We start from the raw sequence: 56,976 nt of genomic DNA on the forward strand, positions 1-56,976 counted from the left end.
GTTCGTCGACCTTGGGGTTGGCCAGGGCCCAGGCGATGGGCAGGCCGCCGGGTGTGCAGAGCAGGTGCAGGCGCAGGCCCCAGAAGTACCGTGAGTGGGAGGGGCAGTAGCCGTATCCGGCCCAGCCGGCGAGGTTGGAGCGTTTGACGGTGGGGCGTGAGCGGGCGCATTCCACGGGTGTGGAGTCCACGATCCACACGTCGTCGTGCCACAGGTCGGTGTCCCGGGCGAGGGTGCGGATGAATCGGCTGATCAGCGTGTTCGCGGCCCGCAGGCGCTTGTTGTAGCCGGATTGTTCGGGCAGGTAGGGAAACTCGGCGGCCAGATGGGAGCGGGCGAACCGCAGCCAGCGCGTTTCGGAGGCGAAGCCGAGGACGGCCTGCATGACCGCAAGCGTCAACAGCTCGGCATCCGTCAGCCTCGGCGGACGACCCGATCGCCGCGTTCCTGCCAGAGAGTCATCGATCCTCACGTAGAGTGCAGTGGCGAGGGTCTTGAGGTTTGTCGTCACAAACGAACCAACGAGACCCTCGCTTCATGCGCGCGAAGACTTCGGACTTACTCGTCTAGGGGTTGAGCTTGTTCACGGCCTTGGTCGTCGTCTTCTTGAACGCGGCGACCGGCGCCTGGGACAGGCTGCCCATCTCGCCCCACTGCACGACGGTCACGGTGGAGCCGTCGCGCCCGATCCCGAAGAGGTGCACCCCGGGCTCGGAGTCGGGGATCGAGGTGTGGACCCCGTAGACGTGCGCGCCCTCCTCGACCGGGAGCGTGCCGTAGTCCTGCCAGGAGGCGGTGCCGCCCGGGGTCGTCCGCAGCCAGTCGGCGGCGCAGGCGGCGACCTTGCGCTCCAGGGCGGTGACGAGCTTCGCCGCGGCGGAGGGCGAGGCGGACCGTACGGAGACCTGCTCGGCGCCGGTGTCGTACTCGGTGCCGAAGGTGCGGTGCCAGCTGCCCGCGGCCGGAAGCGCGCCCTCCAGGCAGAACGGCGCGAACTCGGGCAGCCCCTTGGTGACCGCGCCGGCATACCAGGGCGAGCCGGCGTGCGGCGGAAGGTCGGCGCCGCCCAGGAAGCCGGGTGCGGTGGCGGCGGAGGCGGAGGTGGAGGCGGTCAGGACGAGCGCGGCCGCTGCCGCGACGACGGCGGTGACGAGCGTGGCGGCGGTGTCGGAACGTCGGAACATGGTCGGTTCTCCCCGTGAGTGCTGTGGTGTGCCCGACGAGCCTGTTCCCCGGACGGCGTGGCGGGCGACGGATTGGCGCGAATCCGGGACGCTGGAACGGCCGTACGTGCCGTCACCTGGGGGAACACCTCATGCATGGAACGCCGTCGCGGGACGCGGAACGGGGGAGAGCGTGAGCGAGGCCGAGAATTTCGCGCGGCTGCTGCGGGAGCTGAAGGAGCGTGCCGGGCTCAGTTACGGGGCCCTGGCGCGCCGTCTGCACACGAGTACGTCGACGCTGCACCGGTACTGCAACGGGGAGGCGCTGCCGGCGGAGTTCGCGGTGGTGGACCGCTTCGCCCGGGCCTGCGGGGCAACGCAGGGGGAGGCGGTGGACCTGCACCGGGCGTGGCTGCTGGCGGACGCGCGGCGGCGGGCGGGGGCCGCGCCGGATCCTGACCCGGTGCCGGTGCCGGTGCCGGTGCCGGTGCCCGCGCCCGCGCCCGATCCTGAGCCCGATCCCGATCCGGTGGTGGTCGTGGTGCCGGAGCCGGTGGTCCGGGGCGCCTGGTACCGGCGACGGGCGGCCGTGGTCGCCGCCGCGGGGGTGACCGCCGGGGCGGTGGCCGTGGCGCTGCTGGCGGCGGCCGGCCCCGAGACCCGCGCGCCGCACGCACAGGGCGGTGGGAGTGAGAGTACGAGCCCGGGTACGAGTACGCAGCCCGCCCGATCGGCGCCTCCCTCGGGACAGACGGCCCCCGGCGCACCGGAACCGACGCCACCGCCGGGGTCGACGGACCCGGCGCCCGCCCCGCCCTCCGCCTCGCCGCCGGTGCCCGCCCCGGGCCGGGCCCCGGTCGCGCCACTCAAGGCGGCGGTGCGCTCGCACGTGTGGACCGCGGGCTGTGACCACGCCTACCTGGCCGAGCGGGGCCCCGGCTCGGTGCCCCCGCCGCCGGTGGAGGCGGACGCGCCCGCCTGGGCGTCGGCGCAGCGCGCCGTGCACGCCGGATCGCAGATCGTGGAGGTCACGCTGCACGGCACGGGCCCGGGCGCCGTGGTGCTGGAGGACCTGGAGGTGCGGGTGGCCGCGCGCCGCAAGCCGCCGGCCTGGAACGTCTACCAGATGTCGCAGGGCTGCGGCGGCGGGCTCACCCCTGCCGTGTTCGCCGTCAATCTGGACGCGCCGCGCCCGCTGGCCCGGCCCGTCGCCGGGAACCACGGCGGGAACCCGCTGCCCGCCCCCGCCTTCCCCCTGCGCGTCTCGGCCGCCGAGCCGGTCGTCCTGCGAGTGGAGGCGGCCACCACGGGATGCGACTGCGACTGGTCCCTCGACCTCCGGTGGACCGGCCCGTCCGGGTCGGGCACCCTGCGCATCGACGACGAGGGACGGCCGCTGCGCACGAGCGCCGCGACCGGCCGGCCGGTGTACGGGTACGCGTTGGAACAGGGCCGCTGGGCCCGCTGAAGTGCAGGTCGGAGGCGTTGTCGGTGGCCGCGCCTAGACTCGTCGGCAGAGGGGACCGGCAGATGCGCAGGACACCGACGGGGAGGGGGACACACCATGGCACCGCAGCCGCAGCACCTGTTGCAGGCACAGGCACAGGCGCAGTCGCAGGCACAGCCGCAGCAGCAGCCGCCGCGGGCAACCGCGCTGCTGCGCCATGCCGCGGTCTTCCTGCCCGCCGCCGTCCCCCGCGAAGGGCGGGTCGCCTTCTGGGCACCCGACGGGGACGCCCTGCCCGAGGCGGGGGAGCCCGGGCCGCTCACCGTCGTACGCCCGCACGGCGACGGGGTCCGCAGCCGGACCGTGCCCGCGGTGACCTTCTCCGTGACCGCCGCCCTGCCGCTGCTCGCCCGTGCACCCCACAGCCCCGCCGCGCATCCCGCCACCCGTGCCTGGGGCACCGCCGCCCGGCAGGCGCTCACCCTCGCCGCCCGGGGCCGGCTCCTGCCCGGGCTCACCCCCGAGGGCGTCGACGCCTGGCGCGCCGGGCCGCTGGACGCCGCCGACATCGACCATCTGCGCGCGGTCGCCGCCGCGCTGCCCCACGAGGGATATGCCACGCCCTTGGCCGGGCGCCGCCCGCTCCAGCTGCCCGAACCGGAGGCACTGGTCCGCGCGTTCCTCGACGCCGTAGCCGACAGCCTGCCCCGCACCCCCGCCGCGGGCGTGGCCGCCGGGCGCCCGTTCGCCGCGCGGGAGCCGCAGCAGGTGCCCGGGATACAGGACTGGGCCGCGCAGGTCGCGGCCGGGTCCGACACCGGCGTCGGGATCTCGCTGCGGCTCGACCTGTCCTCCTTCCGGCTCTTCGACGAGGCCGAGGCAGCCGACGTCCGGCGCGCGGGAGCCGCCGTCGTCCAGGTGCACAGCCTCGCCGATCCGACCCTGGTCACCGATGCCGGGCAGCTGTGGGCGGGCACCGCGGCGGGCGGCTTCGGCCCGCGCGCCCGGATCGACGCCGTGCTCGCGCTCCGCCGGGCCGCACGGGTGTGGCCGCCCCTGCTGCGCCTGCTGGACCAGCCGGTGCCCGACGCCCTCGCCCTGTCCGACCCGGAGCTGGAGGACCTGCTGGGGGTGGCTGCGAGCCGGCTGGCCGCCGCCGGGGTCCTGGTCCACTGGCCGCGCGAGCTGGCTCGTACGCTGTCCGCGACCGCCGTCGTACGGTCCACCGCGCCCGGTTCCGCGACCGACGGGACCGCCTTCTTCGACGCCGAGCACCTCTTCGCCTTCTCCTGGGAGCTGGCGCTGGGCGGCGACCGGCTCACCCCGGGGGAGATGGACGCGCTGGCCCAGGCGCACCGGCCCGTGGTGCGGCTGCGGGACCAGTGGGTGCGGGTCGATCCGGAGCTGGTGCGCAAGGCGCGCAAGCGGGAGCTGGGCGTGCTGGACCCGGTGGACGCGCTGGCCACCGTACTGTCGGGGACGGCCGAGGTGGACGGCGAGCCCGTCGAGGCCGTGCCGGTCGGTGCGCTGGCCGCCCTGCGGGACCGGCTGACGGGCGAGCAGGCGCCGCTGCCGCAGCCCGCCGCCCTCAAGGCCACCCTGCGGGACTACCAGGCGCGCGGCCTGGCCTGGCTGGACCTGATGACCTCCCTCGGTCTCGGCGGCTGCCTCGCCGACGACATGGGCCTGGGCAAGACCGTCACGCTGATCGCGCTGCACCTGCACCGGGACCGGCCCGAGCCGACGCTCGTCGTGTGCCCCGCGTCCCTCCTCGGCAACTGGCAGCGGGAGATCGAGAAGTTCGCCCCCGGCACGCCCGTGCGCCGCTTCCACGGCGGCAGCCGCAGCATCGAGGACCTGACGTCGTGCGCGGGAGGGTTCGTCCTCACCACGTACGGGACGATGCGGGCCAGCGCCCCCCTGCTCGCCGGGCAGAGCTGGGGCATGGTCGTCGCCGATGAGGCGCAGCACGTCAAGAACCCGCATTCGGCGACGGCCAAGGCGCTGCGCACGGTTCCGGCGCCGGCCCGGGTGGCGCTGACCGGCACCCCGGTGGAGAACAACCTCTCCGAGCTGTGGGCGCTGCTCGACTGGACCACGCCGGGGCTGCTGGGTCCGCTCACCGCCTTCCGGGCCCGCCACGCCCGCCCGGTGGAGCACCAGCAGGAGGAGGACGGCGGCAACGAGGCGGCGGTCGCCCGGCTGTCCGCGCTCGTGCGGCCGTTCCTGCTGCGCCGCAAGAAGTCCGACCCCGGCATCGCGCCCGAGCTCCCGCCGAAGACGGAGACCGACCACCCCGTCTCCCTCACCCGGGAGCAGGCCTCGCTCTACCAGGCGGCGGTGGACGAGGCGATGGCCGTGATCGAGTCGAGCGAGGGCATGGAACGGCGCGGCATGATCATGAAGCTGCTGGCCTCGCTCAAGCAGATCTGCAACCACCCCGCCCAGTACCTGAAGGAGGAGCAGCCCCGGATCCCGCACCGCTCGGGCAAGCTCGCCCTGCTGGACGAGCTGCTGGACACCATCCTGGCCGAGGGCGGCTCGGTGCTGGTCTTCACCCAGTACGTGACGATGGCCCGTCTCATCGAACGGCACCTGTCGGCCCGGGGGATCTCCTCGCAGCTCCTGCACGGCGGGACGCCGGTGCCGCGCCGCGAGGAGCTCGTCGACCGCTTCCAGGCGGGTGAGGTGCCGGTCTTCCTGCTGTCCCTGAAGGCGGCGGGCACGGGCCTGAACCTCACCCGGGCCGGGCACGTCATCCACTTCGACCGCTGGTGGAACCCGGCGGTGGAGGAACAGGCCACCGACCGCGCCTACCGCATCGGCCAGACCCAGCCCGTACAGGTCCACCGGATCATCGCCGAGGGCACCGTCGAGGACCGGATCGCCGAGATGCTGGAGGCGAAGCGGGCCCTGGCGGACGCCGTCCTGGGCTCCGGCGAGTCGGCGCTGACCGAGCTGACCGACCGCGAGCTCGCTGACCTCGTCTCCCTGCGGAGGCCCGGATGATCACCGCGCGGGACGACCGCCGCCGCACCTTCGAGACCGTGCCCGCCGGGGCCGAGGCGGTGAGCTGGTGGGGCCGGGCCTGGGTGTCGGCGCTGGAGGAGGTCTCCCGCGATGCGGCCCGGCTGGCCCGCGGGCGTACGTACGCGGAGGGAGGGCACGTCGACGCCGTCACCGTCACCCCCGGCCGGATCGTGGCGTACGTCCGGGGCAGCCGGCCCCGCCCGTACCGCACCGAGCTGATCCTGCCCGCCTTCGCGGACCCGGAGTGGAACGAGCTGCTGGAGGAGGTCGCGGCCGACCCCGGGGCGCTCGCCTCCCTGCTGGAGCGGGAGGTCCCGCAGTCGCTGGCGGGGGCCGTCCTGCCCGGTGCGGGCGAGCTCGTCCCGCACTGCTCCTGCCCGGACTTCGGGCGTCCGCCGTGCAAGCACGCGGCGGCCCTCTGCTACCGGGCGGCCCGCCTGCTGGACGAGGACCCCTTCGTCCTGCTGCTGCTGCGCGGTCGGGGGGAGCGGGAGCTCCTCGACGAGCTCACCCGCCGCAATGCCGCCCACGCCGCGCGCGAACAGCCCGACGCGGCGCCCGGCTTCCCCGGCGTCCCGGCCCGGTCGGCGCTCGCCCGCACCAGCCTGCCGCTGCTGCCCGCGCCGCTCCCGGCGCCGGCGGACGTGGGCCTTCCGCCCGCCTACCCGGCCGACCCGGCGGCCCCGGACCCGCTGGCCCTCGACCAGCTCGCCTCCGACGCGGCCGCCCGGGCCCTCGCCCTCTTGACCACCGGCGAGGATCCGATCGCCGGGCTCAGCGTGTGGCAGGACGCCGTCCGGCTGGCCTCCGCGCACCCCACGGCCGGTCTGACGGGCGCGGCCCGCACCCTCTACCGGGACCTGGCCCGCGCCACCGGCCGCTCCACCACCGACCTCGCGCGGGCCGCAGCGGCCTGGCGCCAGGGCGGCCGCCCGGCCCTCGATGCCCTCGAAGAGCCCTGGGACCCCCCGGCGGGCCCCTTCGACCGGGCCCGCCCGCTCCTGCTCGCCGCCGGCCAGGACTCCTTCCGCCCCGACCGCAACCGCCTGACGGCCCGCACCCGCCAGCTCCGCCTCGGCCGCGACGGCCTCTGGTACTGCTACGAGAACCGCCTGGGGGACGACGACTGGTGGCCCAAGGGCCGCCCCTCACCGGACCCGGTCACCGCTCTGCTGGGCTGAGCCCGGCCGCCCAGGTGGTCAGGGCGGTGAAGTCGCGGTCCCGCAGGCCGTGGCGCGGGTGGATGCGCAGGAGGAGGGCCGGGGCGGGGTGATGGGCGGCGACCCAGGCCCGGTCGCGCGGGGTGATCATGTCGTCGACCCAGGCGAAGGGACGGCCGGCCGCCCAGTCGCGGAGGTGGCGGGTCTTCCAGGAGAGCCCGTCGGGGTCCTCGGCGAAGAGTTCCGGCCACTCGACGACGGACAGGTCCCCCGGGAGTCCGATGTGCGGCGAGATCATCGTGTTGGCCTCGTGCGTCCAGGCGGTGGCCCAGGTGAGCTCGAAGGGCAGGGCCAGCAGCCGGGCGCCGTGGGAGGGGTGGAGGCGCACCCGGGCACCGCGCCGGGCCTTGCGGGACTCCGGGTCGCGGTAGGAGAGCCAGACGTCGGGCCACATCCGGTGGCTCCGGTATCCGCGCAGGCCGGCCAGGGGAGACCGGAACGGGTTGAGAGGGCCGTCCACGTCGAGGAGGAGCCGCGGTCGCTCTGTCATGAAGTACCCAGTACCCAGTACACGATTGAGTGAAATGTCTACTGCCTCTATAACCCGAATGGGGTCAGCGCGTTGTTTCCGGTGCGGGGACAACACCCGCGAACTTCTCCGGAAGGCAGGAAAACTGATGCGTCACAGTCGTCGGAATGGCTTGATCGCGGCGGTGGTTGCGGGAGGCGGACTGGCGGTCGCGGGTGTGGGCGGACTCGCCCACGCGGACGCGGACGCGAGTGGCCGGGCCGAGCGCTCGCCGGGTCTGCTGTCCGGAAACCTCGTGCAACTGCCGGTGCACGTCCCGGTGAACGCCTGCGGGAACACGGTGAGCGTGGTCGGCCTGCTCAACTCGGCCGCGGGGAACCGCTGTGCCAACGAGTCCTCGGGGGGTGGCGGTGGGCATGCCGGATCGAGGTCCGCGGATGTCGCGAACCCAGGATCCGGGAACGGCGGAGGGGCCGTCGCCGAGGGTGGCGGAAAGGATTCACCGGGGGTGCTCTCCGGCAACGGGCTCCAGCTCCCGGTCGAACTCCCGCTGAACATCAGCGGCAATGCGGTGAGCGTGGTCGGCGTCGGGAACTCCTCGCACGGCAACACCTCCGTCAACGGTGAGACGCCCACGGAGGGCAAGCCGGTCCAGCCGCCGGTCGTCGAGCAGCCGGTGACCCCGCCCCCGACGCTGCCCCCGGCCCCGGCCCCGGTTCCTGTCCCGACCGCGCCGCCGCGGCACAGTGAGGCGCTCGCCCACACCGGGGCCGACGGCGCCGGCTACCTGCTGCCGAGCGGCGGCGCGCTCCTCCTCGGCGGGGTCCTCCTCTACCGGCGCTTCCGCCTCAACTGAGGAGCCCGGGCCACGCGGCCACAGGGGTACGGCCCACACGGGCTCGTCCGGGCGGACGAGGGGGCAGAGTGTGGGCCGGAGTGGCCGGAACGGGCGGAGCGGCCGGCTCCCCCGCTCTACGAGCCTGTCAGCACCACGTCGGCGGTCCACGCGTCACCGAACGTGTGGCCACGATCCTTGCCGACTCCCGAATGGATCCCCTGGACGCTCAGCTTGGCGCCGGGTTCCGCGGGTTCGAGGATGTCGCACAACTCGGGGAACGAGGACACGGTCTCCCCGTTCACCGTGGTGATCACGGCGCCCTGCTGGATCTTGGCCTTCTGGGCCGCTGAGGCATCGCGGACGTTGAGAACGAAGAGGCCGTCAGTTCCTTCGTCCTGAAGGCGCTTCTGAGCCTTCTGCAACGAGCTCTTGTCGATCCCGGTGGTCGCAGACCGTAGCGCGAGGTCCGGATCCGACACGGCGCCGAGCCACCATCCGGGATCGTTCTTCATCGATCCGGCAGCCAGACCGGGAAGTTGGGACTTTGCCTGGTTGCTGCTGATGGCCTCCGCCTTATTGCGCGCTTCGCCCGTCGAATCATCTTCCACTATTCCCCCCGTGTTGATGCCGACCACTTCGCCGTCCTTGTTCAATACCGGCCCTCCGAGGGTTCCGGTCTTCATCTGAACGGAATGGTGGATCAAGGAAGGGTAGTCGGGACTCGACAGGTGAATGACATTGTCGACGGGCTCGGACGCCGCCCCGGATACGGCAACCACATCCGCGCCGGTGTCGCCTGCGTCCGGGTAGCCGAGGGAAATGACGACGTCACCGGGAGACAGCAGATCGCTGTCCCCGAACTGCAGGCTCTTCGTTCCCGTCGGTGGAGATTTCGCCTTGAGCACGGCCAGATCCTGGCAGAGGTCGCTTCCCAGCAACTGGGCGGAGATCGGACGCTTTCCCTCTGCGATCACTTCCAGGCCGCTCTCCCCTGCGACGACGTTCGCGGTGGTGGCAATCAGACCGCTGCCGGCATCATAAACAAAGCCGGTACCGGCTCCGGAGTTGCCCATCACTTGGACGACAGCCGCCTTGGCCTGTTCCCGGTTTCCTGGAGAGGGTTCGTCCGCCGTCGCCCCCGTGGCCCCGCACATCGAGATCAGAAGGGCCGACGCCGCGAAAAGACTGACATGCGCACTCACCGAGGACCTCCTTCTGGGCAGGTGGTCGTCCTCCTGTGGCAGATCCCTTTTTCGGCGGGGCTCATCCGCCCATCGCCTCTCTTTTCACCGTAGCTCCGCGCCCTCCGGGTGTCCTGGTGACGACTCATCCGCCGTACGCCACCCGTCCAGGATGGCGTCGATCCGCGCGGCCAGCCGGGCGCGGGCTGCGAACCGGGGGACTCCCGCCATCAGCAGGGCGTCGTACTCGGTGTCGGTGTGCCGCACGGCGGCGCGTACCGCCACCGAGACTGCCTGTTCGTCGAGCGCGCGGCCGGCCGCGGTGCGCCCCACCCGGCCACTGCCACGCACCGAGGCATGGGTGGCGATCGCCACGGCCCGGCCGGCCGGGCACCCGGGGAACAGCCGTACGATCTCGGCGGCGAACGCCGCCGTGAACCGGGTGTCCTCGACCGCACGGCGCCGCCGGTCGCGCTCCCGACGGCGCGCCCGCGCCTCGGAGTCGGCGAGACAGGCGTGCTCCGCACGGGCCAGGGCGGCCTCCTCGACGAGCAGTCCCAGACGCTCGTAGCGATGGCGGCGCTTGTCGAAGCGCACGACGACGGCGCAGAGCGAACTGGCCTCGCGGGCACGGCGGGTGAGCGCCGTGTCCCCCCGCGGGAGATAGACGAGATGGCCGAGATCCGTACAGTCCAGGCAGCGGGGTACGCCGGACTCGCGCACGAGGTGCCGGAGCGGGCCCTGCCGGCAGTCGGCGCAGTGGATCTGCTTCAGCGACGCAAAAACCACCAGGCTCATACAGGTGTGATACCGCGGTATGACCCTCATATCACCTGGTGAAGAAGGGATGTTGATGTTTCATCGACTGTTCCTGGATGTCCCGCGGCCCTTCTACGGTGGAGCCGTGGACCTTGGGAGGTCCGCCGAGGAGGGGTACATGGGTGGGCAGCAGACGATGACGGCGGGGCCGGGCGGGGCGTGCGTCGCCGCGTTCCCGCATGGCCGGGAGATAGTCATCCCGCCGGGCGGTTGCACCGGCTGGCACTTCCACGGGGTCCGGCTGGACGCGGTGGTCCTGGCAGGGACCCTGACCCGGGTCCTGCACGACCGCACCGTCGAGGTACATCCGGCCGGGACCACCTTCGTGGAACCCGCGGGCATCCGGCACATACACCTCGGCCACAACCTCGGTACCGAGCCGGTGGTGCTCCACGTGACTCCCGCGCTCCCGGAGGAGACCCCCTTCTCGATACCCACGGCCGCCCCGCCGGGTGCCACGCCGGCGGTCTGCGGGGAGCACACCCCCTGAACCCGGCCCCGGCCGGGCCGGTCGACGGGCGCCTCACACCAGCCGGCGTATCTCCCCGCGGACCCGGTAGAAGCCGCCCGAGGCCGGGTGCAGCCCGTCCACCACGTACCGGGCGCCCGCCTCCCGTATCCCGCGCGGGAACTGCACGTTCCACGAGGGGTCGAAGCCGCCCGACACGACCTGCACCCGCATCCGGCCGCCCTGCTGGACGCACTCCACCACCACGCCGCCCGCCGGGGCCGCGGCCACCGAAACCGTCGCCACCGCCGAGGCCGACGCGGCCGGGGTGAACACCGGCAGCGCCGCCGCCGACTTCACGTCCATCGGCGCGGGCACCGAGCCCTGCTGGGCCGCCGCGATGGCCTGCTCGGTCGCATCCACGCACACCAGCGACCCGTCCGTGGTCACCAGGTACAGCCGCCCGTCCAGGTACTGCATGGACAGCGCCGACCCGCCGCCCGTGCCCAGCTTCCACAACCGCCGGCCGTCGGCGTCGAAGCAGTAGACCGAGGAGGAGGAGTCCCCGGCGAAGACGTGCCGTCCGTCGGGCGAGGTCGCGCACGAGTACACCGCCGCGTCGCACGCGTAGGAGGCCTCCACCGCCCCCGTCGCCTTCGACAGCCGCTGCACCGTGTTGCGGACCGTGCCCGCGTACACCGCGCGCTCCTCCTGCCAGCCGAAGAGCACCCCGCCGGGGGTCTTGGTGTGCCACAACTGCCCGGTGCCGTCGGCCGCGTAGGCCGTCACACCGCCGCTGTGCCCGTGGAAGACCGCCCGCTCGTCCGCCCGGACCATCCAGGCGCCGGTGCCGGAGGACTTCCGCGACCACTGGTGCTCGTCCTCGTGGTCGATGACGGTCAGGCCGCCGTTCGCGTCGGAGACGTTCAGCACGCCCTCGTGGATGTCGAGCCAGTAGATGTCCACGTCCGCCGCGATCGCGTAGGCCCCGAAGGGAACCTTCGACGACAGGTCGTACACCGTGCCGTCGTCACAGCCCGCGTATATCCAGAACTCGTCCGCCACCAGGCACTTCACCCCGTCCGGCAGCGAGTACCGGGCCAGCACCTCACCGCCGTGGCTCAGCGTGTAGACGTCGCCCGCCTGGTTGCCGACCCAGCAGCGGTCCTCGTCCACGTGGATGCCGAAGGCCGACGAACCGGTGCGGAAACGCCACAGCACCGGAGCCACCGCCCGCGCCGTCGACGGCGCCGAGGTCACCTGGCGGCGGGTCACCGACCGGGCGGCGCGCTGCCCCTGCACGGCCGGCGCGTACCCCTTGCGGACCTTCTCGCCGATCTTCTTCGCGGCGGCCGCGCGGGCCTTCTCGGCGGTCGGGAACGAGGAGATCTGCAACTGGCCGTCCGCGCCGATGCGTCCGTACCGCACGGAGACGGCCGTGCCGTCCACGGTGACCTCGTAGAACTTGTGCGCCCCGCCGCTGTCCTGCGACAGCTCCAAATACGTCGTCTCGCGAGCCATGACAAACCCCTCCCCAAGGCGGGGCCGCCGACCCCCTTTCGGCCGGTGATCCCTCGTGAAAAACGCTAAGGCCCACCACTGACAATGGGCCGGTGCAGTGGGAAGCGATCACATGGCAGCGGATGGCCGAGCGGCTCGCCGGTCACCTCGACGACCCCGGCAACGCCCCCGGGGAGGGCAGCTGGCAGCGGGTGGGCATCGACGGAGCCCCCGCCGCCGGGACCGGCGTGCTCGCCGGTCAACTCGCCGACTCGCTGCGGGTGCGCGGCCGCCCGGCCCTGGTGGTGCCGACCGACGGCTTCCTGCGGCCGGCCTCCCTCCGTTTCGAGTTCGGCCGCCAGGACGTGGACGCGTACCTCGGCGGCTGGTACGACACGGCCGCGCTCTGGCGGGAGGTGTTCGGCCCGACCGACCCGGGTGGCACCGGGCAGGTGCTGCCGGACCTCTGGGACCCGGTGACCGACCGGGCGACCCGCAGCCCGTACGCCGAACTCCCGCCCGGCGGAGTGCTGATCGTGCACGGACCGCTGCTGCTCGGCCACTGGTTCCCCTTCGACCTGAGCGTCCACATCCGGCTCTCCGCGGGGGCGCTCGCCCGCCGCACCGAGGAGCCGGCACGCTGGACGCTGCCCGCCTTCGCGCGCTACGAGGCCGACACCGATCCGGCGTCGGCCGCCGACGCGGTGGTCCGGGCCGACGACCCCCGCCATCCCGCCTGGACCGGCCTGCGGAGCCGGTGACCGGCGCGAACGGGGACGGCCTACGGCCGCCCGCCCGGCCGGGTCACCGCCAGGGCCGCGGCCCGGCACCCCGCGCGGGCGGCCTCCGCCGGGTCCGCGCCCTCCAGCCGGGCCGCGAGGAAGCCGCCGGTGAAGGCATCCCCGGCGCCCGTGGAGTCCACCGCTTCGGCCGGCTCCGCCTCGACCTCGGCGGTGATCCGGCCGCGTTCGGCGATCAGCGCCCCGGCCGCGCCCCGGGTCACCACCACCAGTGGCACCCGCCGGCTGAGCTCCGCCGCCGCCCGTGCCACCCCCGCCGGCCCCGGCAGCCCGGCCAGCAGCCGGGCCTCGTCCTCGTTGGGCAGCAGTACGCCCGCCCCGGCCACGGCGTCCAGGAAGCGCTGCGGCCCGAGGCCCGCCAGGAATCCGGCCGAGGCGGGATCCACGCTCACCGTCACCCCCCGCGTCCGGGCCGCCCGGAGCGCCACCATGGCCAGCTCCCGGCTGCTGTCGGCGAAGAACAGATAACCGGACAGGTGGAGGTGGGCCGCCCCGTCCAGCAGGGACGGGGTCCAGTCGGCGGGGCACAGGCGCAGCGAGGCCCCGCTGTCGGTCAGGAACGTCCGCTCCGCGTCCTTGCCGACCAGCGCCACCACCGTCCCGGTCGGCTCCTGCGCGTCGATCACCAGCCGTGGCCGCACCCCCGCGTCCACCAGCGCCCGCTCGTGCCAGCGCGCCGATTCGGCGCCCACCCGCGCCAGCAGCCGTACCTCCGCGGTCCCCGTACGGGCCGCCCAGCACGCCGCGTTCCCCCCGGCCCCGCCCGGCAGGGTGCGGATGCGGGCCGTCGTGTCGGTGGCCGGAGCCAGTGGCTCCGAATGTATGGCCACCACGTCCGTCACCACGTCCCCGACGACCAGCAACGCCCCCGGCCCGGTCATGCCCGCGCCGCCCAGGCCCCCGCGATCCGGGCCCCGAGCCGCACGTTGCCCCGTACCGCCGCCAGGTTCGCCTCCAGCGAGGCCCCGTCCGTCGCCCGTACCAGGAACCCCAGCAGGAACGGCGTCACCGCCTGCCCCGTGATGCCGCGCGCGCGGCACTCGGCGAGGGCCTCCGCCAGCACCCGGTCGTGCAGCTCCGGATCCAGTTGCGCCTCCCGCGCCACCGGATTGGCCACCAGCAGCGCCGACTCCGCACCACCCAGCGCGTCCTGAGCGGCCATCACCGCCGCGACCTCCTCGGGCCGGTGCACGGTCCAGTCCACCGGTTCGCCGGAGTCGGCCAGATAGAAGCCGGGGAAGCGGTCGGTCCCGTAGCCGAGCACCGCCACCCCCAGCGTCTCCAGCCGCTGCAGCGTGCCCGGCACGTCCAGGATCGACTTCACCCCCGCGCACACCACCGTGATCCGCGTCCGCGCCAGCAGCGCCAGATCCGCCGACTCGTCCTGCGTCCGGGCCCACTCCCGGTGTACGCCGCCGAGCCCGCCCGTGGCGAAGACCCGCAGGCCGGCCCGGGCGGCGAGGAAGGCCGTCGCGGACACCGTCGTCGCCCCGGTCGCCCCCGTCGCCAGCGCGGGCGCCAGGTCCCGTTGGCCGAGCTTGCGCACGCCGTCGCCGCCCGCGATCCGCTCCAGCTGTTCCTTGTCCAGGCCCGCGTACGCCACTCCGTCCACGACCGCGATCGTCGCCGGAACCGCGCCCTCCGCGCGGACCAGGGCCTCCAGTTCGAGGCCCACCACCAGGTTGCGGGGGCGGGGCAGACCGTGCGCGATGATCGTCGACTCCAGGGCCACGACGGGCTTCCCCCGGGCGAGTGCCTCGCGTACTTCCGCCGACAGGACCGGTCCACCGGACGAGGGTGCAGTTGCTCTGTGCTGTGACATGTCCCCATCCATGGCACCGGATCGGCGCCCCCAAACGCACTCCCGCCACACCCGTCCCCACCTGTCCGAGTAGCGTTCCCCCGTGGACACGCGCCGCTTCTACGACGAGTTGGCCGGCCGGTACGACCTCATCTACGCGGACTGGGACGCGAGCACCGCCCGCCAGGGCCGGGCCCTCGACACCCGGCTCACCGCCGCGCTCGGCCCGGGACCGCACACGGTGCTCGACAACGCCTGCGGCATCGGAACCCAGGCGCTGGGCCTCGCCGCGCTCGGCCACCGGGTCACCGGAACCGACCTCAGCGGCGCCTGCGTCGCCCGCGCCGCCCAGGAGGCCGCGCAGCGCGGGCTCGCCCTGCCCGTCGCCGCCGCCGACATGCGCGCCCTGCCCTTCGCGGACGCCACCTTCGACGCCCTGGTCTGCGCCGACAACGCCCTGCCGCACCTGCTGACCGCCCGGGACGTGGGCGCGGCCCTGGCCGAAACCCTGCGGGTGCTGCGCCCCGGCGGTCTGCTGCTGCTCTCCACGCGCCCCTACGGGCAGCTGCGCCGGGCCCGTCCGCACAGCGAGCCGCCGCACGTCCACCAGGGCCCCGACGGGCGGACGCTGACCTTCCAGCTGTGGCACTGGCACGCCGACGGGGAGCGGTACGACCTGGAGCTCTTCCAGCTGCTGCCGACCGGCGACACCTGGACCACGCGGGTGTCGAGCGCGACGTACTGGGCGCTGCCGGAGGAGGAGACGGCCGAGTACGCCCGGCGGGCCGGCTTCACCGACCCGCTCTGGCACGCACCGGTGGACACCGGCTTCCACCAGCCGCTCCTGGCCGCCAGGCGCCCGGGCCGCTGGACAGGGTGACTCGTCCGGCGGGCCGTTGCTGGACGCTGTGGCCACCGCGCCGCGCGGGGGGCCGCACTAGGCTGGCGCGCCATGAGCACCAGTGATCACTCAGCCACGCCCGCCGCCCCCGCTTCCTTCTCCGTCTCCGTCGCGGACGTCGAACTGGAGGCCGACGACCTCGACCCCGGGCAGATCGTCTCCGGCGAGCCGGTCGTGACGGGCAAGGTGCTGTGGGAGTCGGCGGACGGCAAGCAGGTGCGCGGGATCTGGCAGATCACCCCGGGTGTGGTCACCGACGTCGAGGCCGACGAGCTCTTCGTGGTGGTCAGCGGCCGCGCCACCGTCGAGGTCGAGGGCGGCCAGACGCTGGAGGTCGGACCCGGCTCCGCCTGCGTGCTCCGGGAGGGCGACCGCACGACCTGGACCGTCCACGAGACGCTGCGCAAGGCCTACCACATCAGCTACTGACGCCCTTCGCGGGAGCGGGAGAGGGAGCGGGCGAGGTCGAGCTCGCGGGCGCGGGGTGGCGGCGCGCCGTGAACAGCGCGAGCGCCGCCATCGGCAGCAGCAGCGCGGCGCCGACGGCGTTCAGCCAGCCGTAGCCCGCCCGGGACATGATCAGCCCGGCGGCCGCGCCGCCCACGCCCGCGGCCGCGTTCATCGTGAGGTCGCTCAGGCCCTGGACGGCGGCCCGCGCGGCCTGCGGTACCGAGTCCGTCAGCAGGGCCGAGCCGGACACCATCCCGGCGGACCAGCCGAGGCCGAGCAGGAAGAGTCCGAGCGCGCTGCGGCCGTGGCTGGGCCCGGCCGTCCCGGCGAGCAGCGCGGCGACCGACAGGAGCCCGGCGGCCAGTCCGATCACGGAGAGCCGGCCGAGCCGGTCCGCGAGCCAGCCCATGACGGGGGAGAAGGCGAACATGCCCGCGATGTGACCGCTGATCACCAGCCCGATGAGCTCCAGCCCGGCGCCGTGGTGGCCCAGGTCCATCGGGGTCATCACCATGATCGAGACCATGACGGTGTGCGACACGGCGACGGTGAGGAGGGCGAGCCGGGCCCGCGGCGAGGCCTTCACGGCGGCGAACCCGGCCCGCAGCGAGCGGCCCTCGCGGGTCTGCTCCTCGGGCCCGGCCAGCGCCCGGGCCGTCAGCAGCGGGTCGGGGCGCAGGAGTACGCCGACCAGCGTGCCCGTGAGCAGGAAGACGGCGGCGGCCCAGACGAAGGGGCCGGCCGTCTCCGGTATGGAGGTGCCGGCGAAGCTGTGGCTGGCCGGCGCGGACAGGTTGGGTCCGAGCACCGCGCCGATGGTCGACGCCCACACCACGATCGAGATGGCCCGGGCGCGGTGGTCCGGGGCCGCGAGGTCCGCGGCGGCGAACCGGGCCTGCAGGTTGCCCGAGGAGGCGGCGCCGAAGGCGGCCATGCCGAGCAGCAGCAGCGGGAAGCTCTTGATCGTGGCGGCCAGGACGACCAGACCCGCCCCGACGGCGCCGATCGCGTAGGCCAGGACCAGTCCGGGGCGGCGGCCGCGCGCGGTCATCAGTGCGGCGAGCGGCAGTGAGAACAGGCCGGCGCCGATCACCGCGGCGGTGGAGGCGACGCCGGACATCGCCTCGGAGCCGCTGACCTCGGTGGCGAGTACGGGGGCCAGGGCGATGCTGATGGGCACGCCGAGGCCGCCGAGGACCTGGCCGGCGATGAGGACGCGCGAGGTACGCCGCTGCAGCCGGGCCAGCTCGGGCAGGCCGAGGGGGTGTGCCGGCCGGTCGGTGCCGGACGAGGCGGTCATGGCGTACACCGGCGGCGCGGGTGCGTGGCACGGGGCGCGGGGGACGCGGGGAGGCCGGGTGCGGAGGCAGGAGTAGTCACCGCCGCAGTGTGCCAGCCCTTACCGCCCGGCGGAACCGCGCCGGAGCCGGCCGGGCGCGAGCTCCGGCCCGCAGGCAGTGTTCGCAGGTCAGGGCCCCGCCCCGGGCTCAGAACAGCGGCTGCGGGAGCACGCCCTCCCACGCGAGCAGCTGCCGCTTGGTCTCCACCCCGCCGCCGAATCCCCCGATGCCCCCGTCGTTCTCCACCACCCGGTGACAGGCCACCACCAGCGGCAGTGGGTTGGAGCCCATGGCATTGCCCACGGCCTGGGCGGCGCCGGGCTGTCCGACGCGGGCGGCCAGCTCCCCGTAGCCGACGACCGATCCGTACGGCACGGAACGGTCCAGTTCCTGGAGCACCTGCCGGTTGAAGCCGGAGCTCAGGCGCCAGTCCAGCGGCAGCTCGAAGCGGCGCAGCGAGCCCGCGAAGTACGCGGTGAGCTGGCGTATCGGCTCGGCCAGCAGTACCTCCTCGCCCGGCGCGGGCTGCCGGGCGTCGGCGCCGAGCCGGGAGACGAGCGGGCCGATCATCCGGTCGACCCGGTCCGGCTCGGCATGGAACTCGACCCGGACCAGACCTTCCGGAGTCGCGGCCAGGAGCAGGGGACCGATGTCGCTGGCGACGACGGTCCATTCGAGGTGCGGCCCGCGGGGCCGCTCGGTGCTGTCCACGCCTCCACGGTACGGCCGGGCGCCGACAACGCCGACAGAGTCGTCGCCGCCTCGGAGGTCAGAACCCGCCGACCGCGTCCTGGACCACGTCCGGGGCGTTGGTGATGATCCCGTCCACCCCCATCGCCTGCACCTTCCGGGCGGTCGCCGGGTCGTCCACGATCCAGGTGTCCACCTCCATGGCCTTGCCGTGGGCGCCGAGCAGGCCGTGCACGGCCGAGACCCAGTCGGCCGAGATCGTGGTGTGCCACGGGTTGATCCGGTCGGTGAACTCCGCGTACCGGGGCAGGTCCGCCACGGTGGGGGTGCCCAGGAAAGCCGTCACCAGGTCCGGACGCAGGCCGTGGACGATGCGTACCGAGTCGGCGCTGAAGCTCTGCACCACCAGGCGCCGCGTGACGTGGCGCTCGTCGAGCCAGCCGGCCTCGTCCAGCACCTTCAGGGTCTGCTCCTCGATCCCGGGGTAGAGCTCCGGCTTCTTGATCTCCAGCAGCAGCCGCTGCTGGTTGCGCTGGACCCGGTCGAGGTACTGCCGCAGGGTCGGCACGGAGGCGCCCGCGTACATGTCGCCGAACCAGCTGCCCGCGTCCAGCCGGGCGATCTCGGCCCACGTGAAGTCCTGGACCTTCCAGGGCGCCCGGCCCGGGAACTGCTGCTCGACGTCGGTGGTCCGGGCCAGGGTGTCGTCGTGGATCACCACCAGCACACCGTCCTTGGTGCGCTGCACGTCGTTCTCGACCCAGGCGAAGCCCATCTGCATGGCCAGGTCGATCGCGTCGAGGGTGTTCTCCGGGGCGTAGGCCGAGGCGCCCCGGTGGGCGTACACGACCGGGCCCCCCAGCGCTGCCCGGCCGGTACCGGTGCCGGTACGGGTGTCGGTGCCGGGTCCGGTGCCGGATCCGGGTCCGGTGGCGGATCCGGGCCCGGTGGCGGCGTACGAGGCCGTCCCGCCCAGCAGGGTGAGGGTGAAGCCCAGGAATGCGGCGGCTGCCGCGGCGGCGGGTCGGACGTACATGTGCGTTCTCCTCGGGTCGTGAGCCCTGTTCCTGCGTCAGACGGGTGCGGAGCGGCAGACGTTGTGGCGATGCACTTCACCGCGATCATGGGGTTGAAGATCACTGAGCCGCCACCGAACTACGACAAACGGACCAGAACGAATGACAGCGGTCCGGGCGGCCACAACCGCCCGGACCGCGCGGCCGACCGGCGGGGACGCGTGAGTGTCAGTGGAGGGTCGTACGGTTGACCCATGCGGCCCGTATCGAAGATCGAACGCACGGTGGCGCCTTTCGAGGTCGTCAGCCCCTACCAGCCCAGCGGCGACCAGCCGGCGGCCATCGCCGAGCTGGAGAAGCGCATCCGTGCAGGTGAGAAGGATGTCGTCCTGCTGGGTGCGACCGGCACCGGCAAGTCGGCGACCACTGCCTGGATGATCGAGAAGCTCCAGCGCCCCACCCTGGTCATGGCGCCGAACAAGACGCTCGCCGCCCAGCTGGCGAACGAATTCCGCGAGCTCCTGCCGAACAACGCCGTCGAGTACTTCGTCTCGTACTACGACTACTACCAGCCCGAGGCGTACGTACCGCAGTCGGACACGTACATCGAGAAGGACTCCTCGATCAACGAGGAGGTGGAGCGGCTGCGCCACTCCGCGACCAACTCGCTGCTGACCCGGCGGGACGTGATCGTCGTCGCCTCCGTGTCCTGTATCTACGGCCTCGGTACCCCGCAGGAGTACGTCGACCGGATGGTCTCCCTCAAGGTGGGCGAGGAGATCGACCGGGACCAGCTGCTGCGCCGCTTCGTGGACATCCAGTACACGCGCAACGACGTGGCCTTCACCCGCGGCACGTTCCGGGTGCGCGGCGACACCATCGAGATCTTCCCGGTCTACGAGGAACTGGCCGTCCGCATCGAAATGTTCGGCGACGAGATCGAGGCCCTCTCCACCCTGCACCCGCTGACCGGCGAGGTCATCAGCGAGGACCGCGATCTGTACGTCTTCCCCGCCAGCCACTACGTCGCCGGCCCCGAGCGCATGGAGAAGGCGGTCCGCGGCATCGAGGCGGAGCTGGCCGAACGCCTCGCCGAGCTGGAGAAGCAGGGCAAGATGCTGGAGGCGCAGCGGCTGCGCATGCGCACCACGTACGACCTGGAGATGATGCGCCAGATCGGCTCCTGCTCCGGCATCGAGAACTACTCGCTGCACATGGACGACCGCGAGCGCGGCTCGGCGCCCAACACCCTCATCGACTACTTCCCGGAGGACTTCCTCCTGGTCATCGACGAGTCGCACGTCACCGTGCCGCAGATCGGCGCCATGTACGAGGGCGACGCCTCCCGCAAGCGGACCCTCGTCGACCACGGGTTCCGGCTGCCGTCCGCGCTCGACAACCGGCCGCTGAAGTGGGAGGAGTTCCAGGAGCGGATCGGCCAGACCGTCTACCTGTCGGCGACCCCAGGAAAGTACGAGCTCTCGCGCGGCGACGGCTTCGTCGAGCAGATCATCCGCCCCACCGGTCTCATCGACCCCGAGGTCGTGGTCAAGCCCACCGAGGGGCAGATCGACGACCTGGTCCACGAGATCCGCCAGCGCGTCGAGAAGGACGAGCGGATCCTCGTCACCACCCTCACCAAGAAGATGTCCGAGGACCTCACGGACTACTTCCTGGAGCTCGGCATCCAGGTCCGCTACCTGCACAGCGACGTGGACACCCTGCGCCGCATCGAGCTGCTGCGCGAGCTGCGGGCCGGCGAGTACGACGTCCTGGTCGGCATCAACCTGCTCCGCGAGGGCCTCGACCTGCCCGAGGTGTCCCTGGTGGCGATCCTCGACGCCGACAAGGAGGGCTTCCTGCGCTCGGGGACCTCCCTGATCCAGACCATCGGCCGCGCGGCGCGCAACGTGTCCGGCCAGGTCCACATGTACGCGGACAAGATGACCCCGGCGATGGAGAAGGCCATCGACGAGACCAACCGGCGCCGGGAGAAGCAGATCGCCTACAACACGGCGAACGGGATCGACCCGCAGCCGCTGCGCAAGAAGATCAACGACATCGTCGCCACCATCGCCCGCGAGGAACTGGACACCGAGGAGCTCCTCGGCACCGGATACCGGCAGGCGAAGGACGGCAAGGGGCCCAAGGCCCCGGTGCCGGCGCTCGGCGGCCGGGCGGCCACGGCCAAGACGGGCGGAAAGAGTGCGAAGGGTGCGAAGGGTGCCAAGGGCGGCGCGGCCGCCGAAGTGCTCACCGATCGTCCCGCAGCCGAACTGGCCGCGCTCATCGAGCAGATGACCGAGCGCATGCGCGGGGCGGCCGCCGAGCTCCAGTTCGAGGTCGCGGCCCGGATCCGGGACGAGGTGGGCGAGCTGAAGAAGGAGTTGCGGCAGATGAAGGAAGCGGGCCTCGCCTGACCGGAGGCCGGTCAGTAGGGTTGGGTCTCAGCCGCAGGTACACGCTGCACGCTCGTCATGGGGCGGGCCAGGGAGAGGGGACAGTACGTGACGGTCAACATGACCAAGGGTCAGGCCATCAGTCTGCAGAAGGCGGACGGAGGCACGCTGACCGCGGTCCGGATGGGCCTCGGCTGGCAGGCGGCGAAGCGCCGCGGGCTGTTCGGCTCGCGGACGCGGGAGATCGACCTCGACGCCTCGGCGGTGCTCTTCGCCGACAAGCAGCCCGTGGACGTGGTCTTCTTCCGGCACCTGCAGAGCGACGACGGCTCGGTGCGCCACACCGGTGACAACCTCGTCGGCGGTGTCGGCCAGGGCGGCGACGACGAGGCGATCCTCGTCGACCTCCAGCGCGTGCCGGTGCACATCGACCAGATCGTCTTCACGGTGAACTCCTTCACCGGCCAGACCTTCCAGGAAGTGCAGAACGCGTTCTGCCGCATCGTCGACGAGACCAACGGCCAGGAGCTGGCCCGCTACACCCTCGACGGCGGCGGTCAGTACACCGCGCAGATCATGGCCAAGGTGTCGCGCGCGGGCGCCGGCTGGCAGATGACGGCCCTCGGAAACCCGGCCAACGGCCGCACCTTCCAGGACCTCATGCCGGCGATCCTGCCGCACCTGTAGCAAGACCGGACGAAGAGAAGAAGGCACGGGGGAGGGGCTGCACGATGACGGCCGAACTGGTCCGGGGGCAGAACCACCCCGTGTCCCGGAGCCGGGTGGAGATCAGGGTCTCGGCGGGCACACCCGTGCTCGCCCTGGCCTCGTTCGCCGACGAACAGGGCCGGTTCTCCGGCAACGGGATACTGGCCCACCCGGGCGCCAGGTCCCTCCCCGGCGTGCAGTCGCCGGGCGGGCTCGCCGAACGGCACACCTTCGCCGTCGACCTCGACGAGGTCGCGGCGGACGTCCACCGGCTCGGTGTACTGCTCGTCCTGCCGCCCGGCGGTCCGGTCCGCTTCGGTGCGGTGCCGGCCTCCTACGTGGCCGTGGCCGACCCGGAGGGCGCCGAGCTCGCCGGGTACACCCTGACCGGGCTCGACGCCGAGACCGCCGTGGTCGCCCTGGAGCTGTACCGGCGCCAGGGTGCCTGGAAGGTCCGCGCCGTGGGCCAGGGCTACGCGGAGGGCCTCGGCGCCCTGCTCACCGACGGCGGGCTGCCCGCACCGGCCGCCGCCGAGCTGGCCGCCGCCGCGCTGGGTACGACCCCCCGTACCGCGGGGGCGGACGCCACCCTCGCCACGATGCCGACCCTCGTCGGTGACCTGCGGCCCCCGCAAACCCCGGCCCAGGCCCCCGCGGCCGCCCCCGAGCCGCCGGACCCGGTCCCCGTCTCCGGGCACCCGTACGCCGGTGCGCCCGGACCCGTACCCACCGGCGACACCACGGGCGCCCCGCCCACCATCAGCTACGCCCACCCGCGCCGCCGCCGCACCAGCACCGAGCCGCCCGAGCCCGCGCCGCGGCCCGCCGCGCCGCAGGAGCCCGGACAGACCCCGCGCCCCGTCGCCGGGGACGCCAGCGGCTGGTCCATGGAGGAGCGGCTCTACAACCAGGTCTGGGGGATGTTCGAGGACCTGGCCCGCACGGTCGCCGCCTACCGCGGCGCCGTCGAGTTCGCCGACTCCCGCATGGACCGCGAGCTCGACGAGGCCCTGTCCGACCCGCGCCACCGCCTCGGTGGCTCCGGGAACGCCGCCCGCGACACCGCGCGGGCCCGCCGCGAGGAGCTCGTCGCCCAGGCCCAGGCGGTCCTCGACCGGGACCTGGCGCAGCTGATCGCCGAGTCGGAGGTCGTCGAACCCGCGCTGCCGGCCGCGTACGCCCGCTGGGACAACCCCGTCTGGCACGGTCACCGCACGCCCGAGGAGAGCCCGCTGGCCCTGCGCCTGGGGGACCTGCACCTGCCCGAGCGGCCCGATCTGCGCATCCCCATGCTGACCCGGGTCCCGCTGGAGCGCGGACTCTGGATCGACAACGGCCGGACCGGCTCAGAGGCCGCGATGACCATGGACACCGACCGGCTGCGCCGGGCCGCCATGGACATGGCCGTCGCCCTGGCGGTCCGGCTGCTCGCGGCCCACCCCGCCGACCGGTTCTCCGTCCACGTCATCGACGCGGCCGGGGCCGGGACCGCGTCCCTGGCGCCCCTCGTACGCGCCGGGGTGCTGGCCGGGCCGCCCGCCGCCGGGGCCACCGGGGTCACCGAGACCCTGGCGCGGCTGACCCGGCGCGTGGACCTCGTACAGATGGCGCTGCGGGCCGGCGCTCCCGAGGACCTGCCCCCGGACGTGGACACGGCCGATCAGCTGCTGATCGTGCACGACTTCCCGCACGGCTTCGACGACCGCGCCGTCACCCAGCTGCGCTACCTCGCCGACGAGGGCTCGGCGGTCGGCGTGCACCTGCTGATGGTCGCGGACCGCGACGAGGCCTCGGCCTACGGGCCGCTGCTCGACCCGCTGTGGCGCTCCCTGATGCGGCTGTCCCCGGTGCCGGACAACCATCTCGCCGACCCCTGGGTCCACCACGCCTGGACCTTCGAACCGGACCTGCCGCCGCAGGGCAGCCGGGTCCTCGACCAGGCACTGGAGCGGGTGGCGGAGGCCCGGCGCACTACCCGCCCGTGACCATTCTTTGGGACTCTCTTTACCCAAAGCGCCCTTGATGGGTATGCTCGGGTGTGCGGAGGGGAGTATTCCTGCTTTCCTGCTACGGCGTACCCGTCAATACGGACAACTTCGGCCGAAAGAGGACGAAGCCGGTCCCGGGGCGCCGGCCCACGGCCTCCAGGCCGCCCGGGTGGAAGAGACCTCCGGCAGCGATGACGCTGACGAAGTGCTGAGCCATCCGCCGGAGGCGTGTACACCATGGAAGTTTCCTGGGCCCTTTGGGTGCTGACCATTCTCGGTCTCTCCCTCCTGATCGGCGCCGATTTCTTCATCGGCCGCAAACCGCACGACGTGTCCATCAAGGAAGCGGGCATCTGGACGGTCGTCTGGATCGTCCTCGCCGCACTCTTCGGCCTCGGCCTGTGGTTCTTCGGGAGCGGCCAGGCCTCCCAGGAGTTCTTCGCGGGCTTCATCACCGAGAAGTCGCTGAGCGTCGACAACCTCTTCGTCTTCGTCCTGATCATGGCGAAGTTCGCGGTGCCCTCCCACCTCCAGCAGCGGGTGCTGCTCGTGGGCGTGCTCATCGCCCTCGTCCTGCGCGCGATCTTCATCGCGGCCGGCGCCGCGATCATCGCCAGCTTCTCCTGGGTTTTCTACATCTTCGGCGCGTTCCTGATCTACACCGCGTGGAAGCTGATCCAGGAGGCCCGCAAGGACGAGGAGGACGAGGAGTTCGAGGAGAACCGCCTCCTGAAGTCCGTCGAGAAGAAGTTCGGCGTCGCCGACCGCTACCACGGCACCAAGCTCTTCATCCAGAGCAACGGCAAGCGCGTGCTGACCCCGCTGATGGTCGTCATGCTCGCCATCGGCACCACCGACGTGCTGTTCGCCCTGGACTCCATCCCCGCGATCTTCGGCCTCACCCAGGACCCGTACATCGTCTTCACGGCCAACGCCTTCGCGCTGATGGGTCTGCGCCAGCTGTACTTCCTCATCGGCGGCCTGCTGAAGAAGCTGGTCCACCTCAGCTACGGCCTGTCGATCATCCTCGGCTTCATCGGCATCAAGCTGGTGCTGCACGCCCTGCACGAGTCCGGGGTGCACGTCCCGGTGATCTCGATCCCGGTCTCCCTGGGCGTCATCTGCGGTGTCCTCGTCATCACCACGATCACCAGCCTGATGGCCTCGAAGAAGCAGGCGGCGGCCGAGGCCGCCGCCCGCCCGGAGAACATCGACGCATAACCGGATCGACGGATCCACGGATCCACAGTCCTGCGGATCCACGGATCTACGCGGGGGCGGCCGCTTCGGCCGCCCCCGTTTCCGTGCCCCGGCCCGCGGCCGCCCTCCTCCGTACGGCCGCCGGACCGGTCTCCGGCAGCAGCGCGAAACAGACCAGGCTGACCAGGGAGATCCCGGTCAGGTACAGCGCGACGCCCCACGGCGGACCGGAGCCGTCCGCCAGCGCCGTCGCCACGATCGGGGTCAGCGCCCCGCCCAGCACGCCGCCCAGGTTGTAGCCGACCGCCGCGCCCGTGCAGCGGATCCGCGGCGCGTACAGCTCGGGCAGGTACGCGGCCACCACCGAGAACATCGTCACCATGCCCAGCAGCGCCCCGACGAAGCCCACCGTCATCAGCAGCGGATCCGCCGTCCGCAACAGCGCCACCAGCGGGAACATCCACACGGCGCACATCGCGCACCCGGCCAGGCACAGCGGCCGCCGCCCGTAGCGGTCGCCGAGCAGCGCGATCAGCGGGGTCACCAGCCCCTTGATCGCGACCGCGGCCATGATGCAGGCCAGCATGACCGTGCGGCTCACCGTGAGGTGCTCGGTGGCGTACGCGAGGGACCAGGTGGTGACCGCGTAGAAGACGGCGTACCCCACGGCGAGCGCCCCGCCGGTCAGCAGGAGCAGCCGCCAGTGGCCCCGGAACACCTCGGCCAGCGGGGCCTCGGCGCGCCGGCCCGTCGCGGCGAGCGCCCGGAACTGCGGGGTCTCCTCCACCGAGTGCCGCAGCCACAGACCGGCCAGGGCCAGCGCCCCGGCCGCCCAGAACGGCACCCGCCACCCCCAGGAGGTGAACTGGCCGTCGGTCAGGGACGCGGAGAGTCCCAGCACCAGGCCGTTGGCGAGCAGGAAGCCCACCGCCGGGCCCATCTGCGGGAAGCTCGACCACAGCCCGCGCCGCCCCTCGGGGGCGTGCTCGGCGGTCAGCAGCACGGCGCCGCCCCACTCACCGCCGAGCCCGAGGCCCTGCAGGAAGCGCAGCAGGAGCAGGAGGACCGGAGCGGCCACGCCGATCGAGCCGTACGTGGGCACGCAGCCGACGGCGACCGTCGCGAGGCCGGTGAGCAGCAGCGAGGCGAGCAGGACCGGACGCCGGCCGTAGCGGTCGCCGATGTGGCCGAAGACCGCCGAACCGAGCGGGCGGGCGAGGAAGCCGACGCCGAAGGTGCCGAAGGCGGCGAGGGTTCCGGCGAGCGGGGAGAAGGAGGGGAAGAAGAGCGGGCCGAGCACGAGGGCGGCGGCCGTCCCGTAGACGAAGAAGTCGTAGAACTCGATGGCGGTCCCGGCGAGGGAGGCCGTGGCCAGCCGCAGCATGCCGGGGCCGGTGGAGCCGTCGGCGTCGTCGGCGGGCAGAGGAGTCGGGGAGGGGGCGGGGGAGGCCTCGGGGGCGGAGGAGGCGAGGGGTGGGGAGGGGTCGTGTGGCATGCCGCACCAAATACCCGTTCCCCGCCCCTCGGGACGTGAGTTCGGTCGTAAGCGACCGGAAGGAGTGCGTCGCGTCGCGAAGTTGACGCGTTGCCGCGCCTACCAGCCGCGCTCGCGCCATTCGGCCAGGTGCGGACGCTCGGCGCCGAGCATGGTGTCGTTGCCGTGTCCCGGGTAGACCCAGGTCTCGTCCGGCAGCTGCTCGAAGAGCTTGTGCTGGACGTCGTCGATCAGGCTGGCGAAGGCCTTGGGGTCGTCCCAGGTGTTGCCGACGCCGCCCGGGAAGAGGCAGTCGCCGGTGAACACGTGCGGGTGCCCGTGCGGGTCGTCGTAGATCAGGGCGATCGAGCCGGGGGTGTGCCCGACCAGGTGGCGGGCGGTCAGGCTGACCCGTCCGACCGTGACCGTGTCCCCGTCGGCGACGAGCACGTCCGTCGCCACCGGGATGCCCTCGGCGTCGAAGGTGCCCGCGTACGTGCGCGCGCCGGTCGCCTCGACGACGGCCGCGAGCGCGCCCCAGTGGTCGCCGTGCCGGTGGGTGGTGACCACGGAGGTGATGCCGTCGTCGCCGATCAGGCTGAGCAGGGTGTCGGCCTCGGCGGCCGCGTCGATGAGCAGCTGCTCGTCGGTGGCGCGGCAGCGCAGCAGGTAGGCGTTGTTGTTCATCGGGCCCACTGCGACCTTGGAAATCATCAGGTCCGCGAGTTCGTGCACGTCGGCCGGACCGCCGACCTTGACCTCTCCGGTGTACGTCATGCCTTGATCCTAGAGCGGGGGGAGCTCGGGCAGGCCGTCGCCGGCCACGACCGTGAGGTGGGCGCCCCGGAGGCCGCGTCCGGCCAGCCAGCCGAGCAGTTCGTCCTTGGGGCCTTCCAGGACCACCGGGGTGCCCTCCGCGCCGCCGGTGTGCCAGACCGCGTCGGGCGTGGCCCGGAGGGTGACCGGCGGTACCTCCGGACGCCCGGACCAGCGGTCGGCGAGGAAGGCGATCTCGCGGTCGGTGAACTCCTCCGGGAGGTCGGAGAGCTCGTAGCCGATGTTCAGGTCGACGTGGTGCAGATCGGCCTCGACCCAGCGGCGGAAGGGCACGTTGGCGGCGAGGTCGGTGACGCCGTTGCGCAGCTCGACCGTGCGGGACCAGTCCTGGTCGTGCTCGGTGGTGGCCATGAAGCGGGCCGCGGAATCACGGAGGTCCGCCAGGTGTTCTTCCAGAGGCCGGCCGGCGTCGCGCTCGATGTCCGCGTCGCGCGCCGAGGCGCTCTCGTACATCGGGCGTCCCTGGAAGACGTTGACGAGCGCGTCCGCGTTGCGTGCGAGGTGGGCCAGGATGTGGCCGCGGGTCCAGCCCGGGAGGTGTGACTCCTCGGCGAGGGCTGCGTTGTCCAGTTTCGCGACAGCGGTCAGCAGCCGGTCCGTGGCTTCACGTACAGATCGCAGGTCGTGCACATGATCAGTCATGACGGCGAGCCTAGTGGCTCACCGCGCACGGCCACACGATTGGGTGAAGCGGTCTGCGGAGTGCCGTAAATCGAATGTGCGTGCTATACGCTCGGAAGTCCAAGGATCAAGTCCATCGCAGAGGCGCCCCCCATACCCTGGGACGGGGGCCCGTGCCCCCGCTCTCTCAAGAAAGGTGCGGACCGGCGTGACCGACCGTCTCATCGTTCGTGGCGCTCGCGAGCACAACCTGAAGAACGTCTCGCTCGACCTGCCCCGCGACTCACTCATCGTCTTCACCGGACTCTCCGGGTCGGGCAAGTCCTCCCTGGCCTTCGACACGATCTTCGCCGAGGGCCAGCGCCGCTACGTCGAGTCGCTCTCGTCGTACGCCCGGCAGTTCCTCGGGCAGATGGACAAGCCCGACGTCGACTTCATCGAGGGCCTCTCCCCGGCCGTCTCGATCGACCAGAAGTCGACCTCGCGCAACCCGCGGTCGACCGTGGGCACCATCACCGAGGTCTACGACTACCTCCGCCTCCTCTTCGCCCGCATCGGCAAGCCGCACTGCCCCGAGTGCCGCCGTCCCATCTCGCGGCAGTCGCCGCAGGCGATCGTCGACAAGGTGCTCGCCCTCCCCGAGGGCAGCCGCTTCCAGGTGCTCTCGCCGCTGGTGCGCGAGCGCAAGGGCGAGTTCGTCGACCTCTTCTCCGACCTCCAGACCAAGGGCTACAGCCGGGCGCGGGTGGACGGGGAGACCATCCAGCTCTCCGAGCCGCCCACGCTGAAGAAGCAGGAGAAGCACACCATCGAGGTGGTCATCGACCGCCTCACCGTCAAGGAGAGCGCCAAGCGCCGGCTCACGGACTCCGTGGAGACCGCCCTCGGACTCTCCGGCGGCATGGTGATCCTGGACTTCGTCGACCTCGCCGAGGACGACCCCGAGCGTGAGCGGATGTATTCCGAGCACCTCTACTGCCCCTACGACGACCTGTCCTTCGAGGAGCTGGAGCCGCGCTCCTTCTCCTTCAACTCGCCCTTCGGCGCCTGCCCCGAGTGCACCGGTATCGGTACGCGCATGGAGGTGGACCCCGAGCTGATCATTCCGGACGAGGACAAGTCCCTGGACGAGGGCGCGATCTCCCCGTGGTCGCTCGGCCACACCAAGGACTACTTCCAGCGGCTGATCGGCGCGCTCGCCGGGGAGCTCGGCTTCCGCACCGACATCGCGTGGGCCGGGCTGCCGGTGCGCGCGAGGAAGGCCCTGCTGTACGGGCACAAGACGCAGATCGAGGTCCGCTACCGCAACCGGTACGGGCGGGAGCGCGCGTACACGACGGCCTTCGAGGGCGCCGTGCCGTTCGTCAAGCGGCGGCACGCGGAGTCGGAGAGCGACGCCAGCCGCGAGCGCTTCGAGGGCTACATGCGCGAAGTGCCCTGCCCGACCTGTGAGGGCACCCGCCTCAAGCCGATCGTGCTCGCCGTGACGGTGATGGAGAAGTCCATCGCCGAGGTCGCCGCCATGTCGATCAGCGAGTGCGCGGACTTCCTGGGGCGGCTGCGCCTCGACGCCCGCGACAAGAAGATCGCCGAGCGGGTCCTGAAGGAGGTCAACGAGCGGCTCCGCTTCCTCGTCGACGTCGGTCTCGACTACCTCTCGCTCAACCGGGCCGCCGGCACCCTGTCCGGCGGCGAGGCCCAGCGCATCCGGCTCGCCACCCAGATCGGCTCCGGCCTGGTCGGCGTGCTCTACGTGCTGGACGAGCCCTCCATCGGCCTGCACCAGCGGGACAACCACCGGCTGATCGAGACCCTGGTGCGACTGCGCGACATGGGCAACACGCTCATCGTGGTCGAGCACGACGAGGACACCATCAAGGTGGCCGACTGGGTCGTGGACATCGGTCCGGGCGCGGGCGAGCACGGCGGCAAGGTGGTGCACAGCGGTTCGCTGAAGGACCTGCTGAAGAACACCGAGTCGATGACCGGTCAGTACCTCTCGGGCAAGAAGTCCATCGAGATCCCGGACGTGCGCCGGCCCGTGAACGGGGAGCGCAAGCTGACCGTCCACGGCGCCAAGGAGAACAACCTGCGGGACATCGACGTGTCCTTCCCGCTGGGCGTCCTGACGGCCGTCACCGGCGTGTCGGGCTCGGGCAAGTCGACGCTGGTCAACGACATCCTCTACACACACCTGGCGCGCGAGCTGAACGGCGCGCGCTCGGTGCCCGGGCGGCACACGCGGGTGGACGGCGACGACCTCGTCGACAAGGTCGTGCACGTCGACCAGTCGCCGATCGGCCGGACCCCGCGGTCCAACCCGGCGACGTACACGGGTGTCTTCGACCACGTGCGCAGGCTCTTCGCGGAGACGATGGAGGCGAAGGTGCGCGGCTATCTGCCGGGCCGCTTCTCCTTCAACGTGAAGGGCGGCCGGTGCGAGAACTGCGCCGGCGACGGCACGATCAAGATCGAGATGAACTTCCTGCCGGACGTCTACGTCCCGTGCGAGGTCTGCCACGGCGACCGGTACAACCGGGAGACGCTGGAGGTCCACTACAAGGGCAAGTCCATCGCGGAAGTCCTGAACATGCCGATCGAGGAGGCGCTGGGGTTCTTCGAGGCGGTGCCGACGATCGCGCGTCACCTCAAGACGCTCAACGAGGTCGGGCTGGGCTACGTCCGCCTCGGCCAGTCCGCGCCGACCCTTTCCGGTGGTGAGGCGCAGCGCGTGAAGCTGGCCTCCGAGCTGCAGAAGCGGTCGACGGGCCGGACGGTCTACGTGCTGGACGAGCCGACCACGGGTCTGCACTTCGAGGACATCTCGAAGCTGATCAAGGTGCTGTCAGGGCTGGTGGACAAGGGGAACTCGGTGATCGTCATCGAGCACAACCTGGACGTCATCAAGACCGCGGACTGGGTCATCGACATGGGCCCCGAGGGCGGCTACGGCGGCGGTCTGGTCGTGGCCGAAGGCACGCCGGAGGCGGTGGCTTCGGTGGGTGCGAGCCACACGGGCAAGTTCCTGAGGGACGTCCTGGGCGCGGACCGCGTCTCGGACGGGGCGCCCGTGGCGCGGTCGGCGGTCAAGAAGGCCCCGGCGAAGAAGGCCCCGGCGAAGAAGGCCCCGGTGAAGAAGACGGCGGCCACCAAGACCGCCGCCGCGAAGAAGGCGGCGCCGGCGAAGAAGACGACGGCCCGGGCGCGCAAGGCGTAGCCGCGGCGCCGACTTCGACGGGAGGGCCCGGCCGCCGGCCGGGCCCTCCCGTGGTCGTTCTACGAGGCGACGCCCACCGCGCGGCCGGTGCAGGCCGGGTCCGTCAGGGCGGTCAGGAGGGCGTCCGCGACGTCCGCGCGCGGAATGACGCGGCCACCGCGCACGTTGGCGCCGATCGCCCGGCGGTAGCTACCGGTGCGCGGCTTGTTCTGGAGCTTCGGCGGCCGCACGACCGTCCACTGCGTATCGCTCGCGGCCATCACCTCCTCCATGACCGCGAGGTCCGCGTACAGGTCCCGGAGCAGTCTGCGCAGCAGCGGGTAGACCACGGCGCGGGTGAACACCCCCTCGCCCTCCGGCAGCGGGGCGACCGGTGCGGCGCTCACGGCCGACAGCCGGCGCACTCCCGCACGGTCCATGGCCGAGGTGATCGCGCGGAGGGCCGGGCCCGCGACGGGAGTCTGCCTGGCCTGCTTGTTGCTCGCCGCGCCCAGCGCGGAGACCACCGCGTCCTGCCCGCTCACCGCGGACAGCACCGCCTCCCGGTCGGTCACGTCGGCCACCGTGGCCACGTGCAGCCGCTCGTGGGCGGGGACCGGCAGCCGCGCCGGGTCCCGGACGACCGCGGTCACCTCGTGTCCCGCGGCGAGTGCCTGCCGGACGACCTCGCGGCCGACGCCGCCCGTGGCCCCGAACACCGTGATCTTCATTGTCAAACCCCCGCGACAAGAGGTGGGTGAGTGCTTACTCACCCCTGGTTCCGCTAGGGTGAGTGAATGCTCACCCCCAAGTCAAGCCGCCCCACTCCCGAGCGGCTGCTCGACGCCGCCGAGAAGCTGATGCGCACCAGCGGCCTGGCCAACGTCACCACCAAGGCCATCGCCCGCGAGGCCGGCTGCTCGGAGGCCGCGCTCTACAAGTACTTCGCGAACAAGGAAGAACTCTTCGTCCGCGTGCTGATGGAGCGCACCCCCAACGCCGGCCCGCTCATGGCTGCCCTGCACGCCGAACCGGGGGCGACGGGAGGCGAGGAGGGGGCCGGACCGGGAGCCGGGCAGGGGGGTGAGCAGGGGGGTGAGCAGGGGGTCGAGGAAGGGCTCGTCGCCATCGCCCGGCACGCCTCGCTCTTCTACGCCGACGCCATGCCCCTGGCCGCCTCGCTCTTCGCCGAGCCCGCCCTGCTCACCCGCCACCGCGAGGGCGTCCAGGAGATCGGGGCCGGACCGCACCTGGTCCTGGACGCGCTGGCCGGGCGGCTGAGGCGCGAGCTCGAAGCCGGCCGGCTGCGATCCGACGCCGATCCGCGGGCCGCCGCGGCCCTGCTGCTCGGCGCCTGTTTCCAGCGGGCCTTCTTCCTGCACTTCTCCGGGGCGCACGTGGTCCAGCCCGTGGAGGAGTTCGCCCCGGCCGTGGCCCGTACCGTCTGGGCCGCGCTGCGCTGACCCGTCAGAGCTCCGCCGCGTACGGCGGTTCCGCGCCCGCCCGTGTGCAGGTCAGCGCCGCCGCATGGGCGGCATGGGCCAGCACCTCCGGCCAGTCCACCGGCCGCCCCGGCGCGGCGGTGAGCCGGTGCAGCAGGGCGGCGTTGACGGTGTCCCCGGCCCCGATCGTGTCCACCACCGCCACCGGGCGGGCCGCCGCCGAGTACTCCGCGCCCTCCCGCGTCCGGACCGTCAGGCCCGCCGCGCCCCGGGTCAGCACCACCGCCGACGGTCCGGCCGCCAGCCAGTCCTCGACCCGGCCGCCCAGCCAGGCCGCGTCCTCCTCCGACAGCTTGAGCACGCTGGTGTGCGGCAGCAGCCGCTCCAGCAAACGTGCGCGGTACGCCGCCGGGTCGGCGATCAGGGCCGGCCGGATGTTGGGGTCCAGCAGGGTCAGCAGCCCGCGCCGGGACTCCCGGCGCAGCAGGGCCTCGTACGCGCTCGCGCCCGGTTCCAGGACCAGCGAGCAGGTGCCGAGGGCCAGGGCCCGTATCCCCTCCGGGAGGGCCGGCGGCAGCGTGAACAGCCGGTCCGCGGTGCCCTCGACGTAGAAGCCGTACGCGGCCGAGCCGTCCGGGGCCAGCGAGGGCACGGCGAGCGTGGTCGGCTCCGGTCCGCGCTGGACCAGCGACAGGTCCACCCCCGCCGCCCGCAGCCCGGCCAGCAGGCTCTCGCCGAAGCCGTCCGAGGACACCCGGGAGCAGAAGGCCACCTCGGCGCCGAGCCGCCCCAGCGCGAGCGCGGTGTTGTACGGTCCGCCGCCCGGCCGGGGCAGCAGGGCGCCGGGCGGCCGCGCCACGGGCACCAGGTCGATGAGGGCTTCTCCGCCGACGACGATCACGCGGGGGAAGCTACCTCATGGGGCGGCGGTATCGTCGGGTGGGCCGGTGCCCGGCCGGGTTCCGGCCCGCGTCGGCCGCCGTCGGACCGGGGCCCCGCCCCCGCACCCGCCGCCACCGCCCCGCACCCGCACCCGCCCCGCACCCGTCCCGTAGCCCAGGAGAACCGCATGCCCGCGCCGCAGTCGCCCGCCCGCCGTACCGTCCTCAGGGGCGCCGCCGCGCTCGCCGGGGCCACCGGTGCCGGGGTGACCCTCGCGGCCTGCTCGACCGCGACGAACAGCGGGGCCGGCACCCCCACCGCGCCGGTGGACCTGGGCGCCGCGGCCGATGTCCCGGTGGGCGGCGCGAAGCTGTACCGGGAGGAGAAGCTGCTCATCAGCTGCCCGGCGGAGGGCCAGTACAAGGCGTTCAGCGCCCAGTGCACGCACGCCGGCTGCGTCCTGGACAAGATCGTCGAAGGCCAGGGGAACTGCCCCTGCCACGGCAGCCGCTTCGACGTGACCACCGGCAAGGTCCTGCGCGGCCCGGCCTCCGACCCGCTGCCCGCCGTCCCCGTCCGGGCCGAGAACGGCAAGCTCGTCGCGGGCTGACGCGCGAGCGGCACCCGTCCCGGCGGACCTCAGTCCCAGTCCCAGGCGATCCCGAGGATCCCGCGCCGCACCGACTCCTCCACCAGGTGCACCGCCCGGTGCCGGCCGCTGGGCGTCAGGTCCACCAGGCCGGTGCGCGGGGCCGCGGGCCCACCGCGGACGAAGCGCCGGCAGCGCACCGGCAGGGCCGCCTCGTCGAAGGCGACCTGGAGCATGTACTGGCCGCCGGCGTAGCTGAAGCCGCGCACGTACTCGCTGCTGCGGGCGCCCGTGCCGTCCTCGATCCCGTAGCCGAAGACGTGGGTGTCCCCGCGCCGCAGCCGCGCGTCGAAGAGCAGCTCCGCGACGAGCAGCCCGGACTCCGGGTGGCACCGGATCCGGCCGGTGCGGCAGTTCTCGTACGCGATCACGCGCATCCGGGTCACGTCGCAGCCCGGGTCGCCGTGGTGGACGGCGAGGTAGCGGTCGACGCCGTCGCGGTGCGCCCGGACGATCTGCTGCGACTCGCGGACCAGCAGCTCGCCCGCCGGCCCTATGCGGACCCGCTCGTGGTGTCCGACCGAGTGCAGTCCGCCGTCCGGCGGGAGGTCCATCCCGTCCAGCAGCCGTTCCACCGTGCCGCCCAGGCTGAACAGGGCCCGGTACGAGCGGGTGGGCGGACGGCCGGCGGACGGGGGGCCCGGTTCCGGGGCGGCCAGCAGGCGCAGGAGGGCGCCCTCGGGCAGCTCCAGGATCCGCTCCAGGGCGCTGACCGCCCGCAGCGACTCGGGATGACGTGGCCGCCGGGCGCCCTGCTGCCAGTAACTGAGACTGGTGACACCGACCTTGATGCCCTGCGCCGCGAGCCGGTGCTGCACCCGGTGCAGGGGCAGTCCCCGCGCGGCGAGGGCTGCGCGCAGGGCGAGGTGGAAGGGGCCGCCGCGCAGCAACCGGCCGAGTTCCGCCGTGTCGCCGGTCGGTCGCATGGCGACTCCTCTGTGAACGTTCACACGGGCCGGTGCGGGGGATCGTGGCGGCGGCCCCGGGGGACCAGGTGACACGACAGCAACCGTTCACACCGCAGCCCCACCGTTCACACCGCAATGTCACCGCGTATTGAAGCGTGTTGACCTGATCGCGACAACTCCCTGATGCTCCTGAACAGCGTCCGGACGCGCTCCTCCACCCCCCATTCCCCACATTGGGAGGAACGCGATGCGCAACCGAAACCGGCGGCTCTCCCCAGCCGCCTCGCTCACCGCCGTGCTCACCGCCCTGCTGTTCGCCCTGCCCCTCGGCACCGGCACCGCCGCCGCTGCCGATGCGGGCACCGACTCCGCGCTCGCCGCCAAGCGCCTGAACATCACCATGCAGGCGCAGACGAAGACCAACTGGTGCTGGGCCGCGGGCGGCAACACCATCGCCACCTGGTTCGGCCGGAACTACAGCCAGAACCAGTTCTGCAACGCCGCCTTCAACCGTCAGCAGGGCAGCGAATGCCCCAACAACCAGGCCACCCTCGGCAACGTCCAGACCGGACTGCGCTGGGCGGGCATCAACCCCGGCTCGTACGTCACCGGCTGGCTCCAGTACTCCACCGTCCAGACCGAGATCAACGCCAACCGCCCGATCGAGACGCGGATCCAGTGGTCGAACGGCGGCGGCCACATGCACGTCGTCTACGGCTACGACACCGCGAACAACTGGGTCTACTGGGGCGACCCCTGGCCCTCCAGCGACCGCTACAACTGGGCCTCGCACGCCTGGTACGTGAACAACAACACCTTCTCCTGGACCCACTCGCTCTACCGGATCGGGGCGTGACCGCCATGACCCTGCGCGCCACCGCCGCCGCCGCGGTCCTCGCCGCCGCCCTCCTCGGCCTCGCCCCGCAGGCCGCCGCGGCCCCGGGGGCTCCTGCGGCTCCCGTGCCGCAGCCCCGGTCCGCCACCGCGGAGAACAAGGCCGCCGCCGCGCAGGCGGCCACCGCCCCCGACACCATGGCCACCCTCTCCCGGTTCTTCGCCCGGGAGGGCAAGGTCTCCCCGACGGCCGCGCAGCCGCGGATCGAGGGGGAGGCGATACCGGTCAACCACCTCTCCCCGGAGTTCGTCGCGGGGAAGGCGGGGGCGTCCGTCGCCCGCCTGGAGTTCCTCGCCAGCAAGGCCGTCTCCTCCGACGGGCAGCAGGCCGCGCTGTGGACGGCGCGGACGGAGGCGGGCTGGCAGGTGGTGAACATCGCCACCGGCGACGACGAGTTCCGCTACGCGCAGCTCGGCGCGGCGAAGCTGCCCGGTGGGACGGTGTTCCGGGAACCGCAGATCGACGCGTGGTACGTGGCCGGCGGGAGCAGGGTGCTGCCGCTGGACGAGGACGCCGTGCGGGCCGTGGGCGCCGGGGGCACGACCCTGGCCGCCTACCGGGCCCGGGTGGCCGGGGCCTACGGGGACAAGCTGCCCGGGTCGGCCTATGCCGAGGGCGGTAGGGCGGGCGGCTACGCCGAGGGCGTTGCCGAGCCCGCGGGGACGCCGGCTGCGGTGGTCGCCGGAGGCGCCGCGGCGCTGGCGCTGGGCGGAGCCGGGGTGCTGGTCCTGCGGCGCCGCCGGGCCGGGGCCGCGGCCGCGGCGTAGCCCCCGCACCCGCAGGGCCCGGCTCCCGCCGGACGCCGGGCCCTGCGGGCACCCCGCCCCGCCCCGCCCCCTTCGCCGCTTCCCGGGCATCCGGACCGGGTCCGGGCGGAGCCCGGGAAGCTCCGCGCAGCGGACCGGCCGGATCCGCAGACCGGGCCCGGAGGGCTACGGCCCGTTGTCGGTGGGCGCAAGTAGGGTGGTTGGCATGGCCGACCCTTCCAGTTACCGTCCCGCAGCGGGACAGGTCCCCGACTCCCCGGGGGTCTACAAGTTCCGCGACGAGCACCGACGGGTGATCTACGTCGGGAAGGCCAAGAGCCTGCGCCAGCGCCTGGCCAGCTACTTCCAGGACGTCGCCGGCCTGCACCCCCGTACTGCCACGATGGTGACCACGGCCGCATCCGTCGAGTGGACCGTGGTGTCCACCGAGGTCGAGGCGCTCCAGCTGGAGTACTCGTGGATCAAGGAGTACGACCCCCGGTTCAACGTCAAGTACCGGGACGACAAGAGCTACCCCTCCCTCGCCGTCACCCTCAACGAGGAGTACCCGCGGGTCCAGGTCATGCGGGGGCCCAAGAAGAAGGGCGTGCGCTACTTCGGTCCGTACGGACACGCCTGGGCGATCCGCGAGACCGTCGACCTGATGCTCCGGGTGTTCCCGGTACGGACCTGCTCCGCGGGCGTGTTCAAGCGCTCCGCCCAGATCGGCCGGCCCTGCCTGCTCGGCTACATCGGCAAGTGCTCCGCCCCCTGCGTCGGCCGGGTCACCCCCGAGGAGCACCGCGAACTGGCCGAGGACTTCTGCGACTTCATGGCCGGCCGCACCGGCACCTACCTCTCCCGGCTGGAGAAGGAGATGCACGCCGCGGCCGAGGAGATGGAGTACGAGAAGGCCGCCCGGCTGCGCGACGACATGGGGGCGCTGCGCCGGGCGATGGAGAAGAACGCCGTGGTGCTCGCCGACGCCACCGACGCCGACCTGATCGCCGTGGCCGAGGACGAGCTCGAGGCCGCGGTGCAGATCTTCCACGTGCGAGGCGGCCGGGTCCGCGGCCAGCGCGGCTGGGTCACCGACAAGGTCGAGGCCGTCGACACGGCCGGACTCGTCGAGCACGCCCTCCAGCAGCTGTACGGCGAGGAGAAGGGCGAGGCCGTCCCCAAGGAGGTGCTGGTCCCGGCGCTCCCCGAGGACACGCCGGCGCTGAACCAGTGGCTCGCCGAGCGCCGCGGGTCCCAGGTCAGCCTGCGGATACCGCAGCGGGGCGACAAGAAGGCCCTCATGGAGACCGTCCACCGCAACGCGCTGCAGTCCCTCGCCCTGCACAAGACCAAGCGCGCCAGCGACCTCACCACCCGCTCCCGGGCCCTGGAGGAGATCGCCGAGGCCCTGGACCTCGACAGCGCCCCGCTGCGCATCGAGTGCTTCGACATCTCCCACCTGCAGGGTGACGACGTCGTCGCGTCGATGGTCGTCTTCGAGGACGGGCTGGCCCGCAAGGGCGAGTACCGGCGCTTCCAGATCAAGTCCTTCGAGGGCCAGGACGACGTCCGGTCCATGCACGAGGTGGTCTCCCGGCGCTTCCGCCGCTATCTCCAGGAGAAGCTGAAGACGGGGGAGTGGGACCCCGAGGACGCCGAGGCAGGGGCCGGGGAGGTGCCCGAGGACGACGGGCGGCCCAAGCGCTTCGCGTACCCGCCCCAGCTCGTCGTGGTGGACGGCGGGCAGCCGCAGGTCGCCGCCGCCAAGCGGGCCCTGGAGGAGCTCGGGATCGACGACGTCGCCGTGTGCGGCCTGGCGAAGCGGCTGGAGGAGGTCTGGCTGCCCGGCGAGGACGACCCGGTCGTGCTGCCACGCACCAGCGAGGGCCTCTACCTGCTCCAGCGGGTCCGTGACGAAGCCCACCGGTTCGCCATCCAGTACCAGCGGAACAAGCGCGGCAAGCGGCTGAAATCCGGGCCGCTGGACGAGGTGCCCGGCCTCGGCGAGAGCCGCAAGCAGGCCCTCGTCAAGCACTTCGGTTCGGTGAAGAAGCTGAGACAGGCGACAATCGACCAGATCTGCGAGGTCCCGGGCATAGGCCGTAAGACGGCCGAGACCGTGGCCGCGGCCCTCGCCCGGGCGGTTCCCGCCGGTCCTGCCGTCAACACGGCGACAGGAGAGATCATTGAGGATGAGACCCCCGCGCCAGCGGGAGCATCGTCCGAACGGGGGACCGAGCAATGACCGAGCACGAGACCACGCACGACCGAGACGGAGCACAGGTGAGTACGGGCACGACAGTGGAGCCCGGCGAGACCGCCGAGGCGGCCATCCCCGAGCTGGTGATCATCTCCGGCATGTCCGGGGCCGGCCGCAGTACGGCGGCCAAGTGTCTGGAGGACCTCGGCTGGTTCGTCGTCGACAACCTCCCGCCGGCCCTGATCCCGACCATGGTCGAGCTCGGTGCCCGCTCCCAGGGCAACGTGGCGCGCATCGCCGTCGTCGTCGACGTCCGCGGCCGCCAGTTCTTCGACGCCCTGCGCGAGTCCCTCGCCGACCTCGACAGCAAGGGCGTCACCCGCCGCATCGTCTTCCTCGAGTCCTCCGACGACGCGCTGGTCCGCCGCTTCGAGTCCGTCCGCCGCCCGCACCCGCTCCAGGGCGACGGGCGCATCACCGACGGCATCGCCGCCGAGCGCGACCTGCTGCGCGAGCTGCGCGGCGACGCCGACCTGGTGATCGACACCTCCAGCCTCAACGTGCACGAGCTGCGCGCGAAGATGGACGCCCAGTTCGCCGGGGACGAGGAGCCCGAGCTGCGGGCCACCGTCATGTCCTTCGGCTACAAGTACGGCCTCCCGGTCGACGCCGACCTCGTCGTCGACTGCCGCTTCATCCCCAACCCGCACTGGGTCCCGGAGCTGCGCCCCTTCACCGGGCTCAACGAGGAGGTGTCGGGGTACGTCTTCAGCCAGCCCGGCGCCAAGGAGTTCCTCGACCGCTACACCGAGCTGCTCCAGCTCATCGCCACCGGCTACCGCCGCGAGGGCAAGCGGTACGTGACCATCGCGGTCGGCTGCACGGGCGGCAAGCACCGCAGCGTGGCCATGTCCGAGAAGCTCGCCGCCCGCCTCGCCTCCGAGGGAGTCGAGACCGTCGTAGTCCACCGGGACATGGGGCGCGAGTGACCGCACGGACCCCGCGGCTGAGCCGCCTGCGCCGCCTCACCCCGGGACGGGGCGAGGACGGTGCGGGCCGCTCCGGCCGCCGGCGCGGCGCCACGCCCAAGGTGGTGGCCCTCGGCGGAGGCCAGGGCCTGTCGGCCTCCCTCGCCGCCCTGCGCCGCATCACCGGTGACCTCACCGCCGTGGTCACCGTCGCCGACGACGGCGGCTCCAGCGGCCGGCTCCGGGAGGAGCTCGGCGTGCTGCCGCCCGGCGACCTGCGCAAGGCGCTGGCCGCGCTGTGCGGCGACGACGACTGGGGCCAGACCTGGGCGCGGGTCATCCAGCACCGCTTCCAGTCCGAGGGCGACCTGCACGGGCACGCGGTCGGCAACCTGCTGATCGTCGCCCTGTGGGAACAGCTCGGCGACCCCGTCCAGGCCCTCGACCTGGTCGGGAAGCTGCTCGGCGCCCAGGGCCGCGTGCTGCCGATGTCGGCGGTGCCGCTGGAGCTCCAGGCCCTGGTCAGGGGGCACGACCCGGCCCGCCCCGAGGACGTGGACACCGTCCGCGGGCAGGCCACGGTGGCCCTGACCCCGGGCGAGGTGCTCTCCGTACAGGTGGTGCCGAGCGACCCGCCGGCCGTGCCGGAGGCCGTGGCCGCGGTCCTGGACGCCGACTGGGTGGTGCTCGGTCCGGGGTCCTGGTTCTCCTCGGTCATTCCGCACCTGCTGGTGCCGGAACTGCTCGACGCGCTGATGGAAACGAAGGCCCGCCGGGTGCTCTCGTTGAACCTCGCACCGCAGCCCGGCGAAACAGAGGGCTTCTCTCCGCAGCGTCATTTGGAGGTTTTGGCCCGACACGCCCCTAAACTCGCCCTGGACGTGGTGCTGGCCGACGAGGCCGCCGTGCCCGACCGCGAGTCCCTCTCCGATGCCGCGAAACGGTTCGGTGCCGCGGTCGAGCTGGCTCCCGTGGCCAGGCAGGACGGTTCTCCGAAGCACGATCCGGAGCTGCTGGCCGCCGCGTACGACCGTATTTTTCGGATGCATGGAAGGATCGGCCCATGGCGATGACGCCTGCGGTGAAGGATGAGATCTCCCGCCTGCCCGTCACCCGGACCTGCTGCAGGAAGGCGGAGGTTTCGGCGATCCTTCGGTTCGCGGGCGGGCTGCACCTGGTGAGCGGGCGCATCGTCATCGAGGCGGAGCTCGACACGGGCATCGCGGCCAGACGTCTGCGCAAGGACATCCTGGAGATCTTCGGCCATTCCTCGGACCTGGTGGTGATGGCGCCCGGCGGACTGCGCCGCGGCAGCCGCTACGTGGTCCGGGTCGTGGCCGGCGGTGACCAGCTGGCGCGCCAGACCGGACTCGTGGACGGCCGCGGGCGCCCCATCCGGGGTCTTCCCCCGCAGGTGGTCTCCGGGGCCACCTGTGACGCCGAGGCGGCCTGGCGCGGCGCCTTCCTGGCCCACGGCTCGCTCACCGAGCCGGGCCGGTCCTCCTCCCTGGAGGTCACCTGCCCCGGCCCGGAGGCCGCCCTGGCCCTGGTGGGCGCCGCCCGCAGGCTGTCCATCGCCGCCAAGGCGCGCGAGGTGCGCGGCGTGGACCGGGTCGTGGTCCGCGACGGCGACGCGATCGGAGCCCTGCTGACCCGGCTCGGCGCGCACGAGTCGGTGCTGGCTTGGGAAGAACGGCGGATGCGGCGCGAGGTGCGCGCCACCGCCAACCGCCTGGCCAACTTCGACGACGCCAACCTGCGGCGCTCGGCGCGCGCCGCGGTGGCCGCCGGAGCCCGCGTGCAGCGCGCCCTGGAGATCCTCGGCGAGGAGGTCCCCGAGCACCTCGCCGCCGCCGGCCGGCTGCGCATGGAGCACAAGCAGGCCTCCCTGGAGGAGCTGGGCGCGCTCGCCGACCCGCCGCTGACCAAGGACGCGGTCGCCGGCCGGATCCGCCGCCTGCTGGCGATGGCCGACAAGCGGGCCCAGGACCTCGGCATCCCGGGCACCGAGTCGAACCTCGACCTGAGCGAGGAGATGGCCGACAACATGGCCGGCTAGCAACGGGTACAGGCGTCCCGATTCGGCCGAAGGGGCCCGCGCGATCACTCGTGCGGGCCCCTTTGCCGCACGCCCCATTGACATGAGCATGGGCCGGTCTTGAGTCTGGCGTCCGAACGCTTTCGTGGCAGACGACGCCCAGGGGGGCACATGAGTCACCGCGCGAGATCGATCCTCGCCGCAAGCGCACTCGTCTTCGGAACCACCCTCGCCGTGCTACCCGCCGCGGCGCAGGCCCAGCCGGGACCCGGCGCCGCATCAGGCGCCGACGAGGTACGGGTCTACGACGCGGACATCACCCGGGAACAGGTCCCGCTCGTCCTCGCCGCGGGGCAGGACGCGCACGAGCTCACCGAGCGGGCCCCGGAGACCGGGACCGCCCGCGTCGAGCTCTTCCTCAGCGGCAGCCAGGCCGGGGAACTCGCAGCCCAGGGCGTCAAGCTGGCCGAGCGCAAGGTTCCCGCCCAGGGCCTGGCCCGGGCCAGGGCCGCCGGCGACGGCGTGTTCCGCCCGTACAGCGGCAAGGGCGGCCTCCAGGAGGAGATCCTGCGGACCGCACAGGAGAACCCGGGACTCACCAAGGTCGTCTCCATCGGCAAGACCGTGCAGGGCAAGGACATCCTCGCCCTCAAGGTCAGCAAGAACGCCAAGAAGACCAAGGACGGCGACAAGCCGTCGGTCCTCTACATGTCCAACCAGCACGCCCGTGAGTGGATCACCCCCGAGATGACCCGGCGGCTGATGCACCACACGCTCGACAACTACGGCAAGGACCAGCGGATCACCAAGCTGGTCGACTCCAGCGAACTGTGGTTCCTGCTCTCCGCCAACCCGGACGGGTACGACTACACGCACGCGGCCGACGGCCAGCGGCTGTGGCGCAAGAACCTGCGCGACAACAACGGCGACGGCAAGACGGGCTCCGGCGACGGCGTCGACCTCAACCGGAACTTCGCCTTCAAGTGGGGCTACGACAACGAGGGTTCCTCGCCGAGTCAGGCGAGCGAGACCTACCGCGGCCCGAGCGCCTCCTCCGAGCCCGAGACCACAGCCCTCGACCGCTTCGAGAAGCGCATCGGCTTCGAGTACGCCATCAACTACCACTCCGCGGCCGAGCTGCTCCTCTACGGCGTGGGCTGGCAGGTGGCCACCCCCACCCCCGACGACGTCGCCTACAAGGCGCTCGCCGGCACCCCGGAGAACCCGGCCGTCCCGGGCTACTACCCGCAGGTCTCCTCCGAGCTCTACACCACCAACGGCGAGGCCGACGGCCACGCCTCCAACGTCAACGGCATCATGATGTTCACGCCGGAGATGACCACCTGCCAGACCGCCTCGGCGAGCGACCCGAACGACCAGTGGAAGCCCGAGGACTGCGCCTCCGGCTTCAACTTCCCGGACGACGAGAAGCTCATCCAGGCGGAGTTCGCCAAGAACGTCCCCTTCGCGCTTTCGGTCGGCGAGAGCGCCGCGCACCCGGACCGTCCGGCCTCCCCGGTGGGCCTGAGCGCCGCGGACTTCACGGTGGACGCCTTCGCCACCTCCTACGTGGCCCGCGGCGAGGACCAGACGGTCTCCGTCACGGCCCGCAAGGCGCTGAAGGACAAGGAGGTCAACTTCAGGATCAACGGCGGCCGCACGCACGACGAGGACCTGAAGCCCTGGAAGGGCGGCGACGTCTACGGCGGCGACGACAACAACTGGTTCGACGAGTACCGCGCCGAGGTCGACGGCGCGAAGCCCGGCGACAAGGTCGAGGTCTGGTTCACCGGCCGCGACCGCTCCGGCAAGCAGGTCTCCAGCGAGCACTTCACGTACACGGTGGCCGAGCGGCCCCGCGCGGACGTCCTGGTGATCGCCGAGGAAGGGGCCAAGGCTCAGCACGCCCAGACCTACGTCGACGCCCTGTGCGCCAACGGGAGGTCCGCGGCGGTCTGGGACGTTGCGGTCCAGGGCGCCCCGCACCACCTCGGCGTCCTCTCCCACTTCGGTACGGCCGTCCACTACACGGGAGCCAAGTCTCCCGGCGGCGAGACCCAGTTGGCGGTGCGCGACTTCCTGAACGAGGGCGGCAAGCTGATCGAGGCCGGTGAGCTGGCGGGCGGCAACGCCCAGGTCGGCCGCGCCGTGACCAACGACTTCAGCCAGTACTGGCTCGGCGCCTACGGCCGTACGAGTGCCACCGGAGCCACCGGCTTCGCCGGCGCCGGCGCCCTGAACGGGGCCCGGGGCAACGTCGGGGACGCCGCGGGCAACCCGCTGAACGCCCCCGGCGCGTACACGGTGACCTCCGACACCCTGGCGCCCGCGCAGTTCCCGCAGTTCAGGAGCGCCCAGGCGGGCAGCTTCGCCGGAGTCGTGAACCCGTACGCCCCCTACGCCGGCGCCGGCATGGCCTCGGCCCTGCACACCGACGACGATTGGAAGCGCCTCGTGCGCACGGTCGACCTCACCGGGGTCACCGCGGCCGACCAGCCCCAGCTGAAGCTCGCGCTCAACTGGAACACCGAGGAGGGCTACGACCACGCCGCCCTGGAGGCCCGGACCGCCGGCGGCGACGACTGGACCACCCTGGCGGACAAGGGCGGTCTGAGCAGCACCACCGTCCCGGAGGAGTGCGCGGCCGGATTCTTCATGAACGGCCACCCGTTCCTGCGCCGCTACCTCACGCTCGACTCCGGCGGCTGCACCCCGCAGGGCACCAGCGGCCAGTGGAACAGCTTCACCGGTTCCTCCGGCGGCTGGAAGCAGGTCTCCTTCGACCTGAGCGCCTACGCGGGCAAGACCGTCGAGCTCTCGCTCTCCTACATCACCGACCCGGGTTCGGGCGGCCGCGGAGTCTTCGCGGACGACGCACGCCTCTCCGTCAAGGGCGCGGACCAGCCCGTGGAGGGATTCGAGACGTCGCTCGGCGTCTGGACGGCCCAGGGCGCACCGGCCGGAAGTCCCGACGTACCGGGCGACTGGTCCCGGACCGGGGAGCTGTTCACGTCCTACGCGGCCGTCACCACGCGTGACACGGTGCTGCTGGGCTTCGGCCTGGAACACATGCCCACCGCGGCGGACCGTGCCCTACTCGTCGGTAAGGCGCTTCGCACGCTGCACCGCTGAGCAGAACCCCGGCAGTTGCTCACCCTGAGTGACGGCGACCAAAGTCCCGGGGTCCCGTTCCGGAGCGTCCGGAACGGGACCCCGGCGGGTTACCCCCGTGAAGTAGGGGGAGTGTCAGGTCCCGACCGATGTCACCCAAAAGCTCACGGAGAGGTAGGGTCGTAAGCGGTCGGGGACATCCCATACAGCTCGCCGGCGCTCTTACCGGCGCACCAACGAGGAGATCGGTTCGTGACGATCCGCGTAGGCATCAACGGTTTTGGCCGCATTGGCCGTAACTATTTCCGGGCGCTCCTGGAGCAGGGAGCGGACATCGAGATCGTCGGTGTCAACGACCTGACTGACAACGCGACCCTGGTGCATCTGCTCAAGTACGACACCATCCTGGGCCGCCTCAAGGCCGAGGTCTCCCACACCGCCGACAGCATCACCGTCGGCGGCCAGACCTTCAAGACCTTCGCCGAGCGTGACCCCGCCAACCTCCCCTGGGGTGAGCTGGGCGCCGACATCGTCATCGAGTCGACCGGCATCTTCACCAAGAAGGCCGACGCCGCCAAGCACATCGCCGCGGGCGCGAAGAAGGTCCTCATCTCGGCTCCGGCCAAGGACGAGGACATCACCATCGTGATGGGCGTCAACCACGACAAGTACGACGCGGCCAACCACCATGTCATCTCCAACGCCTCCTGCACCACCAACTGTGTGGCGCCGATGGCCAAGGTCCTCGACGAGAACTTCGGCATCGTCAAGGGCATGATGACGACGGTCCATGCGTACACGAACGACCAGCGCATCCTGGACTTCCCGCACTCGGACCTGCGCCGCGCGCGTGCCGCCGCCGAGAACATCATCCCGACCTCCACCGGTGCCGCCAAGGCCACCGCGCTGGTCCTCCCGCAGCTCAAGGGCAAGCTGGACGGCATCGCCATGCGCGTCCCGGTCCCGACCGGCTCGGTCACCGACCTGGTCCTGGAGCTCTCCCGGGAGACCACGGTCGAGGAGATCAACGCGGCCTTCCAGAAGGCTTCGGAGGGGCAGCTCAAGGGCATCCTCGACTACACCGAGGACGCGATCGTCTCCTCCGACATCGTGAACTGGCCCGCGTCCTGCACCTTCGACTCCTCACTGACCATGGTTCAGGACGGTACGCAGGTCAAGGTCGTCGGCTGGTACGACAACGAGTGGGGCTACTCCAACCGTCTCGTCGACCTCACCGTCTTCGTCGGCGGTCAGCTCTAAGAACGTAGGGCAAGGCACCACGATGTGAGTACAGGGTCCGAGCAGCGCAACGAAGCGCCGCACGGGCCCTGTTGCTTGCCTCGTCTTTTCCTTCCTCGCCCTTCGAGTGAAGGCTCAAAGGAGTAGAAATACATGAAGACGATCGATGAACTGCTCGCCGAAGGCGTCAAGGGCAAGCGGGTCTTCGTCCGCGCGGACCTGAACGTCCCGCTGGCCGAGGGCGCCATCACCGACGACGGCCGCATCCGCGCCGTCCAGCCGACGATCGCGAAGCTCGCCGAAGCCGGCGCCCGCGTCATCGTGGCCTCGCACCTGGGCCGCCCGAAGGGCACCGGCGTGGAGCCGGCGTTCTCGCTGGCCCCGGCCGCCGCGCGCCTCGGCGAACTCCTCGGTGCGGACGTCGCGTTCGCCACCGACACCGTCGGCGCCTCCGCCAAGGAGACCGTCGCGGCCCTCACCGACGGCCGGGTCGCCGTCATCGAGAACCTGCGCTTCAATGCCGGCGAGACGTCCAAGGACGACGCCGAGCGCGGCGCCTTCGCGGACCAGCTCGCGGAGCTCGCCGACGTCTACGTGGGCGACGGTTTCGGCGCCGTGCACCGCAAGCACGCCTCGGTCTTCGACCTGCCCGCGCGCCTCCCGCACGCGGCCGGGTACCTGATCGCCACCGAGGTCGGCGTCCTGAAGAAGCTGACCGCCGAGGTCGAGCGCCCGTACGTGGTGGTCCTCGGCGGCGCCAAGGTCTCCGACAAGCTGGCCGTCATCGACGAGCTGCTCGGCAAGGCCGACCGCATCCTCATCGGCGGCGGCATGGCCTACACCTTCCTCCACGCCAAGGGCTACGAGGTCGGCATCTCCCTGCTCCAGAAGGACCAGGTGGACAAGGTCAAGGAGTACATGGAGCGCGCCGAGAAGACCGGCGTCGAGCTGGTCCTCCCGGTCGACGTGCTGGTCTCCTCGGAGTTCCCGGACCTCAAGGGCAAGACCCCGGCCGACTTCGACACCGACGACGCGGACAAGATCCCCGCCGACAAGGAGGGTCTGGACATCGGCCCCCGGACGCGCGAGCTGTACGCGTCGAAGATCGCCGATGCGAAGACCGTCTTCTGGAACGGCCCGGTGGGCGTCTTCGAGCACCCCGACTACGCCGGAGGCACCTCGGCGATCGCCCAGGCCCTGCTCGACAGCAGCGCCTTCACCGTCGTCGGCGGCGGCGACAGTGCCGCCGCGGTCCGCATCCTGGGCTTCGACGAGAATGCATTCGGCCACATCTCGACCGGTGGCGGCGCCTCCCTCGAATACCTCGAGGGCAAGACGCTCCCCGGCCTCGCCGCCCTGGAGGGCTGAACCCGTATGACCACGCGCACCCCGCTCATGGCGGGCAACTGGAAGATGAACCTCAACCACCTCGAGGCCATCGCCCACGTCCAGAAGCTCGCCTTCGCCCTCGCGGACAAGGACTACGACGCCGTCGAGGTCGCGGTCCTGCCGCCCTTCGTCGACCTGCGTTCGGTCCAGACCCTGGTCGACGGCGACAAGCTGAAGATCAAGTACGGCGCCCAGGACATCGCGGCGCACGACTCCGGTGCCTACACCGGTGAGATCTCCGGCCCGATGCTGTCGAAGCTGAAGTGCACGTACGTGGCCGTCGGCCACAGCGAGCGCCGCCAGTACCACGGCGAGAGCGACGAGATCTGCAACGCCAAGGTGAAGGCCGCCTTCCGGCACGGGATCACCCCGATCCTGTGCGTGGGCGAGGGCCTGGACGTCCGCAAGGCCGGCCAGCAGGTCCCGTACACGCTGAGCCAGCTCGACGGCGGCCTGGCGGGCGTCCCCGCCGAGCAGGTCGAGTCCATCGTGATCGCGTACGAGCCCGTCTGGGCCATCGGGACCGGCGAGGTCGCCACCCCCGACGACGCCCAGGAGGTCTGCGGGGCGATCCGCGGCCGTCTCGCCGAGCTGTACTCGCAGGAGCTGGCCGACAAGGTCCGCATCCAGTACGGCGGCTCCGTGAAGTCCGGGAACATCGCGGCGATCATGGCCCAGCCCGACGTCGACGGCGCCCTGATCGGCGGCGCGGCGCTGGACGCGGAGGAGTTCGTCAAGATCGTCCGCTTCCGCGACCAGTGAGTATGCGGTAGGGCCGATCCGTCGTACCCTTGCGGGGGCCAGGGGCTGAACCATCAGCCGCTGGCCCCCGCGCACATCCCCGCAAAGCCGGAAAGCCTGAAAAGCCAGAAAGTAGGAATCAGCCGTGATTATGGGGTTCTCGATCGCCCTGATCGTCTTCAGCGCCCTGCTGATGCTGCTCGTGCTGATGCACAAGGGCAAGGGCGGCGGCCTCTCCGACATGTTCGGCGGCGGTATGCAGTCGTCGGTCGGCGGTTCCTCCGTCGCGGAGCGCAACCTGGACCGCATCACCGTGGTCGTCGGTCTGCTGTGGTTCGCGTGCATCGTCGCGCTCGGCCTGCTGATGAAGTCGAGCAGCTGACCGTTCTGGCCATTCCGGCAGTCCGGTCGGCACCACCCGGCCTATCATGGGGGTCGGCGTTCATGGCGTGGAATCAGTAACTCCGCTCACTGGACGTGCGTTGGGCCTTACGTAGACTTGGGCGCTCCGCGGCGGGAAATCCACACACACTCCGCGGCACCATCACGCAGGGAGTTACGACCGTGGCAAGTGGCAACGCGATCCGTGGTAGCCGGGTCGGAGCGGGGCCGATGGGTGAGGCAGAGCGCGGCGAGTCCGCGCCCCGCCTGCGCATCTCCTTCTGGTGCTCGAACGGGCACGAGACGCAGCCGAGCTTCGCCAGCGACGCGCAGGTGCCGGACACATGGGACTGCCCGCGCTGCGGGTTCCCGGCCGGCCAGGACCGGGACAGCCCGCCCGCGCCGCCGCGCACCGAGCCCTACAAGACGCACCTGGCGTACGTACGGGAACGGCGCTCGGACGCCGACGGCGAGGCGATCCTCGCCGAGGCGCTCGCCAAGCTCCGCGGCGAGATCTGAGACGGCCCGAAGAGCGTGACACGAGGCCCGGTCCCACAGGAACTTCTCCTGTCGGACCGGGCCTCTTTGTGTGCGTTCTGCCGCTTGTGATCCCTTAAGTTGGAGAACGGCGGGGCACGACAGGACGGAAGAAGTGGGTTGATGTCCGAGATGAATGCAGGCAGCCGTACGAAGCTCAACCGGACGCCCGAGTGGCTGGCACTCGGCAAGCACCGGGAGGAGCTCGGGCAGACGCACCTGCGGGAGCTGTTCGAGGAGAATCCGGGCCGCGGCGCCGGCTACACCCTGCAGGTCGGCGACCTGCACATCGACTACTCGAAGCACCTCGTCACCGACGAGACGCTCACGCTGCTCCGCGAACTGGCCGAGGCCACCGGGGTGGCCGAGCTGCGCGAGGCGATGTTCCGTGGCGACAAGATCAACACGACCGAGGGCCGGGCGGTGCTGCACACCGCCCTGCGCGCACCGGCGAACGCGGTCGTCGAGGTGGACGGCGAGAACGTCGTCCCCGAGGTGCACGCCGTGCTCGACAAGATGGCCGCCTTCTCCGACCGGATCCGGTCGGGGGCGTGGACCGGCTTCACCGGCAAGCGGATCAGGAACGTCGTCAACATCGGCATCGGGGGCTCCGACCTGGGCCCGGCCATGGCGTACGAGGCCCTGCGCGCCTTCACCGACCGCGATCTGACGGTGCGCTTCGTCTCCAACGTCGACGGCGCGGACCTGCACGAGGCCGTGCGGGACCTGGACCCGGCCGAGACGCTGTTCATCATCGCCTCCAAGACCTTCACCACCGTCGAGACCATCACCAACGCCACTTCGGCGCGCGGCTGGCTGCTGGCCGGGCTCGGCGGCGACCAGGCCGCCGTGGCACGGCACTTCGTGGCACTGTCGACCAACGCCGAGAAGGTCACCGACTTCGGCATCGATCCGGCCAACATGTTCGAGTTCTGGGACTGGGTCGGCGGACGCTACTCCTTCGACTCGGCCATCGGCCTCTCGCTGATGATCGCGATCGGCCCGGCCGCCTTCCGGGAGCTGCTCGGCGGCTTCCACACCATGGACGAGCACTTCCGTACGGCGCCCGCGCACGAGAACGTCCCGCTGCTGATGGGCCTGTTGGGGATCTGGTACATCGCCTTCTTCGACGCCCAGTCGCACGCGGTGCTCCCCTACAGCCACTACCTCTCGCGCTTCACGGCGTACTTGCAGCAGCTCGACATGGAGTCCAACGGCAAGTCCGTGGACCGCGACGGCAATCCGGTGGACTGGCAGACGGGCCCGGTGGTCTGGGGCACGCCCGGCACCAACGGGCAGCACGCCTACTACCAGCTCATCCACCAGGGCACCCGGGTGATCCCCGCGGACTTCATCGGCTTCGCCCGGCCGGTCGCGGAACTGGAGGCGGCCCCGGCGGCCCAGCACGACCTGCTGATGGCGAACTTCTTCGCGCAGACCCAGGCGCTGGCCTTCGGCAAGACGGCGGACGAGGTGCGCGCCGAGGGCGCCCCGGAGTCGCTGGTCCCGCACAAGACCTTCCACGGGAACCACCCGACCACCACCATCCTGGCCGGCGAGCTCTCCCCGGCGGTGCTGGGCCAGCTCGTCGCGCTCTACGAGCACAAGGTGTTCGTCCAGGGCGCGGTCTGGAACATCGACTCCTTCGACCAGTGGGGCGTCGAGCTCGGCAAGGTGCTCGCCAAGCGCATCGAGCCCGCGCTGAGCGAGGGCGCGGACGTGCCGGGGCTGGACGCCTCGACGAAGGCCCTCGTGGCCACGTACCGCACGCTGCGCGGCCGTAGCTGACCCAGGTGCGAGAAGGGCCCGCCTCCCGGGATCGGGGGGGCGGGCCCTTCTGCGTCGGCCGTCGTCAGGAGGAGGCCGGGGGGTACATGCCGGTCGGGAGCTTGGCCGCGGCCGCCCGGTCCAGGAGCCACAGGGTGCGCGAGCGGCCGTACGCCTCCGCGGCCGGGGCCTGGACCCCGCCCGCGCCGCCGAGGGCCAGGGAGACCGCGCCGGCCTTGTCCTCGCCCGCGGCCAGCAGCCAGACCTCACGGGCCGCCCGGATCGCCGGGAGCGTGAGTGAGATCCGGGTGGGCGGCGGCTTGGGGGCGCCGTGCACGCCGACCACCGTGCGCTCGGTCTCGCGGGCCGCCGGGTGCTCCGGGAAGAGCGAGGCCACGTGCGTGTCCGGGCCCACGCCCAGCATCAGCACGTCGAAGCGGGGGACCGGGCCGTGGTCCTCGGGGCCGGCCGCCTTCGCCAGCTCGGCCGCGTAGGAGGCCGCCGCGGCGTCCACGTCGGCCCCGTACGGGCCGTCCGAGGCGGGCATCACGTGCACACGGGCGGGGTCCACCGGGACCGCGTCCAGGAGGGCCTCGCGGGCCTGGGTGTGGTTGCGCTCGGGGTCCTCGGCGGGGACGTACCGCTCGTCGCCCCACCACAGGTCCAGCCGGGCCCAGTCGATCGCGTCCCGCGCCGGGGCGGCGGCCAGCGCCGCGAGCAGGCCGTTGCCGTTGCGTCCGCCGGTGAGGACGACGGACGCGGTGCCGCGGGCCGCCTGCGCGTCCACGACCTTCGTGATGAGCCGGGCCGCGGTGGCCTGGGCCATCAGTTCCTTGTCCCGGTGGACGACGACCTGGGGAGTCGTCATACCCATGTGCTGCCGCCTTGTCGGTAGGTCTGGGGTGCGGGTGCCGCTGCGCGGACCCGGTCCTCAAACGCCGGACGGGCTGGGAATCCAGCCTCGCCCGGCGTTTTGGGGCGCGGGGTCTGGGGCGGAGCCCCAGTACGGTCCCGCAGGAGCCGCTACTTGGCCGGGGCCTTCTTCGCCGGCTTGGCGGCCGGCTTGGCCGCGGGTTTCGGGGCCGGTGCCGCCTCGGCCGGAGCCGCCTGCGCCGGGGTCTGCGCCGCCGCAGGCTCCGTGGAGGCCTCCAGCCTCGCCACGCCGAACTTCAGCGAGGCCTCGTACGTGTTGTCCGGATCCAGCCTGCGCAGCTCCTCCGCCAGAAGCTCGGCCGTGTCGCGGCGCTTGAGCGCCACCGCACGGTCGGGCTGTCCCGGCATGCACAGGGTGGCCAGCGCGCCGTCCGCCCGGTCCAGGACGATGTCGCCGTCCTTGGTGGACAGCCGGACGGCCGTCAGGCCCGGGCCCGACGACAGCGTGCGCTTGACGGGGACCTGGAGCCGGTCCGCCAGCCACATGGCCAGCAGCTCACAGCTCGGGTTCTCGTCCTCGCCCTCGACGGTCGCCGAGACGACCGACAGGGCCTGCTGGTCCAGTGCCGCCGCCAGCATGGAGCGCCACGGGGTGATCCGGGTCCACGACAGGTCCGTGTCCCCTGGGGCGTACGCGGCCGCCCGTCCGCTGAGCGCCCTGATCGGGTCCTCGCAGGAGTACGTGTCCGTGATCCGGCGCTGTCCCAGCGCACCCAGCGGATCGCCCGCCAGGTCCGCGGGGGCACCGTCCGGCCACCAGACGACCACGGGGGCGTCCGGCAGGAGCAGCGGGAGAACCACCGACTGGGCGTGGTCGACCAGTTCGCCGTGAAGGCGGAGCACAACCGTTTCACCACTGCCGGCGTCCGCCCCGACGCGGACTTCCGCGTCGAGCCGGGCGTCGCGGCGGCTGCGCGGCGAGCGGCTGACCCGCTTGATGACGACGACGATCCGCGAGGGGTGTTCGTGGGACGCGTCGTTCGCCGACTTGAGCGCGTCGTACGCGTTCTCCTCGTCGGTCACGATCACCAGCGTGAGGACCATGCCGATGGCCGGCGTGCCGATGTCCCGGCGTGCCTGCACCATCGCGGCATTGATCTTGCTGGAGTTGGTCTCCGTGAGGTCGATCTTCATGGCCGGCGCCAGCTCCGTCCGTCTCGTGCGAGCATCTCGTCCGCCTCGACCGGCCCCCAGGTGCCCGCCGGGTACTGCGCGGGCTTGCCGTGCTTGTCCCAGTACTCCTCGATCGGGTCGAGGATGTTCCAGGACAGTTCGACTTCCTGGTGACGCGGGAAGAGGTTCGCGTCGCCGAGGAGCACGTCGAGGATGAGCCGCTCGTACGCCTCGGGGCTCGACTCCGTGAAGGACTCGCCGTAGGCGAAGTCCATCGTGACGTCCCGGACCTCCATGGAGGTGCCCGGAACCTTGGAGCCGAAGCGGACCGTCACGCCCTCGTCCGGCTGGACCCGGATGACCAGGGCGTTCTGCCCCAGCTCCTCGGTCGCGCCCGACTCGAACGGCAGGTACGGGGCCCGCTTGAAGACGACCGCGATCTCGGTCACCCGGCGGCCCAGGCGCTTGCCGGTCCGCAGGTAGAACGGGACGCCCGCCCAGCGGCGGTTGTTGATCTCCAGCCGGATGGCCGCGTAGGTGTCGGTCTTCGACTTGGGGTCGATGCCGTCCTCTTCGAGGTACCCGACGACCTTCTCGCCGCCCTGCCACGCGGCCGCGTACTGGCCGCGCACCGTGTGCTTGCCCAGGTCCTCCGGCAGCTGCACCGCCGTCAGCACCTTGAGCTTCTCGGCCACCAGCGCCTTGGGGTGGAAGGAGCCGGGCTCCTCCATCGCGGTCAGCGCGAGCAGCTGCAGCAGGTGGTTCTGGATGACGTCACGGGCCGCACCGATGCCGTCGTAGTACCCGGCCCGGCCGCCGATGCCGATGTCCTCGGCCATGGTGATCTGTACGTGGTCGACGTACGACCGGTTCCAGATCGGCTCGAACATCGTGTTGGCGAAACGGAGCGCCAGGATGTTCTGGACGGTCTCCTTGCCGAGGTAGTGGTCGATCCGGAAGACCTCGTCACGCGGGAAGACCTCGTGGACGACCTTGTTGAGTTCCTCGGCGCTCTTCAGGTCGTGTCCGAAGGGCTTCTCGATGACGGCACGCCGCCAGGAGCCCTCCTTCTGCGCCAGCCCGTGGTCCTTGAGCTGCTGGACCACCTTGGGGAAGAACTTGGGCGGGACGGACAGGTAGAAGGCGAAGTTGCCGCCCGTGCCCTGTGCCTTGTCCAGCTCCTCTATGGTCGCCTTCAGGGTCTCGAAGGCGGCGTCGTCGTCGAAGTCGCCCGAGACGAAACGGCAGCCCTGCACGAGCTGCTGCCACACTTCCTCGCGGAAAGGCGTCCGGGAGTGCTCCTTGACCGCGTCGTGGACCTCCTGTGCGAAGTCCTCGTCCTGCCACTCGCGGCGGGCGAACCCGATCAGCGAGAAGCCCGGCGGGAGCAGGCCGCGGTTGGCCAGGTCGTAGACGGCAGGCATCAGCTTCTTGCGCGACAGGTCACCCGTAACGCCGAAAATGACCAGGCCGGACGGCCCCGCGATACGCGGGAGCCGCCGGTCCTGTGCGTCACGAAGCGGGTTCGCTCCGTTTACAGACAAGGTGTTCAGGCCTCCGTGGGGGCGAGGCGCTCAAGCTCCGCCTCGGTCGACTTCAGCAGGTCGTTCCAGGACGCCTCGAACTTCTCGACGCCCTCGTCCTCGAGCAGCTGCACCACATCGTCGTACGAGATGCCGAGCTTCGCGACCGCGTCGAGCTCGGCGCGCGCCTGCTCGTAGGTGCCGCGCACGGTGTCGCCCGTGATCTGCCCGTGGTCCGCGGTGGCCTCCAGAGTGGCCTCCGGCATGGTGTTCACCGTGTTCGGGGCGACCAGGTCGTCCACGTACAGGGTGTCCTTGTACGCCGGGTCCTTGACGCCGGTCGAGGCCCACAGCGGACGCTGCTTGTTGGCTCCGACGCGCTCCAGGGCGGTCCAGCGGTCCGAGGAGAAGACCTCTTCGTAGGCCTCGTAGGCCAGACGGGCGTTGGCGAGCGCCGCCTTGCCCTTGAGGGCCTTCGCCTCGTCGGTGCCGACGGCGTCCAGACGCTTGTCGATCTCCGAGTCCACGCGGGACACGAAGAAGGAGGCGACCGAGTGGATCAGGGAGAGGTCCAGGCCGGCGGCCTTGGCCTTCTCCAGACCCGCCAGGTACGCGTCCATGACCTCGCGGTAGCGCTGCAGCGAGAAGATCAGCGTGACGTTGACGCTGATGCCCTTGCCGATGACCTCGGTGATCGCCGGCAGACCGGCCTTGGTCGCCGGGATCTTGATGAGCGTGTTCGGGCGGTCCACCAGCCACGCGAGCTGCTTGGCCTCGGCGACGGTCGCCGGGGTGCTGTGCGCCAGGCGCGGGTCGACCTCGATCGACACGCGGCCGTCCTGGCCGTCGGTGCGGTCGTAGACCGGGCGCAGGATGTCGGCGGCGTCTCGGACGTCCGCCGTCGTGATCATGCGCAGGGCCTCTTCCACGGTGACCCTGCGGGTCGCGAGGTCGGTGAGCTGCTGCTCGTAGCCCTCGCCGCCGCTGATGGCCTTCTGGAAGATCGCCGGGTTGGTGGTGACACCGACCACGTGCGACTGGTCGATGAGCTCGGCCAGGTTGCCGGACGTGATGCGCTTGCGGGACAGGTCGTCCAGCCAGATCGCGACGCCTTCGTCGGAGAGGCGCTTGAGTGCGTCTGTCATGGGATTACATCTCCTACTTGGTCGGTACCGGCGTCAGCGCGCGGCGGCTTCGAGGGATTCCTTCGCTGCGGCCGCCACGTTCTCGGCGGTGAAGCCGAACTCGCGGAAGAGCACCTTCGCGTCGGCCGAGGCACCGAAGTGCTCCAGCGACACGATCCGGCCGGCGTCGCCGACGTAGCGGTGCCAGGTCAGGCCGATGCCCGCCTCGACCGCGACGCGGGCCTTCACCGACGGCGGCAGGACGCTCTCCTTGTACTCCTGGTCCTGCTCCTCGAACCACTCGACGGACGGCATCGAGACGACCCGGGTGGGGACGCCCTGGGCCTGGAGCTGCTCGCGGGCCTCGACGGCCAGGTGCACCTCGGAGCCGGTGCCGATGAGGAGGACCTGCGCCGGGCCGCCCTCGGCCTCGAACAGGACGTACCCGCCCTTGGCGGCGGCCTCGTTGCGCTCGTACGTCGGCACGCCCTGGCGGGTCAGCGCGAGGCCGTGCGGGGCACCCTTGCCGAAGACCTTGGTGTGGCGGCGCAGGATCTCGCGCCAGGCGACGGCGGTCTCGTTGGCGTCGGCCGGGCGGACGACGTTCAGGCCCGGGATCGCGCGCAGCGAGGCGAGGTGCTCGACCGGCTGGTGGGTGGGGCCGTCCTCGCCGAGACCGATGGAGTCGTGCGTCCACACGTAGGTGACCGGCACGTGCATCAGCGCGGACAGGCGGACGGCGTTGCGCATGTAGTCGGAGAACACCAGGAAGGTGCCGCCGTAGATGCGGGTGTGGCCGTGCAGGGCGATGCCGTTCATGGCCGCGGCCATGGCGTGCTCGCGGATGCCGAAGT

49 protein-coding genes and 1 pseudogene (1 of these 50 only partly in view) are annotated in these 56,976 nt (G+C 72.0%); 28 read left to right on the forward strand and 22 right to left on the reverse strand.

Translation table 11 applies throughout. The features are described from left to right. Both ACGFZK_RS25025 and ACGFZK_RS25030 read right to left on the reverse strand, forming a co-directional pair. Positions 1-511, reverse strand: a pseudogene (locus tag ACGFZK_RS25025) (IS982 family transposase); the annotation flags it as partial. 55 nt (positions 512-566) lie between these two features. After that, entirely contained in the window at positions 567-1,184 is a 618-nt protein-coding gene (locus ACGFZK_RS25030; RefSeq protein ID WP_393851094.1) for a hypothetical protein, read from the reverse strand. 172 nt (positions 1,185-1,356) lie between these two features. On the opposite strand from ACGFZK_RS25030, the gene ACGFZK_RS25035 reads away from it, so the two are divergent. From ACGFZK_RS25035 to ACGFZK_RS25045, 3 genes are all read left to right on the forward strand, one after another. After that, positions 1,357-2,631 (forward strand): helix-turn-helix domain-containing protein, encoded by a 1,275-nt coding sequence (locus ACGFZK_RS25035; protein WP_393851095.1) that lies wholly within the window; start codon positions 1,357-1,359, stop codon positions 2,629-2,631. A gap of 96 nt (positions 2,632-2,727) precedes the next feature. After that, on the forward strand, positions 2,728-5,619 hold the full coding sequence (locus ACGFZK_RS25040) for a DEAD/DEAH box helicase (protein WP_393851096.1): 2,892 nt from the start codon (positions 2,728-2,730) through the stop codon (positions 5,617-5,619). Next, positions 5,616-6,821, forward strand: a complete 1,206-nt coding sequence (locus ACGFZK_RS25045; RefSeq protein WP_393851097.1) for an SWIM zinc finger family protein — start codon at positions 5,616-5,618, stop codon at positions 6,819-6,821. Before ACGFZK_RS25040 ends, ACGFZK_RS25045 begins: the two co-directional genes overlap by 4 nt. Here the strand turns inward: ACGFZK_RS25045 and ACGFZK_RS25050 are convergent. Continuing rightward, complete coding sequence (locus ACGFZK_RS25050) at positions 6,802-7,350, reverse strand: hypothetical protein (RefSeq protein WP_393851098.1); 549 nt, start codon at positions 7,348-7,350, stop codon at positions 6,802-6,804. The two genes, ACGFZK_RS25045 and ACGFZK_RS25050, sit on opposite strands and share 20 nt — an antisense overlap. A 163-nt stretch (positions 7,351-7,513) precedes the next feature. Here ACGFZK_RS25050 and ACGFZK_RS25055 point away from each other — a divergent pair, with 163 nt between their 5' ends. Beyond that, positions 7,514-8,185 carry a chaplin gene (locus ACGFZK_RS25055; RefSeq protein ID WP_393851099.1) on the forward strand — a complete coding sequence of 224 codons (672 nt, stop codon included), beginning with the start codon at positions 7,514-7,516 and terminating at the stop codon, positions 8,183-8,185. A gap of 116 nt (positions 8,186-8,301) precedes the next feature. Here the strand turns inward: ACGFZK_RS25055 and ACGFZK_RS25060 are convergent, their stop codons facing one another. Together ACGFZK_RS25060 and ACGFZK_RS25065 are read right to left on the reverse strand one after the other, a co-directional pair. Then, a complete protein-coding gene (locus tag ACGFZK_RS25060) occupies positions 8,302-9,369 on the reverse strand; it encodes a S1C family serine protease (RefSeq protein WP_393851100.1) in 1,068 nt (355 codons plus the stop codon). Between the two features lie 84 nt (positions 9,370-9,453). Continuing rightward, on the reverse strand, positions 9,454-10,146 hold the full coding sequence (locus tag ACGFZK_RS25065) for a DUF2293 domain-containing protein (protein ID WP_393851101.1): 693 nt from the start codon (positions 10,144-10,146) through the stop codon (positions 9,454-9,456). A gap of 139 nt (positions 10,147-10,285) precedes the next feature. On the opposite strand from ACGFZK_RS25065, the gene ACGFZK_RS25070 reads away from it, so the two are divergent. Further along, positions 10,286-10,657 carry a cupin domain-containing protein gene (locus ACGFZK_RS25070; protein ID WP_393851102.1) on the forward strand — a complete coding sequence of 124 codons (372 nt, stop codon included), beginning with the start codon at positions 10,286-10,288 and terminating at the stop codon, positions 10,655-10,657. Between the two features lie 33 nt (positions 10,658-10,690). On the opposite strand, the gene ACGFZK_RS25075 is transcribed toward ACGFZK_RS25070, so the two are convergent. Next, entirely contained in the window at positions 10,691-12,136 is a 1,446-nt protein-coding gene (locus ACGFZK_RS25075) for a WGR domain-containing protein (protein ID WP_393851103.1), read from the reverse strand. A 92-nt stretch (positions 12,137-12,228) separates the two neighbouring features. Between ACGFZK_RS25075 and ACGFZK_RS25080 the strand changes: the two genes are divergently transcribed. Continuing rightward, positions 12,229-12,876 (forward strand): uridine kinase, encoded by a 648-nt coding sequence (locus tag ACGFZK_RS25080; RefSeq protein WP_393851104.1) that lies wholly within the window; start codon positions 12,229-12,231, stop codon positions 12,874-12,876. A gap of 20 nt (positions 12,877-12,896) precedes the next feature. Here the strand turns inward: ACGFZK_RS25080 and ACGFZK_RS25085 are convergent, their stop codons facing one another. Together ACGFZK_RS25085 and ACGFZK_RS25090 are read right to left on the reverse strand one after the other, a co-directional pair. Beyond that, on the reverse strand, positions 12,897-13,796 hold the full coding sequence (locus ACGFZK_RS25085) for a carbohydrate kinase family protein (RefSeq protein ID WP_393851105.1): 900 nt from the start codon (positions 13,794-13,796) through the stop codon (positions 12,897-12,899). Beyond that, positions 13,793-14,737 (reverse strand): pseudouridine-5'-phosphate glycosidase, encoded by a 945-nt coding sequence (locus ACGFZK_RS25090; RefSeq protein ID WP_393851106.1) that lies wholly within the window; start codon positions 14,735-14,737, stop codon positions 13,793-13,795. Before ACGFZK_RS25090 ends, ACGFZK_RS25085 begins: the two co-directional genes overlap by 4 nt. Positions 14,738-14,819: 82 nt before the next feature. Between ACGFZK_RS25090 and ACGFZK_RS25095 the strand changes: the two genes are divergently transcribed. Together ACGFZK_RS25095 and ACGFZK_RS25100 are read left to right on the forward strand one after the other, a co-directional pair. Then, positions 14,820-15,596 carry a class I SAM-dependent methyltransferase gene (locus ACGFZK_RS25095; protein WP_393851107.1) on the forward strand — a complete coding sequence of 259 codons (777 nt, stop codon included), beginning with the start codon at positions 14,820-14,822 and terminating at the stop codon, positions 15,594-15,596. Between the two features lie 72 nt (positions 15,597-15,668). Continuing rightward, positions 15,669-16,046 (forward strand): cupin domain-containing protein, encoded by a 378-nt coding sequence (locus ACGFZK_RS25100; protein ID WP_393851108.1) that lies wholly within the window; start codon positions 15,669-15,671, stop codon positions 16,044-16,046. Here ACGFZK_RS25100 and ACGFZK_RS25105 read toward each other — a convergent pair. The 3 genes from ACGFZK_RS25105 to ACGFZK_RS25115 form a co-directional block, all read right to left on the reverse strand. Next, the gene (locus tag ACGFZK_RS25105; protein WP_393851109.1) at positions 16,036-17,367 is read right to left on the reverse strand and encodes an MFS transporter; all 1,332 of its coding nucleotides are present in this window, start codon (positions 17,365-17,367) and stop codon (positions 16,036-16,038) included. The two genes, ACGFZK_RS25100 and ACGFZK_RS25105, sit on opposite strands and share 11 nt — an antisense overlap. Before the next feature lie 187 nt (positions 17,368-17,554). Then, positions 17,555-18,118, reverse strand: a complete 564-nt coding sequence (locus tag ACGFZK_RS25110) for a methylated-DNA--[protein]-cysteine S-methyltransferase (protein WP_393851110.1) — start codon at positions 18,116-18,118, stop codon at positions 17,555-17,557. Between the two features lie 58 nt (positions 18,119-18,176). Next, positions 18,177-19,133 (reverse strand): glycerophosphodiester phosphodiesterase, encoded by a 957-nt coding sequence (locus ACGFZK_RS25115; RefSeq protein WP_393851111.1) that lies wholly within the window; start codon positions 19,131-19,133, stop codon positions 18,177-18,179. Positions 19,134-19,367: 234 nt separating this feature from the next. Between ACGFZK_RS25115 and uvrB the strand changes: the two genes are divergently transcribed. The 4 genes from uvrB to ACGFZK_RS25135 all read left to right on the forward strand — a co-directional run bounded on the left by uvrB (position 19,368) and on the right by ACGFZK_RS25135 (position 25,429). Continuing rightward, positions 19,368-21,533 (forward strand): excinuclease ABC subunit UvrB, encoded by a 2,166-nt coding sequence (uvrB, locus tag ACGFZK_RS25120; RefSeq protein ID WP_393851112.1) that lies wholly within the window; start codon positions 19,368-19,370, stop codon positions 21,531-21,533. Positions 21,534-21,620: 87 nt separating this feature from the next. Next, positions 21,621-22,199 (forward strand): TerD family protein, encoded by a 579-nt coding sequence (locus tag ACGFZK_RS25125; protein ID WP_030762430.1) that lies wholly within the window; start codon positions 21,621-21,623, stop codon positions 22,197-22,199. Positions 22,200-22,243: 44 nt separating this feature from the next. Then, positions 22,244-24,205, forward strand: a complete 1,962-nt coding sequence (locus ACGFZK_RS25130; RefSeq protein ID WP_393851113.1) for a TerD family protein — start codon at positions 22,244-22,246, stop codon at positions 24,203-24,205. Positions 24,206-24,445: 240 nt separating this feature from the next. Next, positions 24,446-25,429 carry a TerC family protein gene (locus tag ACGFZK_RS25135; protein ID WP_393851114.1) on the forward strand — a complete coding sequence of 328 codons (984 nt, stop codon included), beginning with the start codon at positions 24,446-24,448 and terminating at the stop codon, positions 25,427-25,429. Between the two features lie 46 nt (positions 25,430-25,475). Here the strand turns inward: ACGFZK_RS25135 and ACGFZK_RS25140 are convergent, their stop codons facing one another. The 3 genes from ACGFZK_RS25140 to ACGFZK_RS25150 form a co-directional block, all read right to left on the reverse strand. Continuing rightward, entirely contained in the window at positions 25,476-26,792 is a 1,317-nt protein-coding gene (locus ACGFZK_RS25140; RefSeq protein WP_393851229.1) for an MFS transporter, read from the reverse strand. Positions 26,793-27,002: 210 nt separating this feature from the next. Beyond that, the gene (locus tag ACGFZK_RS25145; RefSeq protein ID WP_393851115.1) at positions 27,003-27,659 is read right to left on the reverse strand and encodes an MBL fold metallo-hydrolase; all 657 of its coding nucleotides are present in this window, start codon (positions 27,657-27,659) and stop codon (positions 27,003-27,005) included. 9 nt (positions 27,660-27,668) lie between these two features. Further along, a complete protein-coding gene (locus ACGFZK_RS25150; protein WP_393851116.1) occupies positions 27,669-28,361 on the reverse strand; it encodes a maleylpyruvate isomerase family mycothiol-dependent enzyme in 693 nt (230 codons plus the stop codon). 187 nt (positions 28,362-28,548) lie between these two features. On the opposite strand from ACGFZK_RS25150, the gene uvrA reads away from it, so the two are divergent. Next, entirely contained in the window at positions 28,549-31,557 is a 3,009-nt protein-coding gene (gene uvrA, locus ACGFZK_RS25155; protein ID WP_393851117.1) for an excinuclease ABC subunit UvrA, read from the forward strand. Positions 31,558-31,616: 59 nt separating this feature from the next. Here the strand turns inward: uvrA and ACGFZK_RS25160 are convergent, their stop codons facing one another. Continuing rightward, complete coding sequence (locus tag ACGFZK_RS25160) at positions 31,617-32,267, reverse strand: NAD(P)-dependent oxidoreductase (RefSeq protein ID WP_393851118.1); 651 nt, start codon at positions 32,265-32,267, stop codon at positions 31,617-31,619. A gap of 66 nt (positions 32,268-32,333) precedes the next feature. On the opposite strand from ACGFZK_RS25160, the gene ACGFZK_RS25165 reads away from it, so the two are divergent. Beyond that, entirely contained in the window at positions 32,334-32,999 is a 666-nt protein-coding gene (locus ACGFZK_RS25165; protein ID WP_393851119.1) for a helix-turn-helix domain-containing protein, read from the forward strand. A gap of 4 nt (positions 33,000-33,003) precedes the next feature. Here the strand turns inward: ACGFZK_RS25165 and ACGFZK_RS25170 are convergent, their stop codons facing one another. Then, complete coding sequence (locus tag ACGFZK_RS25170; RefSeq protein WP_393851120.1) at positions 33,004-33,879, reverse strand: carbohydrate kinase; 876 nt, start codon at positions 33,877-33,879, stop codon at positions 33,004-33,006. A 168-nt stretch (positions 33,880-34,047) separates the two neighbouring features. On the opposite strand from ACGFZK_RS25170, the gene ACGFZK_RS25175 reads away from it, so the two are divergent. Further along, positions 34,048-34,470: a Rieske (2Fe-2S) protein gene (locus tag ACGFZK_RS25175; RefSeq protein ID WP_393851121.1), complete on the forward strand. Its 423-nt coding sequence runs from the start codon at positions 34,048-34,050 to the stop codon at positions 34,468-34,470. A gap of 29 nt (positions 34,471-34,499) precedes the next feature. On the opposite strand, the gene ACGFZK_RS25180 is transcribed toward ACGFZK_RS25175, so the two are convergent. Next, the gene (locus ACGFZK_RS25180) at positions 34,500-35,435 is read right to left on the reverse strand and encodes a hypothetical protein (RefSeq protein ID WP_393851122.1); all 936 of its coding nucleotides are present in this window, start codon (positions 35,433-35,435) and stop codon (positions 34,500-34,502) included. Positions 35,436-35,664: 229 nt separating this feature from the next. On the opposite strand from ACGFZK_RS25180, the gene ACGFZK_RS25185 reads away from it, so the two are divergent. From ACGFZK_RS25185 to pgi, 13 genes are all read left to right on the forward strand, one after another. After that, a complete protein-coding gene (locus tag ACGFZK_RS25185) occupies positions 35,665-36,273 on the forward strand; it encodes a papain-like cysteine protease family protein (protein WP_393851123.1) in 609 nt (202 codons plus the stop codon). A gap of 5 nt (positions 36,274-36,278) precedes the next feature. Continuing rightward, positions 36,279-37,079 (forward strand): hypothetical protein, encoded by an 801-nt coding sequence (locus ACGFZK_RS25190; protein WP_393851230.1) that lies wholly within the window; start codon positions 36,279-36,281, stop codon positions 37,077-37,079. Between the two features lie 205 nt (positions 37,080-37,284). Then, positions 37,285-39,303 carry an excinuclease ABC subunit UvrC gene (uvrC, locus tag ACGFZK_RS25195; RefSeq protein WP_393851124.1) on the forward strand — a complete coding sequence of 673 codons (2,019 nt, stop codon included), beginning with the start codon at positions 37,285-37,287 and terminating at the stop codon, positions 39,301-39,303. Further along, entirely contained in the window at positions 39,300-40,247 is a 948-nt protein-coding gene (gene rapZ / locus ACGFZK_RS25200) for an RNase adapter RapZ (RefSeq protein ID WP_030720410.1), read from the forward strand. Before uvrC ends, rapZ begins: the two co-directional genes overlap by 4 nt. After that, positions 40,244-41,299 (forward strand): uridine diphosphate-N-acetylglucosamine-binding protein YvcK, encoded by a 1,056-nt coding sequence (yvcK, locus tag ACGFZK_RS25205; RefSeq protein ID WP_393851125.1) that lies wholly within the window; start codon positions 40,244-40,246, stop codon positions 41,297-41,299. Before rapZ ends, yvcK begins: the two co-directional genes overlap by 4 nt. Beyond that, positions 41,290-42,285: a DNA-binding protein WhiA gene (whiA, locus tag ACGFZK_RS25210; protein ID WP_030009075.1), complete on the forward strand. Its 996-nt coding sequence runs from the start codon at positions 41,290-41,292 to the stop codon at positions 42,283-42,285. The genes yvcK and whiA overlap by 10 nt, the downstream gene beginning before the upstream one ends. Positions 42,286-42,435: 150 nt before the next feature. Further along, positions 42,436-45,396, forward strand: a complete 2,961-nt coding sequence (locus ACGFZK_RS25215) for a M14 family zinc carboxypeptidase (RefSeq protein ID WP_393851126.1) — start codon at positions 42,436-42,438, stop codon at positions 45,394-45,396. Between the two features lie 231 nt (positions 45,397-45,627). Then, a complete protein-coding gene (gene gap, locus ACGFZK_RS25220; protein ID WP_393851127.1) occupies positions 45,628-46,635 on the forward strand; it encodes a type I glyceraldehyde-3-phosphate dehydrogenase in 1,008 nt (335 codons plus the stop codon). A gap of 132 nt (positions 46,636-46,767) precedes the next feature. Next, a complete protein-coding gene (locus ACGFZK_RS25225) occupies positions 46,768-47,982 on the forward strand; it encodes a phosphoglycerate kinase (protein ID WP_393851128.1) in 1,215 nt (404 codons plus the stop codon). Between the two features lie 6 nt (positions 47,983-47,988). After that, a complete protein-coding gene (gene tpiA / locus ACGFZK_RS25230) occupies positions 47,989-48,765 on the forward strand; it encodes a triose-phosphate isomerase (RefSeq protein WP_393851129.1) in 777 nt (258 codons plus the stop codon). A gap of 130 nt (positions 48,766-48,895) precedes the next feature. Beyond that, positions 48,896-49,126 carry a preprotein translocase subunit SecG gene (gene secG, locus ACGFZK_RS25235; protein WP_030388924.1) on the forward strand — a complete coding sequence of 77 codons (231 nt, stop codon included), beginning with the start codon at positions 48,896-48,898 and terminating at the stop codon, positions 49,124-49,126. Positions 49,127-49,308: 182 nt separating this feature from the next. Further along, positions 49,309-49,644: an RNA polymerase-binding protein RbpA gene (locus tag ACGFZK_RS25240; protein WP_308312096.1), complete on the forward strand. Its 336-nt coding sequence runs from the start codon at positions 49,309-49,311 to the stop codon at positions 49,642-49,644. A gap of 150 nt (positions 49,645-49,794) precedes the next feature. Beyond that, positions 49,795-51,450 carry a glucose-6-phosphate isomerase gene (gene pgi / locus ACGFZK_RS25245; RefSeq protein ID WP_393851231.1) on the forward strand — a complete coding sequence of 552 codons (1,656 nt, stop codon included), beginning with the start codon at positions 49,795-49,797 and terminating at the stop codon, positions 51,448-51,450. Between the two features lie 64 nt (positions 51,451-51,514). On the opposite strand, the gene pgl is transcribed toward pgi, so the two are convergent. The 5 genes from pgl to tkt all read right to left on the reverse strand — a co-directional run. After that, positions 51,515-52,297: a 6-phosphogluconolactonase gene (gene pgl, locus ACGFZK_RS25250; protein WP_393851130.1), complete on the reverse strand. Its 783-nt coding sequence runs from the start codon at positions 52,295-52,297 to the stop codon at positions 51,515-51,517. A gap of 155 nt (positions 52,298-52,452) precedes the next feature. Next, a complete protein-coding gene (gene opcA, locus ACGFZK_RS25255) occupies positions 52,453-53,496 on the reverse strand; it encodes a glucose-6-phosphate dehydrogenase assembly protein OpcA (RefSeq protein WP_393851131.1) in 1,044 nt (347 codons plus the stop codon). Beyond that, complete coding sequence (gene zwf / locus ACGFZK_RS25260; protein ID WP_393851132.1) at positions 53,493-55,019, reverse strand: glucose-6-phosphate dehydrogenase; 1,527 nt, start codon at positions 55,017-55,019, stop codon at positions 53,493-53,495. The genes opcA and zwf overlap by 4 nt, the downstream gene beginning before the upstream one ends. A 5-nt stretch (positions 55,020-55,024) precedes the next feature. Next, a complete protein-coding gene (gene tal, locus ACGFZK_RS25265; RefSeq protein WP_393851133.1) occupies positions 55,025-56,143 on the reverse strand; it encodes a transaldolase in 1,119 nt (372 codons plus the stop codon). Positions 56,144-56,176: 33 nt separating this feature from the next. After that, on the reverse strand, positions 56,177-56,976 hold the 3' portion of the coding sequence (tkt, locus tag ACGFZK_RS25270; protein ID WP_393851134.1) for a transketolase. Its footprint extends 1,288 nt past the window's final position; only the last 800 of its 2,088 coding nucleotides appear in the window; its start codon lies off the right edge, out of view — the gene reads right to left on this strand; its stop codon occupies positions 56,177-56,179.

Source organism: Streptomyces sp. NPDC048257, from assembly GCF_043201855.1.
Taxonomy (GTDB): Bacteria; Actinomycetota; Actinomycetes; order Streptomycetales; family Streptomycetaceae; genus Streptomyces.

Bases quoted from the DNA above. Each gene is read 5' to 3' on its own strand.
- ACGFZK_RS25130 (WP_393851113.1), top strand. From the start codon at position 22,244: ATGACGGCCGAACTGGTCCGGGGGCAGAACCACCCCGTGTCCCGGAGC.
- ACGFZK_RS25075 (WP_393851103.1), bottom strand. From the start codon at position 12,136: ATGGCTCGCGAGACGACGTATTTGGAGCTGTCGCAGGACAGCGGCGGG.
- ACGFZK_RS25090 (WP_393851106.1), bottom strand. From the start codon at position 14,737: ATGTCACAGCACAGAGCAACTGCACCCTCGTCCGGTGGACCGGTCCTG.
- rapZ (WP_030720410.1), top strand. From the start codon at position 39,300: ATGACCGAGCACGAGACCACGCACGACCGAGACGGAGCACAGGTGAGT.
- pgl (WP_393851130.1), bottom strand. From the start codon at position 52,297: ATGACGACTCCCCAGGTCGTCGTCCACCGGGACAAGGAACTGATGGCC.
- ACGFZK_RS25100 (WP_393851108.1), top strand. From the start codon at position 15,669: ATGAGCACCAGTGATCACTCAGCCACGCCCGCCGCCCCCGCTTCCTTC.
- ACGFZK_RS25070 (WP_393851102.1), top strand. From the start codon at position 10,286: ATGGGTGGGCAGCAGACGATGACGGCGGGGCCGGGCGGGGCGTGCGTC.
- opcA (WP_393851131.1), bottom strand. From the start codon at position 53,496: ATGAAGATCGACCTCACGGAGACCAACTCCAGCAAGATCAATGCCGCG.
- ACGFZK_RS25180 (WP_393851122.1), bottom strand. From the start codon at position 35,435: ATGCGACCGACCGGCGACACGGCGGAACTCGGCCGGTTGCTGCGCGGC.
- ACGFZK_RS25065 (WP_393851101.1), bottom strand. From the start codon at position 10,146: ATGAGCCTGGTGGTTTTTGCGTCGCTGAAGCAGATCCACTGCGCCGAC.
- whiA (WP_030009075.1), top strand. From the start codon at position 41,290: ATGGCGATGACGCCTGCGGTGAAGGATGAGATCTCCCGCCTGCCCGTC.
- ACGFZK_RS25175 (WP_393851121.1), top strand. From the start codon at position 34,048: ATGCCCGCGCCGCAGTCGCCCGCCCGCCGTACCGTCCTCAGGGGCGCC.
- tal (WP_393851133.1), bottom strand. From the start codon at position 56,143: ATGACAGACGCACTCAAGCGCCTCTCCGACGAAGGCGTCGCGATCTGG.
- ACGFZK_RS25135 (WP_393851114.1), top strand. From the start codon at position 24,446: ATGGAAGTTTCCTGGGCCCTTTGGGTGCTGACCATTCTCGGTCTCTCC.
- ACGFZK_RS25040 (WP_393851096.1), top strand. From the start codon at position 2,728: ATGGCACCGCAGCCGCAGCACCTGTTGCAGGCACAGGCACAGGCGCAG.
- uvrB (WP_393851112.1), top strand. From the start codon at position 19,368: ATGCGGCCCGTATCGAAGATCGAACGCACGGTGGCGCCTTTCGAGGTC.
- ACGFZK_RS25085 (WP_393851105.1), bottom strand. From the start codon at position 13,796: ATGACCGGGCCGGGGGCGTTGCTGGTCGTCGGGGACGTGGTGACGGAC.
- pgi (WP_393851231.1), top strand. From the start codon at position 49,795: ATGAATGCAGGCAGCCGTACGAAGCTCAACCGGACGCCCGAGTGGCTG.
- ACGFZK_RS25190 (WP_393851230.1), top strand. From the start codon at position 36,279: ATGACCCTGCGCGCCACCGCCGCCGCCGCGGTCCTCGCCGCCGCCCTC.
- ACGFZK_RS25160 (WP_393851118.1), bottom strand. From the start codon at position 32,267: ATGAAGATCACGGTGTTCGGGGCCACGGGCGGCGTCGGCCGCGAGGTC.
- ACGFZK_RS25030 (WP_393851094.1), bottom strand. From the start codon at position 1,184: ATGTTCCGACGTTCCGACACCGCCGCCACGCTCGTCACCGCCGTCGTC.
- ACGFZK_RS25145 (WP_393851115.1), bottom strand. From the start codon at position 27,659: ATGACGTACACCGGAGAGGTCAAGGTCGGCGGTCCGGCCGACGTGCAC.
- ACGFZK_RS25150 (WP_393851116.1), bottom strand. From the start codon at position 28,361: ATGACTGATCATGTGCACGACCTGCGATCTGTACGTGAAGCCACGGAC.
- tpiA (WP_393851129.1), top strand. From the start codon at position 47,989: ATGACCACGCGCACCCCGCTCATGGCGGGCAACTGGAAGATGAACCTC.
- ACGFZK_RS25115 (WP_393851111.1), bottom strand. From the start codon at position 19,133: ATGTACGTCCGACCCGCCGCCGCGGCAGCCGCCGCATTCCTGGGCTTC.
- ACGFZK_RS25105 (WP_393851109.1), bottom strand. From the start codon at position 17,367: ATGACCGCCTCGTCCGGCACCGACCGGCCGGCACACCCCCTCGGCCTG.
- ACGFZK_RS25045 (WP_393851097.1), top strand. From the start codon at position 5,616: ATGATCACCGCGCGGGACGACCGCCGCCGCACCTTCGAGACCGTGCCC.
- ACGFZK_RS25185 (WP_393851123.1), top strand. From the start codon at position 35,665: ATGCGCAACCGAAACCGGCGGCTCTCCCCAGCCGCCTCGCTCACCGCC.
- ACGFZK_RS25225 (WP_393851128.1), top strand. From the start codon at position 46,768: ATGAAGACGATCGATGAACTGCTCGCCGAAGGCGTCAAGGGCAAGCGG.
- ACGFZK_RS25050 (WP_393851098.1), bottom strand. From the start codon at position 7,350: ATGACAGAGCGACCGCGGCTCCTCCTCGACGTGGACGGCCCTCTCAAC.
- secG (WP_030388924.1), top strand. From the start codon at position 48,896: ATGGGGTTCTCGATCGCCCTGATCGTCTTCAGCGCCCTGCTGATGCTG.
- ACGFZK_RS25215 (WP_393851126.1), top strand. From the start codon at position 42,436: ATGAGTCACCGCGCGAGATCGATCCTCGCCGCAAGCGCACTCGTCTTC.
- uvrC (WP_393851124.1), top strand. From the start codon at position 37,285: ATGGCCGACCCTTCCAGTTACCGTCCCGCAGCGGGACAGGTCCCCGAC.
- ACGFZK_RS25140 (WP_393851229.1), bottom strand. From the start codon at position 26,792: ATGCTGCGGCTGGCCACGGCCTCCCTCGCCGGGACCGCCATCGAGTTC.
- ACGFZK_RS25165 (WP_393851119.1), top strand. From the start codon at position 32,334: ATGCTCACCCCCAAGTCAAGCCGCCCCACTCCCGAGCGGCTGCTCGAC.